We start from the raw sequence: 57437 nt of genomic DNA on the forward strand, positions 1-57437 counted from the left end.
GCATGCACCTTGATGAAAGCAATCACGGGTTACAACAAGGAAGACGCCGAATATTTAGAAAACGACCTGCTGTCAGATGGGTCAATCTCATTTGGCCGCTTCACAGGTCGTAAAAACTATCTCAGAACTCTATCTATTCTTAACGGGCCGGAGGTTTAAGGTATGTCAACAGGATCATCAGCAGGAACCTCAACAGAGACAGGCGATGTCAATGCCAAGACAGCCACTTGGCAATGGTGGACAGGCGAAACGGCACGGGCGGCAGAAGTGCAATATGTTGGTTCAGACAGTACGGCAAAAAATTATAACTTTGCTGTCGACGTGCTTTTCATGCAAGGCGACCCAGCACCAACCTCATTTAACATGGCTGGCCAGCGCTATTTCGTCAATACCGACAATGGGCTAATTCGCAATCCGTCCTATTCAACGGGAATTGGCACGAACGTGGGCGCGCTGGGGACAGTGGCCAACCAGTACGGCGTCATTCTTTCTACCTGGGACGCAGGGACAGCAAACAATCCATCCGGACTAACGGGTGTCGATGCCTTGGGTACATCATCACAAACTGACGCGGTGACATTCAGAACTGCTGTTTCACCACTGTTCAACGGCGGCTTCACTCTGAGCGGCACAACGCAGGACGATTCCACATTTAACGTCACACCCGATATTCACGGGGTAATCAATAACCCTTCTGCGGGTGTTTTTGGTGTCGTCGACTATAACAATGGCATCGCTAGCATCCGGTTTGGCAGGCCCGTTGACGACACACATGCATCTGATCCAGGGGTTGTTGACCTAACGTATATGGGCATCGCTGGCGTCAAGTACGTTAAAACCTTTTCGGCCAAGTCCGACACCTTGCGATATAGCGCTGTTGGTTACTCATACCTGCCGCTGGATCAAAACATTCTCGGTCTTGACCCAGTGCGTTTGCCTACGGATGGCAAGGTGCCGATTTTCAGAGTGGGCAGTTTTGTGGTGGTCGGGCATTCTGCAACAGTCGGCCCGGCAACGGTGACCAACGGCCAGACCATCAATTGCGCCCGCGTTCGTTTATCGCGTATCCGTATCCTGGATGCAGCCAACCAAGTCATCAACCTGGGCTACACCCAAGACCTGGAAGCCGGAACGGTCACTTTCACAGACGTGTCTGGCTACGCCCAACCGATCACTGTAGAGCATCGCATAGAAGACATGGCGCTTGTCATTGACGCCCAGATTAACGGCCAGTTGACTTTGTCAAGGGCGTTAACGCATGACTTTCCCATCGGCTCTTATGTGTCCAGCGCATTAATCATTGGCGATACTCATGCCCGTGTATCTACGCTTTTCGACCAGGCGACGTTTGATAACACCTGGCAGGACTCGGTCGTTGGCAATCCAGCGATCGGTACATTTAACGACACGCTCGCACCGATTGTCGTGACCAACAAAGGGGCATTGACAGAACGCTGGGCAATTCGATTTACGAATACGACAGCGTTTGACATCATCGGCGAGCACACTGGGGTGATCGGTACAGGCAGCACAGGCGTTGATGCCTCGCCCAACAATCCAGCTGCAGGTGCACCGTACTTTGTCATCCCGGCAGCTGGTTGGGGTGCTGGCTGGGCGGTAGGCAATGTGCTGCGTTTCAATACGGTAGGTGCAACCAATCCGATCTGGGTGGCCAGGACGATTTTGCAGGGGCCACCTACCACGGCTGATGACAAATTTACGCTGCTGGTACGTGGCGATATTGACCAACCCTAAGAGTAAAACCATGACTGATACAAGCGTTAAATATTTTCATTCCGAGATGCCAGGTGCGCCAGTCTTGAGCGGCACGGTGGGCAGCGCGATAGCCGTCCTGGATGCCTGCCTCGTCAATGGCTTCGGCATTGCCAGTGTCAGCGCCCTGGTTGTGGCGGACAACATAGCGACGATCACCATGCCCGCTGGCCACAGCTTTGTGCCAGGCGCAGTAGCATTGTTGAGCGGTGCGACACCATCGGAACTGAATGGCGAACACCGCATCGCCACTGTGGTTGGAAATTCCGCCACGTTCCCAACGACAGGTATTACCAACCAAACTGCGACAGGGACGATTTCTGCCAAAGTCACAGCGGCGGGCTGGGTCAAGGCTTTCAGCGGTTCAAACCTAGCTGCATATAAATCGACAGATATCCTCGGTACTGGGTGCTATTTGAGAGTGGACGATACTGACCCATACAACGCTCGCGTCATGGGCTATACAGCGATGTCTGCCATATCCACTGGTGACAATCCATTCCCAACATCGGCGCAACAGGCTGGCGGGCTGTTTTGGTCTAAAAGCGAAAGCGCCTCATCAGCGGCACGTAAGTGGGTTATTTTTACAGACGGTCGGACGCTGTACTTCAATCGCTTCAATTCGGCATCAAACGTCGGAGCCTGTGAAATGGCGATGTTCGGTGACTTGCTCTCTGTTAAACCGTCTGGCGATACCTTCGGCTGCATGATTACAGGATGCGCGTCTGACAAATCAAACGGCAGCGCGGCAACGATAGACCAGAATTTCTACTCGTCGGCCACGCCAGGAAGCGCTTACCTTGCTAAATCCTACTCTGGTCTGGGCGATGCTATCCAGGGGATAAGGACTTTCCCAACGGCACTCACAACGGCTACATCGTTCTATTCCGCGCAAGTGAGCAATGCAACACCTTACCCAAATCCGACCGATTACGGTCTTTACCTTGTTCCATTTAACATCAGCGAAGACAGTAAAGCATTCAGAGGAACGATGCCGGGTGTGTACGCCGTTCCTCAGAGTGTACCGACAAACACATTTGCGACCCATGACACCGTAAACGGGGTGGCGAATTTGCCTGGCCGTGTCATGAAAGCTGTTGTGAGCAAGAACCCTGGCAACAGTGTCTATGGGACGGTGTTCTACGATCTGACCGGGCCTTGGAGATAAAGATGGCAGATATCTACGAAAACAGCACCGTCCTGCGAGTACCATTTAACGATGCCGATGGCACGACTGTGCCTGCGGACACCAGTATTGCTAACATGGCCTTAGCCGCGAAAGGTAGCGCGGTGGTCAATACAGGCACAAGCGCTCATTATGTAACAGCAGGTAATTTGCCTAACGGTTCCTGGTTTGAAATTAGTGGTTTGGATACGTCTCGTTTTGCTGGCGACTTTACGATCGAGGCGTGGGTTTATCTCAATTCCTTGCCCGATTATCCAGTTATTTGGTCAAGGCAGGATGGCGTCGGATTTGCAGCCAATTTCGGTTTGAAGCCTACTGGCCCAGAGTTCTATTTTGTGACGACGACTGGTAGCAACGAGCACGTTGACTCAATTGCCTCAGGTATTACCTTCAATATCCAGCAATGGCATCATGTCGCGGTCTGTCGTGCCGGGTCTGTCCTCCGTGTGTTTACGGATGGTATAAAGACAGGTGAAAATACTTGTTCTACGCTACCAATTAAGAACATTTCGCAGCCGGATTACATTGGCCGCATCGGTGGTACATCGCTCTACTTTCTGGATGGCCGCTTGTCTGACTTGCGGATTACAAGCGCTGCCAGGTATATCGCAGACTTTGCACCACCCTTGCCGTTTGGGTTGCCTGGTGATTCGCTGTATGCGAATGTAAGCTTGCTCGTCAAGTTTGACGGCATTTCAGGCGGTACGACTGCTTTTGATCATAGTCCATTTAGCAGCGCAATTAGCCGAACAGGCGTACCTTTTTTAGACGCAGCAGTCAGAAAATTTGGTAGTACAAGCAGTAAATTTACTTCGTCGCCTGATTCCTGGCGGATTGCCCACGATGCTGTTTATAACCTGGATACCGATTTTACGATTGAGGCGTGGGTCTATCCAACCGGCTTTCCTTCGGGCGGTTCGGCGGCAGTGTTGACCAAGCGTGGATCGAGTCATAGCTTTTGGTTTGGACTGGACATGAATGGCGTTCATCTGACGCTTTGGGACACCACCGTAACACCAACATCGATTGCTGCCACGGCCAGCGCCATTCCATTGAATGCCTGGACGCATGTAGCGGCAACTAAATCAGGCTCAACGATCAGGCTATTCAGAAACGGAAGCCTGGAAACCACTGCGACATATTCGGCAGCAGTCAATCAAACAACCAATGAGTTGTCGATTGGTAGTGATCCCTCTGACGGGTCGTATCAGTTCCTTGGCAATATTGACGATGTACGAATTACGCGTGGCATTGCGAGGTATGTGACCAACTTTGTACCGCCGCAAAGCTTGGTGGGAACGTCCTTACTCATTTTGTCTTCAGTCGCACCTAAGTGGTTTGGTTTTAATAGCCGACTGCGGGCAATTGGTATTGATGGCGAAGGGAAGATCAGCGGCACAACCAAGCTGAAAGGAACGCCGGACACGCCTGTCAGTGAGCAAGTCCGTTTAATACGTGAGCCAGACGGTCTGCTTGTCCGGGAAACACGGAGCGACCCACTTACAGGGGGCTATGAGTTCCGTAACATCAACGCTACCTATAAATACACTGTTGTCAGCTATTTCACCGGGCGCGATAAACGAGCAGTGATCGCGGACAACTTAACGCCTGAAATTAACACATGACTCTGTACGTATCCCAGGCGCATATTAATGCCAGGCTTGCCGGGTCGCTGGCTCACTTGGACACAGGTTCAGCCCATGCGCGTATTCGCGTCTACGGTGGCACTCAGCCGCCTGCGGGTGGTGCAGCGTCTACCATGCTGGCCGAGATTGTTTTAAGCAAGCCAGCAGGTGTGATCGCTGGCAGCGTTCTGACTTTGACACAGGAGGAAGATACGCTGATAGCGAGAACGGGCATTGCCACGTGGGCGCGTGTTATCAACGGTAATGGTGATATCGCATTTGACTGCGACGTGTCGGACGCGGCTGGGGGTGGCGTGTTAAAACTGTCGACTACCCAGCTTTACGCTGGCGGTAAATTGCCATTGCAATCGGCTGTGATTGGCTAGCAATGACAAAGATCACTGATTTGCTGTTTGAGCAAGCACCAGCGTCCAACCCTGCAAGCCTGGTGTTTGGCGACACAGCGCCTGCTTATGTTCCGGTTGACCTGGTGTTTTCTCAATCGCCGATTGGTAACCCGGCGAATTTGGTTTTCGGAGGCGATGACGTTGTCATCATTGTTGACGATGTATTAGCCAAGCTTGCTTTAACGTTTCAAGCAATCACGTTTGGTGGTGCTGCAAGCTATTTCTCTGACACGTCGCGACCAGTCGTCGGTAAAGTAGAAACCCAATGGCAAAGAGCGGGGGCCAATGAGATTGGTGTGCAGGCATCTGTCCGCCATATGCAAAGTGATCGAGTGATCAATCAGAGTGACTGGCAGGCGGCAAAAGCGAATCCTGCGGGCGTCACGATGGCGCTAAAACACACGCTGAGATCGTCACGGCTCTCTGCTGGCCACAGATATCAAGATGGGCGGAAATTTACAACGGGTTACTTGAGTCAATATGCAGCAATGCGACCCATTGCCAGGGCAAGCAGCCAAACAGCTTGGCAAGACGCAGCGCCCGTTAAAACTGAGCGTGTAAGCAGCTACCAAGCTCTGCGACCAGTAGCGCGGCAGGTACGAGAGACAGGCTGGCAAGAAGCCATAGCAAAGCGCCGTGAAGTCCATAGTCCATATCAGCGCGGGAAGACGTCAATCATTCACGCTGGTAGCAGGATGCAAAAGGCACGCCGCCCACCGCCTGGCATATCCAGCTCAACTGTTCCGCCTGTAAAGAACCCTTGCTACATACCACCAATGGGTAATGCGGTTCAGATCTTGTTCACGGATGCAGCGGCGTTAAACGCAAGCCTGGTGTTTGTCTGTGATCACGGTATCACGCCGCCAAGCACCATTGTCATACCTTCAAAAAGGACATATATCGTGTTAAACAACGTGCAGTTGCGCCGGGTCGACGGCAATCATATTCTGCCCGCCACTACTCTAAGTATGCAGATCGATATGGATAGCTGGACGTGGGGGTTTTCAACATCGATGCCAGCTTCCGCGTTAAATCTGGTTGAGCCAGGCACGTCAGGCGATCTGGTCATACTTGAGGCATCAATAAACGGTGTACCGTATTTGCTCATTGCAGAAGATATCCAGATGGATTGGGCCTTTGGTAAGAAAACCGTCACGGTGAGTGGTCGTGGTATATCTGCCCAGCTTGCAGACCCATACAGCCCTATTGTGACGTTTAAGAATGATATTGCTAGGACAGCGCAGCAGTTGATGAATGACGCGCTTACTGTCAATGGCGTGTCCTTGGGCTGGTCGGTTGATTGGCGCATCGATGACTGGCTGGTGCCTGCTGGTGTATGGAGCCATCAAGGCAGCTATATGTCCGCCATCAATACCATTGCCCAGGCAGCAGGTGCATTTGTCCAACCCGATCCGGTCAATACCGTATTGCGGATCAGGCCACGTTACCCCGTTAAACCTTGGGAATGGGCATCAGCTACCGCAGACATAGAATTGCAAAGTATAGCTGTCGTTAAAGAGTCCATCTCCTGGGCAGACAAGCCGGACTACAACGCCGTATATGTGAGCGGAACCACTAGCGGCGGCGTGTTGGGGCTGGTAAGACGCAATGGGAGCGCAGCAGACAAGCTGGCTCCAATGATTACCGATGCTTTAACCACGGATGTCATCCCGGCCAGACAGCGAGGCATAGCCACTTTGGCAGAAACTGGGCGTATTGCAACCTACTCACTGAGCCTGCCAGTGATGGCGGAAACTGGAATTATTGAGCCTGGCACAATGCTCAAATATGTTGATTCAGCCGCTGCTTTAGGTGTGGTTAGGGGTGTATCAATAAGCACTGATCAGGCGAAACTACGTCAGACAATAGAGGTGCAGGCCCATGGCTAATATCTATAAGGTTTTCAAAGATCTGATACCAAATGCTCCGTTGTTAATCGGCAGAGTGATCGTCATCGAGGTCGGTCAGTGCGTGATTGCCCTGCCTGGTGGCGGGCAGATCACTGCAAGGGGGAATGGAATTGTCGGACAGAACGTCTTTGTCAAAGACAGTGTGATTCAAGGAGACGCGCCAAACTTGGCCGTTCAAGTAATAGACGTATAGAACAGAGCGACCCGGTCAGTGCGGTAACACTGGCCAGGCCATCTGAATGCAGCATGCACTGCGCTCAAACCAAGGCCCTGCCACCTGTACAGGTGGGCAGAAGTCTATCACGGAGCGTTAAATGCAGGAAATACGATGTGGAAAATGCAGTAAAAAATTAGGGGCAGGTGAATACACCAGGCTCAGTATTAAATGCCCGAGATGTAAAGCATTAAATGAATTGAGCGCCATGAGTGCCATACCTGAACGCCCAGGAGCGTCACCAGGAGCAGGTAATTATGACGAATCCAATAATCCCTTGGTTGGGTGGAAAACGTAGGCTAGCGGATAAATTGATCCCGCTGTTTCCAAGGCATGAGTGTTATGTGGAAGTGTTTTGCGGCGGCGCTGCCCTGTATTTTTTAAGACCAGTGCCAGCGCCTACAGAAGTAATCAACGATATTAACGGTGAACTCGTGAACCTATATCGTGTCGTTCAGCACCATATGGAAGAGTTTGTAAGGCAGTTCAAGTGGGCAATCAGCAGTAGACAGATTTTTAAGTGGCAGAAAGCCATCGTGCCGGAGACTTTAACGGATATTCAGCGGGCGGCACGGTTTTACTACCTTCAACAGCATGCATTCGGTGGCAAGGTCAGTGGCCAGAACTTTGGGACGGCAACCACAGGATCTCCAATTAATCTGTGTCGGATAGAGGAAAGCTTGAGTGCAGCCCATTTGCGCCTGGCTGGCACGTATGTAGAAAACTTGACCTGGCAGGACTGTATGAGGCGATACGACAGGGCGCATACATTCTTCTACTGTGACCCGCCATACTGGGAGACGGAGGGTTATGGTGTTGATTTTGGGTATGAGAACTATACCCAGATGGCCGAATTTATGAGGACATGCAAAGGTAAGGTGATGGTCAGCATCAATGATCATGCTGCAATCAGGGAGGCATTTAACGGCCTGCATATGATGAGTTTAGATATCAAATACAGTGTGTCCAATACGCACGGCCAGCCGGAAACAAGCAAAGAATTGGTGATTACGAACTGGGAGCCGGGGATTTTAGATAGTCTGTTTTAGAGAATCGAGGTATGAGCCAAGACTCTTTGCTCACTGAGTTTAGATAAACACGCTTGCAAAGTGTCTTCCCGTCTTCATTGCATTGCATAAAGTAGCGGAAGAACTGATACCGGAAAATTAAGAAGGGAATGTATAAAAAAACCAAGAAAAAAGGCGTACCTTGGATTTTTCCTGAAATGAGTTAAATAGACAGCTGCAATTATATAAAAAAGACCAAACGCAAAAAAAGATCTCATCGACGCATGTAGCGCAGCAGCAATTGCTGCACCAATGAAGGCCGTCATTTTAGGATTGCTTCTTGGGTATAATTTTAATGCAGAGGTAAAAAAGTAATTTTCAATGAAGGGGACTACAACAACTCCCAACCCTAACGACCCTAAAGCTCGCATGATAGTTGTCTTTTCATCTGCACCTGAGAATTGTTCAGAAGAGAAAATAGTCGCGACAGCAAAAAGAGTTATATACCAAAGTGCGGCGTAAAATGTTGCAATCGCAGCATAGTTCAACTTATTACTGGACTTATTAAAAAGAGATAGTTGCATAAACAATCAGAAATAGTGCGAGTAAATTCAGTATTAAATAAATATAACCCTCCACAATAGCGGGTAATTGACTATTTCACAAAATAGTCAATTACCCGCTTTTAAATTTGCAGCTTAGCCTAACTTACCCATCGTATCCATACGGCCGCCAATTCCGGCACCGGATTGAGCCCACTCTACTGCGCTTTCCACTACCGCATCTACCAATTTGCCCAGCAACCAATCTCTCCCGAAACCCGCACCAGAAACCTCTTCAACTTCAACCATATTTAATTCTTGCATAACAACTCCAATAAAATAAAACTTAACAATGCTGCAAGATTGCAGCGATCTGAAGTATTGCGAAATACACACGCTTATGTCAAGTTTTTTATTTTTAAAATAAAGATTGCAAGTATCAGATTACCCTTTAACGCCGGGCGCACCTCCATCAAACTAACCCGCACCTATTCCGCCAATAAGCCTGTGAATATAAACGCCAAATAATATGGCACATCTTGGTGAGCTTATAGACTTTTCAATATTGGATAAATTCAATCTTATCTGCAAAGTTGTGCAAAGTTTTGCGCGCCCTTACAGATTCGAACTCACGGCCCCCGACAGCAATGCTGCATATAGACAGGTGCATTTATCCACTCTGCCACGCTTTCAAATTCTGTTTCTAAATCCGGCTGGTACGCATGGAGGGATTCGAACCCTCACGCCTGACGGCCCTGGTGATTAAGACCAGTGTGTCTGCCTGTTCCACCACACGCGTAAAAAACCTGCAAAAAAATTGGCGGAAGCGGTGAGATTCGAACTCACGGAACCTGACGGCCCTACTGTTTTCAAGACAGCTGCAATCACCTCTCTGCCACGCTTCCTGTGTTGTGCTTCTTATGTTGTGCTTCCTATGCATTGCTTGCGATTTAACCGCTCCCTGCTGTTGCCGGGCTTTGCCATTTTTCAAATGCCAAATGGTTGAAACTGGAAGGGGATCAAGGACTCGAACCTTGGATATCCGGATCAAAACCGGGTGCCTTACCAACTTGGCTAATCCCCTATAAGACTTTTGTGCTTGCCGTTTGCAGCCAGCAAATATCGCTGTTGCAAAAACCAAAAAGCCCGGTGCTTTTCAGGCATCCGGGCTTTTCATTCCAGGTTGGCGAGGGGTTTAACCCGTGCCTGACTCCTGTAATGCGTTTACTCGAATGCGATATGGCGACCATGCGCCCTGAAGCGATAAGGCCTGTGCCGATATCGACAGCAGGTCGGTAAGTGTGGCGCTGGATGAGAGCAAAGACTGATAACAACTCACTTTGCCAGCCTGGACCAGCCCCTGCGCATTTTTGCGCAAGCTGGTTTGCAGCATAGGGAGCAAAGTTGTTTTCACTGTCATTCCTTCTTTGTTTGAATGGGTGTTACCGTTTTTGATGTAGCGATATTGCCATAGGTATTTGAATAAAACAAGCGTGGCATGAAGAATTTATTCTTTTTAAGAATTTTTTTGACGGAAAATTTATATTGCCTGTTTGAAATCTTATATCCGAATGCCCTACGATATTAGCAAGAAATTTGCAATGCTAATACGAAATCCATAAATGTATTCGATTGATTTACTATCAGTTTGATAAACGAATGTTGTAGAACCAAACGAAAAAACGCCTACCCCAAATGTTGGGCATTACTTTTTTATTTTTAATTGTTAGTAACCTAAGCATCTGTTTAGTAGATTCCACATCGTAGTGCTGCTTAATTTTTCGTCAGAATATCCAATTCTAAAGATACCTTCAATAGAGTCAGTATTTATTTCGTTTCGATTTGTGCCCCATATCGACTATTCATTTGCTCAACAAGACTGCAATTACCTGTTGAACTTCGACAACGCTGGCTGGGTATCTATTCCTCCAAGATTAATAGTCTTGTCTGACTAACGCGTCACCCTCAGTCTTCAAATTCAGCAATAACCGCGTGTAGATCGCTCTTCTTGCATCAGATCTGATGTGATTTGGCATTGCAGAATTTCTTATTCAAGAGTTGTTTGATGACTGTTGTGCGTCTGAGATTTAAGGTGGGCGAAGGGCAGTTTTCTTCAATACTCTGGCGAAGTACGCGGCTTACCATTTGGTTCTTTCCAATTTTCGACAGGATATGAGTATGAAGGAATCAAGTTTGCCAAAATTTCCAGTGGCATGGCAACCACTGGTTGCGCAGGCGGCGAATGGGCTTCGCCAATTGGCACTGGATGAAGAAGCCAAGGCACGGTTTTGTTACGATCCGGGCCTGCGCCCTTACATGCAACGCGTGGCCAAGCGCTATGTCGCCGGTGAGACAATCCCGGATTTGCTGCGACGCATAGAGCAAATCAACACAAGAGGTCATGCCGGATCGGCTGAGTATATGGGTGAGAGTTGCCGTGACGAAGGTAAGGCGCTATCTGAAACAACCATATTCCTTGAATTGATTGCGGCTATCGATAGACTGAACCTGCGTTGTTCGATTTCCCTTGACCTGTCGCACGTGGGATCAGTGATCGATGCGGAACTTGGTTTTCAAAATATGAAACGCATTGCCACAGCCGCAGCAGCGGTGGGACGTGAGGTCATGATTTCCATGGAGGGCTCGGATCGTGCTGATAATATCTATGCCACCTATGGTCGCTTGCATACGGAGGCGGGGCTGAGCAATGTTGGCATTACCGTGCCGGCCAAGTTGCATCGCACCGCGCAGGATCTTCCTGCGCTGATGGCCTATCCAGGGCGGATTCGCCTGGTCAAGGGCGCGTTTCTGGAGCCTGAAAATGTCGCTTACAGTCGCGACAGTTCTGAACTGGCGGCCAGTTATCGACGTTACGCAAGGTCATTGCTGGCGAGTGGACATCCATGTTCGATAGCGACCCATGATAGTCAAATTCAGGAGGAATTATCCGCTTTCATCTCAACCCACGATGTGCGTCGCGATAGCTATGAGTTTGAATCCTTGATCGGTCTTGGTACTGATTTGCTTGATACCCTTCAGCGGCGTGGCTTTGCGACACGGGAATACGCCGTGTTTGGCGAAGAATATTTTCTTTACGTGCTCAACCGCATCGCGGAAGAACCTGTACGGCTATACCAGGCAGTGATCGACGTCATGGCAGCATCAACATAAATTCGCATGAAAGAGAGAAGACCGGAATCGGAATAGCATTTGACGCAAGTTGATTTTTCCAAAAAACCAGGTCGTCTTTCGATGATTTACTGATGACGATGTGGCTCTATCCGCGACCCCGGTACTGACCGGGTGTGGCTGCCAGATGTTGTTTAAAGGCGCGCTGAAAATGCGCTTGATCCGAGAATCCAATGTCGATGGCAATGTCGGCGATGGCATGGCCGCGTCTGAGCTGGGCGCGGCCTTGTTGAATACGGTGATTGATCAGATAGGCGTGAGGCGTCATGCCGAATTGATGCTTGAATGCACGTATCAGATAGGCAGGCGACAAGCCGGCAGCGGCACAGATTTCTTCCAGCTTGAGGGGACGGTTGAAGTTTTCCTTGATGAATTCAGCCGCGCGCATGAGCTTGACGTTGGCATCCTTGTTGCTGGTGGATACAGGATCAAGCCGGTTTTGCAGCACCGAGAAAAAGTCGATGACAGCGCCATGCTTTTGTAATTGATCTGCATGTTCATCCGCTAATAGCGCGCATAGGGTCGTCAATTCCATAAACAGGGAATTGGTCGATATCGTTGAAAACGGCCTGAAGTCGGAATTGGCACTAAAGCCGAGTTCATGCTGAAGCGACGCCAGCCATGCATTATCAACATATAGCATGTGGTAAGACCAGGGCTCGTCAATGACGGGGTTGCAGGCGTGCATCTCTTCAGGATTGATAATGACGACTGTCCCCGCACCGACCTGCTCTTTCATTTTTCCGTTCAGATAGCTACTCTTTCCGCTGGTTATTGCACCGATGGAAAAGTTCTCATGCGAGTGCTTCGCATAACCTATGCTGCGCGCCCCCTTGATAGACCGCATCTCGACAAAAGGCAGCTTTTCGTCATGCCAGAAATGGGGTAAGGCGCTGCGACTTGAAGAAGAGGCCATGGTTCGCGGTGTATGGAAAGGCGGGTTTTCATTTTACCGCATCTGGCATTTCTCCGACGTCCAGGGGAGTCGATTGCAAATCAGCGGGATTTACCCGCCTCACCAGAGTTGACGGGAAACGCAAGCGTGTGAAATTAAGGTATCGGAAGATATCATTGTTGATAAAGTCATGTTGCCTGTATCAATGCAAAGAGGAGAAATCGTCGAAACGCAACAAGCAAACCAACATGCACGAAGATCTGAGAGAATTAAAGCAATGCGCATATTGAAGGGCGGGCGCAAGAGCTAAAACAGATGGATATTTGATCAAAAATGAGAGTGAAATGCATGTTTGAAGACTTAAGTTATCTTTGTCGTTTTTCAACGAGAGCAGCTATCAATGCGCTGGCAATACGCTTCAACTTACCCGAGACAAGAAATATGCAGGACTGGGAATATGAGGTTGCCGATGCTAACAGGATTGATGAATTTCTCGCGGTCTATGATAGTGGAGAACTAAGCGAAGATGAAAAATTCACACTCATGGCCATGCTCTTGCAGTCATTTTGTGACGTCATAAATGACGATGAAAGATTGCTGAGTAGTGAGAACTGGAAGCATTTCCTGAGCTTTCTTGAACAAGATATACAGATACACATCTATCTTGTTTGGTATTGGTCCAGTGTAGATAAGCCTGAAACTGATATTGAAAACCCTGATTATATGTTTTCGATTAGCCCGTTCATAAGACCAATTCTTTTGCGACACCAGGGTAAATTCGCCAAGCATTAGATTGCACAACTATCAAGGTTCCTGCCAAAAGCACGCTGGGATGACTTCAGAGGTGACGAAAGTTTTGCTTGCCTGCTGACTCTAGCAACACTCTAATTGCACCCCGAACTTCTTCAACAGTCGCTGGCTGGCCGTTATCCCCCAGATTAATAATCCTGTCTGACCAGTTACCCTCAGTCTTCCAGCGCGGTGAAGCGCAATAGATTTCTATGGTCGGTGTTTCGTAAGCTGCAGCGATATGCGTCAGACCGGTATCGACACCGATGGCAAGGCGTGCTTTTTGTGCCAGCAGAGTAGCAGCTTGCATGGGCAGTGCAGGCAAGACGGTGGCGTTTGGCATTACGGTGGCCATGGCTTCAGCCTCGGCTTTTTCTGCCGGGCTACCCCAGGGTAACAGGATGGGGAGCTGGTATTCAGTGAGTGTGCTGGCAATGGCTTGCCAATTTTCACGCGGCCATTTTTTTGCAGCACCAGCCGTGCCGTGAAAAAAAACAGCGTATGGCGTCGTGGGCAGCCATGTGCATTGTTCTGGGGGCAGGGATGGTGGCTGCAAGCCAAAACTGGCCGGTGTACTGACGGTATAGCCACCAGCGGCAGCAGCGACCAGGCGGCCGCGCAAGACGGCGTGGGTGCGCTTGTCTACCGGTACGCTGATGTCGTGAAAAATTCTGGAAATGCCTTCATAGCCCGAACCCTCAGTACCATTGGCGAGGCCGACTTTCTTGCCGCCTTTGACGGTTTTTGCCAGGCCCATGATGATGCCGGTCTTCAGCAAACCCTGGGTATCAAGTATCAGGTCATATTGCTCCTGTCTTAGCTGGCGAAAGAAATTCTTGATCTCCTGCCGTGTTGCAGCCTGCCCCAGGCTCTTGCGCCAGCGGCGCAGGGCGAAGGGGAAGACCTGGGCTACACCAGGATTGAGCCGCACCAGTTGCACGTAGGCTTCTTCTACCACCCAATCTATGCGCGCTTGCGGAAACTGACGGCGCAAGTCATCCACGATGGGCATATTATGCAAAACATCGCCCAGCGACGAGACACGAACAAGCAGGATTTTCACGATAGTAAATGCAGGTGAAGACCAAGATGCTCACTACGGAGACACCGAGGGGCACAGAGAAAAACTAAAAGCGTGAAGAATATTGCTAAGTACTCTCGCCTCAAAAGATTTTCTCTTGTTTTTCTCTGTGTCTCGGTGTCTCTGTGGTGATCTTTTCGGTCTTAAAAATTAGTACGGCAATGTCGCATCTGGCTTCACAGCCAGTACAGCTTGCTTCATCGCGCCCTGTATACGTGCCAGTGCTTCGGGGTTTTCGGCTTCGAAGCGCATGACGATGACGGGGGTGGTGTTGGATGAACGGGCCAGGCCGAAACCATCGGGATATTCCACACGCAGGCCATCAATGGTGATGATTTCATCTGAGCCAGGGAAGCTGGCATTGGCCTGCATGGCGGCGATGATCTTGAAATTTTCGCCTTCGGCCAGTTGCAATTGCAGTTCTGGTGTCGAGGTTGATTGTGGCAGGCCGTTCAGTGTGGCTGTCATATCGGCCATGCGGCTGACCAGTTCCAGCAAACGTGCACCAGCATACAGGCCATCGTCGAAACCATACCAGCGGTCTTTGAAGAACACGTGACCACTCATTTCGCCACCCAGCGGTGAGCCGGTCTCACGCAGCTTGGCCTTGACGAGGGAATGGCCGGTTTTCCACATCAGCGGTACACCGCCACGGGCTTTGACCCAGGGGGCGATATGGCGTGTGCATTTGACGTCATACAAAATCTGCGCACCCGGGTTGCGTGTCAATACATCTTCTGCAAACAGCATGAGCTGGCGGTCAGGGTAAATGATCTGGCCATCCTTGGTGACGACACCCAGGCGGTCTCCATCACCATCGAATGCGAGGCCGATCTCTGCGTCAGTGGTTTGCAGGCAGCGTATCAGGTCTTGCAGGTTTTCAGGGTGCGCCGGGTCAGGATGGTGATTGGGGAAGGTGCCATCAACTTCGCAAAACAGTTCGATGACTTCGCAACCCATGCCGCGATACAGTTCACCCGCATAGGCACCAGCCACGCCATTGCCGCAGTCAATCGCGATTTTTAGCGGGCGCGCAATTTTTACATCGCCGATGATGCGTTCAAGGTATGTGGCCTTGATGTCATGCGTGCGGTAGCTACCACTGCCCTGTTTGAAATCCTTGTTCAAGATGGCCTGGTACAGCGCCTGGATGGCATCGCCATAAATGGCCTCACCTGCCAATACCATTTTGAAGCCGTTATAGTCAGGCGGGTTATGGCTGCCAGTGACCATGATGCCCGATGGCGCACCCAGCACATTGGTGCCGAAATACACCATCGGTGTGACGACGATACCCAGGTCGATGACATCGACACCAGTCGCCTGCAGGCCCTTGGCCAGCGCAGTGATGAGGTCAGGGCCGGACAGGCGGCCATCGCGGCCAATGACAACGGTCTTTTCACCCTTGGCCAGGGCGGCACTGCCAAATGCCTGGCCGATCTGGTAGGCAACGTCGGCATCCAGGGTTTTGTCGATAATGCCGCGGATGTCGTAGGCTTTAAAAATACTGGGAGAGAGTAGGGACATGGTAGCTTTTCGAAATCAGTATAAGGTTTGGAATGTGGACTAATGGAGTACCGTCGTGCCAGCTGCAAGCGGTGTTTCTGTATCGGTATTGTTTGCCTGCCAGATTAAATCTTCAATGCCGCATTGTGGTTCATATTCTGCCACTATTTGCAGCAACAGGGCACGCATTTGCGCATAATCAAACGCGGTGCAGGCGGCGTTTAATTCTTGCAGAAACTGGTTCAGTTGTTCCCATGGCAATTCACTTTCCTGCGCACGCATGATCAGCGGGTGGGATGTACCTTCGACATTGTCACCGATCAGCAATTCTTCATACAGCTTTTCACCGGGGCGCAGGCCCACGTGCTGGATTTCTATGGTGCCGTCTGGCGTGCTTTCGCTTTTTACTTCGAGACCGCTCAGATGCACCATGCGCCGTGCCAGGTCGATGATGCGTACGGGTTCGCCCATATCCAGCACAAACACGTCACCACCTTCACCCATGGCGCCAGCCTGCAACACCAGTTGCGCAGCTTCAGGTATGGTCATGAAATAACGGGTGATCTCAGGATGGGTCAGGGTGATGGGGCCGCCGGCCATGATCTGTTTGCGGAACAGCGGTACGACTGAGCCGGATGAACCCAGCACGTTGCCAAAACGCACCATGCAAAAACGGGTGTGCTGCTGACGGCGCGCGCAGGCTTGCAGTATCAGTTCTGCCAGGCGTTTGGTCGCACCCATGACATTGGTCGGTCGCACGGCCTTGTCGGTGGAGATCAATACAAAATTCTTGACCTTTGCCGCCATCGCGGCTTGTGCCACTGACAGCGTGCCAAATACATTATTGCGTATGCCTTCTGCGGGATTGTGTTCGACCAGTGGCACATGCTTGTAGGCGGCGGCATGGTACAGGGTTTCTACTTCGCAAGTCGTGAAGATGCGGTCGAGCTTGGCGCTGTCGAGGATAGAGCCCAGGAAAGGCAAAATTTCCACATCCAGCTTCAATTGCTGGCGCAGGCCGCTCAGTTCCTGTTCTATGATGTAGAGCGCGTATTCCGACATTTCCAGCAAAACCAGTTTGGCGGGGCGCTGGCGCAAGATCTGCCGGCATAATTCAGAACCGATGGAACCTCCCGCGCCAGTCACCATGACACGCTTGCCAGTGATGCAGATGCTGAGCAGGCGGCTGTCAGGTTCAACCTGGTCACGGCCCAGCAAATCTTCAATTTCCACTTCACGTATATCCTGCACACGCAGTTCGCCATTGACCAGGCTTTGTATCGATGGCGTGACCTTGATTTTCAGTTTCAGTGGCTCCAGCTGGTCGAGTACCTGCTTCTGGCGCGTCTTGCTGATACTGGGCATGGCCAGCAAGATTTCGCGTATGTCGTGGCGCGCCGTCAGGTCTTTTAACTGTTCGGGCGCGAAGACTTTCACGCCGCCTATGGTGGAACCCTGCACGTGTTTGTTATCGTCTATAAATGCCACGCACACATATTCACCACCTGCGCGCAGGGCTGTTGCCAGTTGCGCACCTGCCTTGCCTGCGCCATAGATGGCAATGCGGGTGGCATTTTCTGTCATGTCGGCCTGTAATAACCAGGCCCTGGCCAGGAAGCGGCTGGCACCGACGTACAAAATGGAACCCGCCCAGAAAAAGCCAAACACGGCGCGCGACAAGGGCATGATATGCAACATGACACTGACAAAGGCCAGCACCAGCACCGAGAGACTCACACCAAACACCACCACGCTGATAATCTTCTGGTCTATGAAGCGGATGACGGCGCGATACAGGCCTATGCGTATGAATACCGGGATCGATATCAGCGGCACAGAAACGATGAGCCAGAAATAATGGTTGAACAAGCTCGCATTGAAGCCGTCATAGCGCAGCCAGACTGCCAGCACAAAGGTCAGTGGCAGGCACACCACGTCAGCCATGGCGGCCATCACCTGTTTGTGTATGCGCGGCAGATTAAGTAAAGACTGCATCATGATAAAAAATGTTGGTTAGTGAGTGATGCCGTCACGCCGCACCACCTTGTAAAAGGTCAGGAACAAAATACGGAGATCAAGCAAAAATGACTGGTGTTGCAGGTAGTATGCATCCAGATTGACTTTTACGGGTATGGGTAATTCATCCCGGCCATTGATCTGTGCCCAGCCCGTCAGTCCAGGAGGGATAGTATGCACCTGTTTTTCAGTACGCAGGGCAATCAGGTCATGCTGGTTAAACAGGGCAGGGCGCGGGCCGACAAAACTCATGTCGCCGCGCAATATACTCCACAGTTGTGGCAACTCGTCGAGGCTGGATTTTCGCAGGAAAGAACCGATGGGCGTCAGGTATTGATCCGGGTTGCCCAGTAAATGGGTGGCAACAGCAGGAGTATCAATCAACATGCTGCGAAACTTGGGCATCTTGAAGATCAGGTTATTGCGCCCGACCCGGTCTGACCAGTAAACGACAGGGCCGCGGGAAGTCAGCTTGACGCAAATGGCGACAGCAATCAGGGGCAGGATAAGAAACAGGCTGGCGATCAGTGCCAGGCTCAGGTCGAAAAGGCGTTTTAACATGGGCTCATATCAAGTTCAGGTCATCAGATCAGCGTGGCCGCAGTGGCCTGCAAACCTTGTTCTACAGTGAATGGCGGTGACCATTCGAGCATATCGCGGGTTTTTTGAATATCCACTTGCAGCGACTGGCACAGACGGTCAGCGACACTTTGCCTGCCTGCGATGCGGGCAGCCAGATTGAGCAGGCTGACAGGAAATGGCAGCAAGTGCGCCCTGACACCCAGTGCCGCGCCGCAAAGACGCAATAATTGCGGCGTAGACAAGTCCCTGCCATCAGAGGCCAGAAACACCTGTTGGTAAGCGGCCTGACGCAGGCGGCAGTGCAATACCAGGCTAACCAGGTTTTCCAGGTAGACAAAGCTGCGTTGATTGCGGATGCTGGCCAAGGGGAGGGGGAAGCCGCGCTTGACGCCGCGCATCATGCTCAAGAAATTTGCCTTGACGCCTGGCCCATACACCAGTGGCGGGCGAATGATGGTGATGGCCATGCCACTTTGCCTGCCAAAGGCGAGTAAAGCCTGTTCAGCTTCATGCTTGGAGACGCCATACGCATCTTGTGGTTTGGCTATATCTGCGGCAGTAAATGGATGGCCGGGTCCGGTTGCTTCGCCATTCACCTTGACTGAACTGATATAGATAAATTGCTTTATACCGGCAACAGCCGCCTGGCGCGCCAGGTTCAGGCTGGCTTCAACATTCACCTGGCGAAATTGCTGCAAAGGATCGCTGGCGGTTTCGTGCATGACATGCACGCGGGCTGCACAATGGATGACGATATCAGTGTTTTGCAAGCTGGCAGACCAGTCGGTATCTGGTGCCAGATCACCAACCAGGATATTTTGCATATTGTCAGCCTGCCAGTTCAATGGCTTGCGACTGGGGCAAATCAGGGAAACACCATCGGCCAGGCAGGCTCTTGCGATAGCCTGGCCAACAAAGCCGCTGGCGCCGGTCAACAAAATGGCTTGCTTCATACTGTTTATTTTGAGGCAGAAATATTTGCCCGCCTGTCGTAGACGAAATAGCGGCGCGACAAAAATTTCAGAAAACTGCGGAAAAACCAGCTCGCATGGCGTGACACCAGGTTGCGGTTCTTGTGCGCGGCAGTGTGGGTGGCATTGAGTTGCGGGTAAAAGAGTATGCCTTTGCCCAGCAATTGCTGGGAACGGTAACAGATATCCACATCTTCAAAATACATGAAATAACGGGTATCAAAACCTTGCAAGGCCTGATAGTGCAGTGCATCAAATGCCAGAAACGCACCGGAAGCCCAGTCCACATGACAGGTTTCAGACATGGTCTGCTTGTCATAAGGTTCGGAAAGTGAACGTACCGCGACCATGCGCAACAGCGAAATCACATTCGGAAAGCGGCGGATATTGGCGTCCACATACAGATGCTGCTCATCGCGGAAAAGATTGATGGTCGCCAGCGGGAAGGCATCGCGTTTCATGTTTTCCACCAGCGCTACGATGGTAGCAGGGCTGATGGTGATGTCAGGGTTCATGACGATGAAACTGTCAGTTGCAGTGAAGCCTACGCTGTTACTGATCAGATCAAACAGGAAATTATTGTTTTCACCAAATCCCAGGCCAGGTTGCTCATCGATGTAGGAAATACCATGTTGATGGCAATAGGCTTTTAAAGCGGCAGACGGCCGGTTGTCCTTGATCCAGACGTGCATGTCGGCACTGGCATCGCGCAAACCACCCATACCGCTTGCAATAAGCAGGTCTTCATGGCCGTGACTGACAATTGCGACGTGTATCATAAATTTTGTGCTTGATGGGATCAGGTGCTCAGTTTGCGGCTTTGTAACCAGTATCGTAAAAATAATACGCCCAGTTTCCAGTCTGGTGCGTTGTGTATGGGGGGCATAAACAATTTGCCTGTGGCCCAGATTTTCTCATAGAAATCACAATTTATAGGTGCCGGATTAGGCCATGGTACTTGTTTTTCTTGTTCATTCGCACTTTCAGCCCTGCTAATACGAATCGCTACGTTTTCAACGGCATGCACATCGCGGATTTGTTGCATGATCGCTGCATGATCAATGCCTGGACGTATCTGTTGCTGCAAATACGCCAGCAAATCAGCGAGCAGCGCGGTCTGGCTGTCTGATTTCAATTGATCCGCCGGTGAATAACCATGCGCACCCGATAATATCCCAAAACTTGGCAGGCCCTTGATTGCCATTTCGGGGAAGGCGGTGCCGCCGGTCAAAGGAAAGCTGTCAACATACACACTGGCCTGTTTCATGCAAGTCAGATAGTCCTGATATGCCATGCGTTTGTGGAATACAGCCCGCTTGCCCATTTTCAGTGCAGGTATCCACCACCACCAGTTGGTGAGCAGATGTGGCCCTATCAGCATCAGGCTGCGATCAGTTTTTGTCAGCAGGACCCTGGCAAAGTCAGGAAAAGAATAGCCACCACCCGGTTTATATTTATAGGCAGTACCAGCGCTGGCGATATGGCCGTTTGCATTGTCTGCCCTGGCAGCGATCGTTTCAGGCAACTTCAAGGGTATCCCGGCAAACACACATTTGTGGTGCGTACCCCGGATCTTGCTGAGTTCCCAGCCAAAATAGCTGAGTTCCAGCACAATGTCTGCCGTCCCATGGCCATAAGAGAACACATGGTCGGCATGATTGTACAAATGTATTCTGGTTCCGAAAAAATGCCTGGCTAAACCTGCGGCCAATACAGAGTCAATATCGTAAGGGTGGATATGCAATATCAGGGTCTGGTACTGGCAAAATTGTGTGAGCAGATGCTGGATTTTTTCCTGCCGGTCCCTGATTTTTGGAACGCAGATACATGCCTGGCTAGCAGTACTTAGCTTTGCCAGTGTGGCTGGGGGCGCTTTTTCGGTAACCAGTACGGCCGCATCTTGCAAGGACTGGCTTTCCAGCAAGTGTTCAACGACGCGGGTATGACCGCTGCTGGCATATGCCTGCGTCAACACATGCAGATATTTGCGTGTTTGTGCAGGCCTGGGTGGTGCGACAAAACTGGGTAGCCAGCGTGTCAGCAAGGCTTGCTCAAGGTCTGGCAGTGCGTAGTGGCCCAGGTTGTTCTTCCATAACAATTCACCCAGCGCACGGGCGCGCCGTATACTGGTATCCAGATCACTGGCAGCCAATACACGGGCGATACAATCGTCTATGAAAATTCGGGTATCAGCGGTTGGCATATTTTTTCAAGATCCAGGCAACGCAAGCCCAATACAGCACATAATTCATACAAAATGCCATGACCGCGCCTTTCAATCCAAACCACGGGGTCAGCAAATACGTCAAACCTACCAGTGATAAACTGAAAACGATCTCGGTAATGATATAGGGTTTGGTTAATGCACGCCCCAGCATGACAAATCCCAGCACCCAGCTGCCTATCTTGATGAAATCGCCTAATAATTGCCAGGCCAGCAGGTTCAGCATGGGTCTGAATTCTTCCGTGAAAACCAGCCATAACATCAGGTCACGCAGAAGATAAACCAAGGCTGCCCCCAGTGCTGTCAATGGCAGCACGAAGCGATAGACGCGGACTATCTCTTTTTTCAATTCGGCCATGACTTTTATTTCGGCCAGACGTGGCAGATAATACACGGTCAGCGTGGTCGTAATCAGCATCAGGTAGATATCGCTGATACGGGTGACTGCCTGCCAGTAACCGGCGTCTTGCCAGCCAAAATTCTGTACCAGATGGTTGCGTATGAGCACCTGGCTCAAAGGAACAACGATGGCCGTGACAATGGCCATCAGCGCATAAGCCCCCAGTTTGCGCATCATCTCAGGATCAGATTCACCAAACAGGGCACTGAATTTAAACCAGTTATTGCGCAGGCATAAGCCCAGCGTAATGAAGGCCACAAAGGACTGGTTAACGGCCAATGCCACCAGCGCACCATATAAACCCCAGAGGCTGGCCAGCCACCAGGTCGCCAGCAAGGTCACGATACTGGTCGCAATATTGGCCGTGACATAACTGGCAACGGCCTTCTTGCCATTCAGAATGGCGAGCAGCAGGGTATTGAGGACAAACAGCACCAGGCTGGCGGCCAGCCACAAAAAGATACTCGACAGCTTTTCATCTCTGAGTAGTATTGCTGCCAGTTGCTGATGACATGCCGCCAGCAATACTGAAACGATGACAGAAGTGATCAGAGAAATGCGCATGGCGCTACGCCAGACCTTTTGCTGCGCAATAGCGTCGTCAGCATGCTCTGCCGTGTACTTGGTGACGCCAGTTGAAATGGCACCACTGGCGAAAGACAGTATCATCGTCACAGCGTTTTGAAATTGCCCTATCACTGCATAACCGCTGGGGCCGACGTAGACTGCCAATAGCTTGTTCAGACCCAGCATGGTCAGCATCCTGACGGCAACCGCAATCGCATTGAGCAAGCTGGTGCGTACCAATGTCATTGTTTAAGTCTTGGTGCCAAGAGCAAAGTCACGAACAGCGGCAATCACCCGGGCGACATCATCGGGCGACAGATAAGGGTCCAGCGGCAGACTGAGGATTTCGGCATGTATCTGCTCAGACAAAGGGAAGCTGCCGGCGGGCAACTGCATTTCCTGATACGCAGCTTGCAGGTGAGGTGGAATCGGGTAATGCACCATGGTGCCTATGCCAGCATCATGCAGGTGCTTTTGCAATGCATCACGCTGCGCATGCCGCACAGGATAGACATGCCAGACCGGCTCAGACCACGAGGGTACAAACGGAATGACCAGGCCAGGTAAATCCTGCAAGCCTTCATTGTATTGCTGCGCCAGCGCACGGCGCTGCTGGTTCCAGCCATCCAGCCTTTTCAGTTTGACACGCAGCATGGCTGCCTGCAATTCATCAAGCCGTGAGTTGTAGCCCTTGACTTCATTATGGTATTTGACCTGCGAGCCATAATTGCGTAAGGCTTTGAGCTGGTGCGCCAGTTCTGCGTCATTGGTCGTAATGGCACCCGCATCACCCAGTGCGCCCAGGTTTTTGCCCGGATAAAAACTATGCGATGCCACATCGCCAAGATTGCCGGAGATAGCGCCCTTGTATTTCGCACCATGCGACTGTGCCGCGTCTTCGATGACTTTCAAACCATGCTGGCGGGCAATCGCAATGACCGGCCCCATGTCTGCCACCTGACCATACAGATGCACGACCATGATCGCCTTGGTTTTAGAGGTGATGGCAGCAGCAATTTTTTGCGGGTCGATGTTATAGGTTGCCAGATCAGGTTCAACCGGAACCGGTGTAGCACCTGCATAGGACACTGCCAGCCAGCTGGCGATATAGGTATTAGAAGGCACGATCACTTCATCACCGGCACCGATACCGTAGGCACGCAGGATCAGGTGCAAGGCATCAAGGCCATTGCCGACGCCGACACAATACTGACTGCCGCAGTAAGCTGCGTATTCTGTTTCAAAGTCTTCCAGTTGCTTGCCCTGAATAAACCAGCCACTGTCGAGGACTTCATTAAAGGCCTGGTTCAATTCAGCGCGCAAGTCCTGATGCTGGGGCTTGAGTTCAAGGTAGGGTAAAAATTTCATGTTATGCATTCGTTTAAAAGAATGTGGACATTACAGGCGTGGCGATAAGCTATTTTTCTTTTCGCTCTTTGCCTGTGCCAGGGGCTTCTTATTGTTTCGCAGTTTGCAAGAACGCCAGAAAATCTTCGTATTTACGCAAATAATCGGCTTCATCATAGTGCTGGTCGGCGAACACCAGCAACACGCAGTCTTCGGTGAAATCTTTCATCTCACGCCAGATACCCGGGCCTATATACATGCCTTTATCGGGGGCATCGAGTTTGATCTCAACTTTTTCCTTGCCATCATCAAGGAGCATCGTGCAGGAACCGCGCACCGCAACGGCAAGCTGCTGCAAGATTTTATGTGCATGAAAGCCCCGCTCCACGCCTTCCCTGGTGCCAAAAATATAGTAGACCCTTGCTATCGCAAAGGGAACATCCTTTTCTGCTTCTACAGCCACGAGGCTGCCGCGATCGTCACCCAGCACGCGCATGGGTATCATTTGAAAATTCAATTGGCTAGCTCTCAAAGTGAGGTAAGGGTTGCAGTTCCTGCATACACTGTTGCAGGCAGGTTTGCCAGTCAGGCATGTGCAACTGGAATTGCGTCTGTATTTTCTGTGTGTTCAGCATTGAATTTTTGGGTCTGCGTGCCGCAGTCGGGTATTCACTGCTGGCAATGCCTTGTAAGGCGGGGGCGGTTTTCCCCAGGCTGTTTTGCTGTCCGGCTATGGCAATGATGGCGGCGGCAAATTCACACCAGTTGGTTTTTCCACCGGCACTGAGGTGATACGTACCGGCATTGCTTTGCCACCAGTCAGTAGGGTCTTCGGTTTTGAACAGGCTGGCAAGGATATCGCCAGTGGCTTGAGCCAGCCAGGCCGCAGAATTGGGTACGCCCCATTGATCATTGACGACACGCAAGTGCTCGCGTTCCCTGGCCAGTTTCAACATGGTCAGCAGGAAATTTTTACCGTGCAGGGAATATACCCAGCTGGTACGCAATATCAGATGCCGGCAAGCTGTGGCTGCAATGGCGAGTTCGCCGGCGAGCTTGGTTTGGCCATACACATTTTGTGGATTGGTCGCATCGCTTTCCAGATAGGCTTGCCAGTCACCCTGCGCATCGCGTTTTTCACCGTCAAAGACATAGTCGGTGGAATAATGCACCAGGCCAGCACCGAGCTTGTGCGCTTCTTCTGCCATGCATGCTGGTGCGTCCACATTAATGGTATGAGCGAGTTCTTTTTCAGTTTCTGCCAGGTCGACAGCGGTATAGGCAGCGGGATTGATGATCAGGTCGGGTTTGAAATCCTGTATGCAGCGGCGTAGTTGTGCCGGGTTTGCCAGGTCCAGCTCCTGCCGCAAGGGCGCGTATACTGTTGCCAGCTTGCTTAATTGCGGCAGCAGTGCGTTTCCCAATTGACCGCTGCTGCCTGTCAGCAAAATCTTCATGCAAAGACCTCGGCTTCAGACAGCAATTTTCCTAGCTGGTCCTTGCCTGACAGTACAGGAACGTCGGCTTCTGTCAGTGGCCATTGTATGCCCAGGGCAGGGTCGTTCCACAGCAGGCAGCGCTCGTGTTCCGGCGCCCAGTAATCGGTCGTCTTGTATAAAAATTCTGCGCTTTCCGACATGACCAGAAAACCATGCGCAAAACCTTCAGGTATCCATAACTGACGCTGGTTTTCTGCCGACAGCACGACGCAGGCAGATTGTCCGAAGCTGCTGGAATTCTTGCGCAAATCAACTACCACGTCATACACTTCGCCAGCGGTGACACGCACCAGTTTGCCCTGGCTCTGGCGTATCTGATAATGCAGGCCGCGCAAGACATTTTTGGCTGATTTGGAATGGTTATCCTGCACGAAAACGGCGTTCACGCCAGTCAATTCGGCAAATTTTTTGGCATTGAAGCTTTCATAAAAGAAACCACGGTCATCACCAAATACACGCGGTTCCAAAATCAGCACATCAGCAAGTTCGGTTGCTAAAACGTTCATCGCTCAATAAGCCTTCTTGTTCAAAAGTTGTAGTAAGTATTGGCCATACTCATTTTTTTTCAGCGGCTGCGCCAGCTTTTCGAGATCAGCGTCGGTGATATAGCCACGGCGATAGGCGATTTCTTCAGGGCAGGCTACTTTCAAACCCTGGCGCTTTTCTATCGTCGCAATGAACTGGCCTGCCTCAAGCAAGGATTCATGGGTGCCGGTATCGAGCCAGGCCATGCCACGCCCCATCAGTTCGACATTGAGCTTGCCCTGTTTCAGGTATTCATTATTGACGTCGGTAATTTCCAGTTCACCACGCGCTGATGGCTTGATGCTGGCAGCAATGTCACAGACTTGCTGATCATAAAAATACAGACCGGTGACGGCATAATTGGATTTTGCCTGTTTGGGCTTTTCTTCTATGCTGATGGCCTGGCGCTTGTCATCAAATTCCACTACGCCATAGCGCTCGGGGTCATTGACATGATAGGCAAACACTGTGGCCCCCAGGGTTTGCTCATCAGCCTGGCGCAACTGTGATTCAAAGTCATTACCGTAATAAATATTGTCACCCAGGATCAGGGCAGACGTGGCATTGCCGACAAATGAGCGGCCTATCACAAAGGCCTGGGCCAGCCCATCTGGTGTCGGTTGCACGGCATAGCTGAGATTGATACCCCATTGCGCACCGTTACCCAGCAACTCAGTAAAGCGCGGCGTGTCCTGCGGTGTCGAAATGATGAGAATGTCGCGGATACCTGCCAGCATCAATGATGTCAGCGGATAGTAAATCATCGGCTTGTCATAGACCGGCAGCAATTGCTTGGAGATTGCCTGCGTCACCGGATACAGACGCGTGCCCGAGCCACCCGCCAGGATGATGCCTTTGCGTGTCGTGATGCGGCTCATGCCTGCTCCTCTTCATTGTATTGCAGTGCGACCCATTGCAGATATTCGCCTGACTGCACCTGTTTGGTCCAGCTGTCGTTGGCCAGATACCATGCGACGGTTTTTTTCAAGCCTGTTTCAAAAGTTTCCTGTGGTGTCCAGCCCAGCTCTTTTTCGATTTTTCTGGCGTCAATGGCATAACGGCGGTCATGCCCCGGGCGGTCGGTGATGTGCCTGATCTGGTCTTTATAGCTGCCTTCTGGTTTTGCCTGCAACTCATCCAGTAATTCACACAGGGTATGGACTACGCTCAGATTGGTTTGTTCATTCCAGCCGCCTATATTATAGGTTTCGCCCGGCTTGCCGCTTTCGAGTACACGTCGTATCGCTGAACAATGGTCTGTTACATACAGCCAGTCACGTACCTGCAAACCATCGCCATAGACGGGCAATTCCTTGCCTGCCCTTGCATTGGTGATCATCAGCGGTATCAGTTTTTCCGGAAAATGATAAGGGCCGTAGTTGTTCGAGCAATTCGTCGTCAACACAGGCATGCCATACGTATGATGGTAGGCGCGTACCAGATGGTCAGAGGCCGCCTTGGTGGCAGAATACGGGCTGTTTGGCGCATAGGCCTTGGTTTCACTGAAAGGCGCATCATCTGCACCTAATGTGCCATAGACTTCATCGGTGGAGACATGCAAAAAGCGAAAGGCTGATTTTTCATCGCCTTCGAGGCTCTGCCAATAAGTGCGGGCAGCTTCCAGCAGGGCGAATGTGCCATTGACATTGGTTGTTACAAAGGCAGCCGGGCCGAGGATGGAACGGTCTACATGGCTTTCAGCAGCAAAATGGACAATGGCGCGCGGTTGATATTCAAAAAACAGGGCGCATAACTGGGCATTGTCATTGATATCCCCCTGTACAAAGACATGGCGACTATCATTTTTCAGGCTTGCAAGATTGTTAAGATTGCCAGCATAAGTCAGCTTGTCGTAATTCAGGACAGGTTCATCCGATTGCGCGAGCCAATCCAGAACAAAATTGGCGCCTATGAAACCTGCGCCGCCTGTAACAAAAATCATGCCTTACTCCCGTTTAATCGCTGAAATGCTTGGAACAGGCGATTTTACTTGAGAAGAGCGGGATTTCGTTGCTAAAGATAAGGAATATCGGACGAATGTAAGTGCTTTGTATCTGCAGAAACAGACTATCCCGGTATTTGTAACCGGGATTGAGGTGCGGGTGGTGCTAAGGCGGGTGGTACTGAGGACTCTGCTCAGGTATTACTTTGAGACAGGCAAATCCAGGCAACCGTGGCGACGGTGTAGGTCAGCAGCAATAATGATATCAGTGAAAGTTTCATGGCTTTAACCTCGCTTTTGGGTAATTCCCTGATTTCCATCTTAGGCGTTTTGGTGGTCATTTCAGTAATGAATTGTTCTCTTTTTGTTACGAAATGTATTTATTGCACCTTATTGTGGCAGTGGACTGTGAAAAGCGAAAATAGTTCGTGATTAACCCTTGAAATGGTGTGTGTATATCCCCATTTCTGTAGGCAATGTACGTTTTTGATATGGAGAGTAAGTATGCAAGAGCAAGAAAGCCAGCAAACGGAGAAAGTTGAAGCAGCAGAAACATCCGCGCCGGAGCCGCTGCAAGAAAATGTTGCTCAGCCAGAAACTGATGCAAAAGAAGTCAATCAGGCAACGCCAGCATCCGCGCAGCCAGATGCCTCGCAAATTATTGCTCAACTGGAAGCGAAAGTGCAAGAATTGCAAGATTCTTTCATGCGTGCCAAGGCTGAAGGTGAAAATATTCGTCGCCGTGCGCAGGAAGATATTACAAAAGCACATAAATTTGCGATTGAGGGCTTTGCAGAAGCCATGGTACCCGTCAAGGATAGCCTGGAAATGGCACTTAAAATCGATACGCCTTCGATTGAAGCTTTAAAAGAAGGTGTCGAAATGACACTGAAGCAGTTAAGTGCCGCTTTCGACAAGAACCGTTTGACGGATATCAATCCGGCACCTGGCGAAAAGCTCGATCCTATGAAGCATCAGGCTATTTCCATGGTCCCTGCCGAACAGGATGCCAATACTGTCGTGACTGTATTACAAAAAGGCTATACCATTGCCGACCGCCTGTTACGTCCTGCTTTAGTGACTGTAGCGCAAGGAAAGTAAGAAAAACGTAAAAAAACACGTAAAAAACGCTTGAAAAGCGTGTTTTTTACCAAATATCCGAAACAGACGAGTTGGTTATAGCGAAAAACGCCAGCCAGCTCACCAACATTGACAAATAAAATCTACATTCTAAGGGAACTATCATGGGAAAAATGATTGGTATTGATTTGGGTACGACCAATTCTTGCGTCGCTATCATGGAAGGCGGCCAGCCAAAAGTCATCGAAAATGCAGAAGGCGCACGTACCACGCCATCTATCATCGCCTATCAGGAAGATGGCGAAATTCTGGTTGGTGCTTCGGCAAAACGCCAGGCTGTTACCAATCCAAAAAATACCCTGTTTGCTGTAAAACGCCTGATTGGCCGTAAGTTCGAAGAAAAAGAAGTACAAAAAGACATCGGCCTGATGCCTTACACTATTTCCAAAGCTGACAACGGCGATGCCTGGGTATCCGTACGCGACAAGCGCCTGGCCCCACCGCAGATTTCTGCCGAAGTTTTGCGCAAAATGAAAAAAACCGCTGAGGATTACCTCGGTGAAGAAGTGACAGAAGCAGTGATCACTGTTCCTGCTTACTTTAATGATGCACAACGTCAGGCAACCAAAGACGCTGGCCGTATCGCCGGTCTGGATGTCAAACGTATCATCAATGAGCCAACTGCTGCTGCGCTGGCCTTTGGTCTGGACAAAAAAGAAAAAGGCGATCGCAAGATTGCTGTGTATGACTTGGGTGGCGGTACTTTCGACGTCTCCATCATTGAAATCGCTGACGTAGATGGCGAAATGCAATTCGAAGTATTGTCCACGAACGGCGATACTTTCCTCGGTGGTGAAGATTTCGATCAACGCATCATTGATTACATCATTGACGAATTCAAAAAGATCAATGGTCTGGACTTGTCCAAAGACCCGATCGCCTTGCAGCGTATCAAGGCATCTGCCGAACGTGCAAAAATTGAATTGTCGAGCGCGCAACAGACTGAGATCAACGAGCCTTACATCGCCATGACGAATGGTGCACCTGTGCATTTGAATTTGAAAATCACACGTGCCAAGCTGGAAGCCCTGGTAGAAGAACTGATCCAGAAAACGATAGATCCTTGCCGCATGGCGATCAAGGATGCAGGCGTGAAAACGACCGACATCGATGACATCATCCTGGTCGGTGGTATGACACGTATGCCCAAGGTACAGGACATCGTTAAAGAATTCTTCGGCAAGGAACCACGTAAAGACGTGAACCCGGATGAAGCCGTTGCCGTTGGTGCAGCGATTCAAGGTTCCGTTTTGTCTGGTGACCGTAAAGATCTGTTGTTGCTGGACGTGACACCTTTGTCCCTGGGTATCGAAACCCTGGGCGGCGTCATGACCAAAATGATCCAGAAGAACACAACTATCCCGACCAAGTTCAGCCAGGTATTCTCGACTGCTGATGATAACCAGCCTGCCGTGACCATCAAGGTCTATCAGGGTGAACGCGAAATCGCTGCCGGCAATAAAGGCCTGGGTGAATTCAACCTCGAAGGTATTCCACCATCAGCCCGTGGCACGCCACAGATTGAAGTGACTTTTGATATCGACGCCAATGGTATTTTGCACGTAGGTGCAAAAGACAAAGCCACAGGCAAAGAAAACAAGATTACCATCAAGGCCAACTCTGGTTTGACCGAAGAAGAAATCCAGAAAATGGTGAAAGATGCTGAACTGAACGCGGAAGAAGACAAAAAGGTCAAGGAATTGGCTGAGTCCCGCAATCAGGGCGACGCTTTGGTGCACTCCACCAAAAAAGCCCTGGCTGAGCATGGCGACAAACTGGAAGCTGGCGAAAAAGAGAAAATCGAAGCTGCCATCAAGGATCTGGAAGATGTATTGAAATCCGGTGACAAGGCTGAGATTGATACCAAGCTGGGCGCATTATCTACTGCATCCCAAAAGCTGGGTGAAAAAGTGTATGCAGACATGCAGGCACAACAGGCTGCTGCTGGCGCTGCCGGCAACGCTGGTAGTGCTGGCGCGGCAGGTGCAGAAGGCAAACCACATGACGACGATGTCGTTGATGCGGACTTCAAAGAAGTCAAAGACAGTAAGTAATCCCTACTTTGACGGGCTCGCCCGTCATGACTCGCCGGGTGGCTCGCGCTTTGCGGTGCCTGCCCGGCGTTTGCGCTTAAGTTTGACGCTTGAGTTTGAGACAAATACAGAGGTTAACAAGAGATGGCGAAGCGTGATTTTTACGAAATTCTTGGAGTCGGTAAAAACGCCTCAGAAGAAGAAATCAAAAAGGCCTATCGCAAGCTCGCGATGAAACACCATCCGGACCGTAATCCGGATAACAAGGCTGCCGAAGAAAAATTCAAGGAAGCCAAAGAGGCTTACGAGATGCTGTCTGACAGCCAGAAGCGTGATGCCTATGACCGCTATGGTCATGCAGGCGTTGACCCTAATATGGGTGGCGGCGGAGGTGGTGGTGCCGGTGGTTTTGCTGATGCCTTTGGTGATATTTTTGGTGATATCTTTGGTGGTGGCCGCCGCAATGCCGGCCCGCAGGTATATCGTGGTGCCGATTTGCGCTATAACCTCGAAATCACGCTGGAACAGGCTGCCAATGGTTTTGATACCACCATCCGAGTACCAAGCTGGGATTCTTGCGATACCTGCCATGGCTCTGGTGCCAAGCCGGGTACTTCACCTGTCACCTGTACCACTTGCGGCGGGCATGGCCAGGTACGCATGCAGCAAGGCTTGTTCAGTATCCAGCAAAGTTGCCCCAAGTGTCATGGCACTGGCAAGATGATTCCTGACCCATGCCCGACTTGTTCTGGTGTGGGACGTATCAAACGCAATAAAACCCTGGAAGTGAAAATACCTGCTGGTATTGATGACGGCATGCGTATCCGCTCTTCCGGCAATGGTGAGCCTGGCATGAACGGTGGCCCACCGGGTGATTTGTATGTGGAAATCCACATCAAGCAACATCCGGTATTCCAGCGCGAAGGCGATGACCTGCATTGCGAAATCCCGATTTCCTTTGTCAAGGCAGCTTTGGGTGGCGATATTGAAGTGCCGACCTTGAGTGGCAAAGCCTCATTCACGGTGCCTGAAGGCACACAGTCTGGTAAAACTTTCCGCCTGCGCAGCAAGGGTGTAAAAGGTGTGCGTTCTGGTTATGCTGGCGACCTGTTCTGTCACGTCGTCATAGAAACACCTGTCAAACTGACGGAAAAGCAAAAAGACCTGCTGCGTGATTTTGAGAAACTGACTGTAGAAGGTGGCTCCAAACACAATCCGCAGAGCAAAACCTGGATGGACAAGGTGAAGAAGTTTTTTGAGTAAATAAGCGCAACGATCTTTGACCACTTCAGCTTGCTGACCGGTGGTAAAAAGTGATAAAGGCCTGCCTGAACTTGTTCCGGCAGGCCTTTTTATTGTTGCCAATTTTTCACTGTACCGCCAGAATGTCAAAGAAGGTAATTGTACGAACGTACAAGGTAGCCTTCTGCTACTATGAGAACACACCTGAAAAACATGCTTGAAGAAGTCGCCTGAAGAAGAACTTACCAGTCTGCTTGTTGCTCAATTCCCAGGGTTTTTGCTATATCAATGGACATATCTCACACTGAGTTGTCGCATAAATATCCCAAGTTGTACGCCTTGGGTGCGGCACTGATAGTATTTTTTGTCTTATGGGCCATTGATGGCAATGAGCGTGAACTTGCGATACAAAAGCAACGAGTCGATGTCGTAGAAAAACTGGCAGTGCTGCGCGCCAAACTGGGCACCGGCATGACTTCCAATATCTCCGCAGCCAGGGTGCTGGCGGTGACTTTCGCTACCAATCCTCAATTATCGGAACAGGAATTTAAAGTCCTGGCGGCAGAGGTGGCCAATGGCAACCCCAGCATACGCAACCTGGTGCTCGTCAAGGACACCATCGCATCTTATGTCTACCCGTATAAAGATAATGAAAAGGTAGTCGGCATGGACTACCGCAAGCTGCCGAAACAATGGCCGGTTTATCAGCGCATGATGGAAGAAAAGACCATACAGATTGCCGGCCCACTGAATCTGGTGCAGGGTGGCACCGGGCTGGTAGTTCGCATTCCGGTGTATCAGCATGAAGATCACGACTTGTTTTTAGGTTCAATCGCCATGGTGGTTAATTATGAACCCTTGCTTGAACAAGCGGGTGTCGCGCAGATGCAAAAACAGATCAACCTGGCCATACGCGGGCGTGACGCCAAGGGTAGCAAGGGGGAAGTGTTTCTAGGTGATGGCAGCTTATTTGCCGGTGATTCGATTATCCAGCCTATTCTGTTGCCCGGCGGCAGCTGGAAACTGGCAGCACAACCGATTGGTGGCTGGCAAGGCGCAACGCGCCTGTCACGCTTTATTGAGGTGTTCGGTGTGATTTTGTGCCTGATGGCCTGGCAAATCAGTTACCAGTCGATTCTGCGCAAGCGACAGCGCGAGATCAATGCCAGGGAGCTGAAAGAGAGCGAAGCCCTGCTGCGCTTGCGTAACGAAGCCTTGAGTGCCACTTCGCAGGGCGTCATGATTGCAAGCGCCGATGGCCAGATCAATTACGTCAATCAGGCGGCTTGCCATCTCAGCGGTTTCAATCAACAGTCCTTGTATGAAAAAAAACTGGGCGAATTATTTGCCGAGCCTGTAGCTGCCCTGTTCAAACAGAATAACCGCCGTCAATCACCATTACAGATGGAATACAGCAGGGCGGGTGACGCCGGCAAGTTGCTGTGGCTGGAATTATTGTTGACACCCGTACATGACCAGGATGGACAACTGCAACAATACGTCGCCTTATTGCGCGACATCACTGAAAAAAAACTTGCCGATAAAGAGCTGGAAATCGCCGCCATGGCGTTTGAAACGGAAGAAGGCATCATCATCACTGATGCCGACCTGATGATAGTGCGAGTGAATCGCGCGTTCACCCGTATTACCGGTTACGAAGCCAGCGAAGCAATAGGTTTATCTACCCGTTTGTTGCAGTCAGGTCGTCATGACGAGGGCTTTTACAAGCAGATGTGGGAAGATATTCTGAAATTTCATCATTGGCAGGGTGAGCTATGGAACCGCCGCAAGAATGGGGAAATTTATTCTGAACGTCTGGTGATTTCTGCTGTACTTGGCAAAGATGGCAGGGTTTCTAATTATGTCGGGTCATTCAACGATATTACCGAGCATAAGGCATCAGAAGAAAAAATACATCAGTTGGCCTTTTTTGACCCGCTGACCAGTTTGCCGAATCGTCGCCTGCTATTGGACAGGCTGGCACGGGCCTTATCGATGAGCCGCAGGCATCAGCGGCATGGTGCCATCCTGATGATAGACCTCGACAATTTCAAGACCCTCAATGACACCCAGGGCCACAATATGGGGGATATGCTGCTGACCCAGATAGGCAAGCTCATCCATGCCTGTGTGCGCGCCGATGATACTGTGTCCCGCACGGGTGGCGATGAGTTTGTGGTAGTACTTGAAGGTCTGCACAGCGACATCACGCATGCTGCCAGCCTGGCTGAAAGCATCGCAGAAAAAATCAGGCAGGCTCTTAATCAGACCATCCATCTCGGGCATCTTGAATACGACAGTTCTGGCAGCATAGGCATCACCATCTTTGGCATTGACAACATCGGTATTGATGAATTGCTGCGCCGCGCCGATATGGCTATGTACCAGGCCAAGGCGCTGGGCAAGAATAGCCTGCGCTTCTTTGATCCCAGCATGCAGGCAGCACTTGAATCCCGCACTGCCATAGAAACGGATTTGCGGCATGCCCTGAGCAACCAGCAACTGATTTTGCATTATCAATTGCAGGTCAGTGCACTGGGTGACCCCATCGGGGCTGAAGTTCTGTTGCGCTGGCAGCATCCTGTTCGCGGCCTCGTGTCGCCGCTGGATTTTATTCCGCTTGCCGAAGAAACCGGCCTGATTTTGCCTATAGGTTTATGGGTGCTGGAAACGGCCTGTCGGCAAATCGCCCAATGGGCAAGCGACAGTTCAAAATGTGCGATGCAACTGGCAGTCAACGTCAGCGCCAGGCAATTTCGTCATGCGGGTTTTGTCGATGACGTCAAGCGCATATTGCTTGAAACCGGGGTGAACCCGGTATTGCTGAAACTGGAATTGACAGAAAGCGTCGTCTTGGAAGATGTTGCTACGGTCATTGAAAAAATGCATGCCTTGAAAACCCTGGGTATAGGGTTTTCCATGGATGATTTTGGTACCGGTTATTCATCTCTTTCTTATCTGCAACGCCTGCCTTTGAATCAGTTGAAGATAGACCGGACTTTTGTACAAAATTTGCCTGATGACCTTAACAATGCCAACATCGTCCGCACCATCATCAGCCTGGGTGCCAGCCTGGATCTGAATGTAATTGCCGAAGGTGTTGAAACCGAACAGCAGCGTGAATTTTTACTGCAATCCGGATGCCAAGCCTTTCAGGGCTACCTGTTCTGCAAGCCTGTCTCCATAGCGCAATTTGAATTGCTGATTGCAGGTAAAAATGATCTTTCAAAAGCCGACAGCCTGAAATTGAAAACTCAGGTAAGCTAGTCAGGAGGCTGATGCAACCCAAAGCACAACCAGACATCTGAAGATTGAAAAAGTAAATAAAAAAGGGGAGACAAATGATATTGAATACAACGATAAAAAAATTGGCTACGCTGGTCCTGGCGATGGGGCTGTCAGGGGCAGCACTGGCCGTCGATGTTGCCGGCGTCAAGCTGGATGAAACCGTGCAGGTAGGTGGTACGGAATTAAAACTGAACGGTGCTGGCATACGCTACAAGGCCATTTTCAAGGTCTATGTAGCGGGTCTTTACCTGAAAGAAAAGAAGACGACGGTGCCAGATATTTTAAATGCAGCCGGGCCGCGTCGGGTAACGCTGGTGATGATGCGTGATCTGAGCAATGAAGAATTTGGTCGCGGCTTCATGTCCGGTATCCAGCAAAATACCGACAAGGCAGAAAAATCCAAGATGACTTCGCAATTCATCCGCTTTGGCGAATTGTTTGCCTCCGTGCCAGAACTCAAAAAGGGTGACGTCATGACCAATGACTGGATACCTGGTGTTGGTACCGTGGTATCGCTGAATGGCAAGAAAATGGGTGACCCTTACCCTGATTTGGCGTTTTACAATGCTTTGCTGCGCATCTGGCTGGGTGAATACCCGGTCGACAAGACCCTCAAAAAAGCCATGCTGGCAGAAGACCGCTAATCTTTCTTTTTGGCAATTGAAAAACGCAAGGACGGTAAATCCTTGCGTTTTTTTATGCGCTCAATCATTCCGCGCAATATCCATCCATCGCAATCCATCACAATACATATCAGCATATGGCAATACCCGGTGTCATTTGCCGCGTATCCAATAGCGCTATATATACGTGTATATTACGACTTTTGTTCATTTATTCGAGAGTTGCCCTATGCGCGTCAGAAATTTGCCTAAACTATTGATCATACTGAGCATGTTTGCGGGTGCAGGGCTGGCATCTGCCGCAGAAGTGACAGTCTCTGCCGCTTCCAGCCTGACCAATGCCTTCAAGGAAATCGCACAAAATTACCAGACACAATATCCGGACGCCAAGGTAGCACTGAATTTTGGCGCTTCCGGCGCCTTGTTGCAGCAGATTGCCAAAGGCGCACCGGTTGATGTATTCGCATCTGCCGACCAGGAAACCATGGATGCCGCAGAAAAACAGGGCCTGATACTGGCTGCCGACAGGCGTGATTTCGTCCGCAATTCCCTGGTGCTGATCGCTCCGCTGGACAGCAAGATCATCATCAAGGGCCTGAATGACCTGTCGCAAGTCAGCGTCAAACGGATTGCCATCGGCAACCCGGCCAGCGTACCAGTAGGCAGATATACCGTACACGCACTGGAAACAGCCAAGCTGTGGCCGGCGCTGGAAAGCAAGGCCATCAATACCCAGAACGTGCGTCAGTCGCTGGATTATGTCGCCCGTGGTGAAGTCGATGCCGGGTTTGTCTATGCCACGGATGCTGCCATCATGAAAGACAAGGTAAAAGTCATCATGGAAGTACCTTTGAGCCTGCCTGTCAGTTATCCGGTTGCCAAAATGAAAGACAGTGCCAACGCCGAAGAAGCGAAGCGCTTTATTGCCTGGCTTTTCTTGCCGCAAAGCCAGGCCATTCTGGGCAAATACGGCTTCCAGAAACCTTGATAGCGATGAAAAACAAGGCATATTGATGGATGCTGTCTGGAACGCGCTGCTGCTGTCGCTGAAAGTTGCCGGCTGGGCCACCGTGCTGAATCTGTTTTTTGGCATTGCGGTAGGCTACCTGCTGGCACGCACGCGCTTTCCTGGCCGCGACCTGCTTGATACCTTGCTGACCCTGCCCATGGTCATGCCGCCAACCGTACTTGGCTATTACCTGTTGGTCTTGATGGGGCGGCGCAGCTGGCTGGGGGCCTGGTTGCAAGACCATTTCGGGTTCAGCCTGATCTTCACCTGGCAAGGTGCGGTGATTGCGGCGGCCATCGTGGCTTTCCCTCTGGTTTTCAAACCGGCCCGTGCCGCTTTTGAATCGGTCGATGGGCAGCTGGAACAGGCCGCACGGGTATTGGGCATTTCTGAAATGGCGGTATTTTTTCGCGTCACCTTACCGCTGGCCTGGCGCGGTATTTTGGCGGGTTTGCTGTTGGCGTTTGCGCGTGCCCTGGGTGAGTTTGGTGCCACCCTGATGGTGGCTGGCAGCATCCCCGGCAAGACCCAGACCCTGTCGATTGCCGTCTATGAAGCCGTGCAGGCCGGGCAGGATGATGTGGCCAATATGCTGGTGCTGATCACCTCGGCAGTATGCATCGTTGCACTGCTGCTTGCCGGGCGCCTCGTGCCCGGGCGCTTCGGTAACCAGTAATTCACAAGGCCCGGGACAAATGCAATTCGACCTTCATATACAAAAGACCCTGCACTCAGCAAAGCGCCAGTTTGCACTGGATATACAATTCAATTCAGACAGCCAGCGCGTTGTCATATTAGGCGCATCCGGTGCGGGGAAAAGCCTGACCCTGAAAGCCATCGCCGGTCTGATCACGCCAGATAAAGGCCATATACGTGTAGCCGGCACCAGCCTGTTTGACAGCGGCAAGGCCATCAATCTGGCACCACAATTACGCCATGTCGCTTACCTGTTTCAAGACTATGCACTGTTCCCCCATTTGAATGTGCGCCAGAATATCGCTTTCGGCCTGGTGGGTGGCTGGCGAAATCCATCGCCACAGATGCACAGTGACAAGCTTGATTACTGGCTCAAGGCTTTTCATCTGCAAGAGCTGGCGCAGCAATTCCCGCATGAATTGTCAGGTGGGCAAAAGCAGCGCACCGCACTGGCCCGCGCCCTCGTCGCCGAGCCAAAAGTTTTGTTACTGGATGAGCCGTTTGCCGCACTGGACACCGCCTTGCGCGTGCGCATGCGCAAAGAGCTTGATGCCCTGCAACGGTCCTTGCAGATACCCATGATACTGATCACCCATGACGAAGAAGACGCGCAGGTATTTGGCGACCAGATCTTGTATCTGCGCGATGGCACGATACAGACCAGTCAAACTGAAATCGCCTGAACTTCCTTTCATAAAGAAAGCATAGTGAGCATGAAACTACAACAATTTTTCAAAACTGCTGCATGTGCTGCACTTGCTGCATTTGTTGCATGCCTCGGCCTGTCGCTGGCTTATCCATTATCAGCAAGCGCGCATGAAGACAAGGCGGATGCGAAAAAATACATGAGCCAGAACCTGACCGTATCAGGTGCGGTCGAAAACAGGCTGGTGCTGGAAGTCGATGATTTACGTCAATTCCCGGTGCAGCAGATAGAAGAACAGGCCATTACCAGGATGTCTGGTGCCAATGCTGGCAAGCTCGAAAAATTCAAAGGCGTGCGCTTGCGCGATATACTCGACAAGGCCGTGATCATCTCGCGTGATCATAATGACGTGAAGAAAATCGTCGTCATCGCAACCGCGACCGATGGTTACAAGGTGGTTTTCTCCTGGAGTGAGTTATTCAATTCACCGGTTGGCGAAGGTGTACTGGTCTTCTTTGAAAAAGATGGCAAGGTACTGGCCGATGATGAAGGCCGCATTGCCATGATTTCGGCAAAAGACCTGCGTACAGGCCCACGGCATGTAAAGTGGTTACAGGCTGTTGAAGTCAAAAAAATTGTAGACTGAAAACCAGGGATTGCCTACAGCATGGATGACAAAGACAACGCGATTGCACTGCAAGGCTCAGTCTGGATGACTGTCAATGGTGAAAACTTTGGCGGGCAGGGCCGCATTGCCCTGTTGGCACAAATTGCTGAATGTGGTTCTATCACGCAGGCTGCCAAATCCATAAAAATGAGTTATAAAGCTGCCTGGGACGCCATCGACAATATGAACAACCTTGCAGGCGAGCCTCTGGTGGAGCGCCTGGCAGGTGGCAAGGGCGGGGGCGGTACGCGCCTGACCAGTCGTGGCGAACAATTGGTGCGCAATTTCAAGATCATAGAAAAAGAACACCGTGATTTTATTGCCCACCTTGGACGGCAAGCAGAAAATATTGCCGATGACTTTTTATTGATAAAGAAAATGAATATGAAAACCAGTGCACGCAATCACTACATGGGCAAAGTAACGCAAGTCAAGCCAGGTGCAGTCAATGATGAAGTCGAACTGGAAATCGCAGGCGGACAAAAAATCGTTGCCATCGTCACGCATGAAAGCGCAGAAGAACTGGAACTGAAAACCGGTGCCCAGGCTTTTGCCCTCATTAAGGCATCCTCCATCATCGTCATGACTGACGACAGCGGTGTGAAGCTGTCAGCACGTAACCGCCTGACTGGCACAGTGTCACGTATCCAGCCCGGTGCGGTAAATACGGAAGTCGTCATTGAAATGGCCGGTGGTGCTTCACTGGCAGCCATCATCACGAATGAAAGCTGTGCATCACTCTCGCTTGCACCTGGTGTGCAAGCGACGGGCATTTTCAAGGCATCCAGCGTCATTCTTGGCGTGCCTGCATGACTGAGCGCTAGTTAAAATCAGTCGCAGCGATAAAGACAGCCAGTAATTGCTCCAGACCCAGCTGGTCTTCTTCACTGAAACGGTTGAGGCTGGGGCTGTCGATATCAAAGACACCAAATAACTGTGTGTCTTTGATGACCGGCATGACGATTTCAGAATTGGATGCCGAGTCACAGGCGATATGGCCGGGAAACGCATGCACATCCGGCACCAGCACCGTACGGCGTTCTGCCGCCGCTGTACCACAAACACCACGGCCAAATGCAATGCGGGCGCAAGCTACTTTGCCCTGGAAGGGACCAACCAGCAACTCTTGCGCAGCTTGATCAGCCTTTGGGTTTTTTGCCGGTTTGACGAGGTAAAACCCCGCCCAGTTCAGGTCAGCGACAGTTTCGTAAATAAAAGCAGAGAACTGTGCCGCATTGGCAGTCAGGTCGCGCTCACCTTCGAGTACGCTGGCAAGTTGATGGCCAAGGCTGGCATAGTCTGGTTTTAATTCGGCGGTGGGATTTGAAAACATGAAGTGACTCAGGTAAAAGATGAAAGATAGGGGATAGAAACTGTGCCTTGTTCAAATGATCTGATCAAGTACTAATTTTTTGCAAATACATGGTTCAGCCATTGCTCCCAGAAACGGCTTGCAGCCTCCTGCATGGCAGGGCAGAAACGCTGGCCTTCTGCCCGTAATTTCACGACATCAATACCAGCATGCGCCAATTCACTGGCGTTGCCCACATACCAGCATTCCAGACCCTGCGGTGTTACTTCAGGGTGGAACTGCAATGCCAGCGCATGGTTTTCCAGTGCAAAAGCCTGATGCGCATATTGCGGCGTTGCCGCCAGTTGGACCGCACCTGCGGGTAAATCAAAGGTATCGCCATGCCAGTGCAATACCGGTAAGCCATCCATCAATACACCAGAAAACCAGGGGTGGTCCTGATGATGTGCACCTGCCTGCAGGGCAGACCAGCCAAGCTCCTTGCCCTGTGTGCCCGGATACACCCTGGCGCCCAGCGCTGCGGCCATCAATTGCGCACCCAGGCATATGCCCAGCGTTGGCAATTTAGCTGCCAGCCGCGTGCGCAGTAATTCAATTTCTGCATCAATGAAAGGGTAGGCTTCGCGTTCATAGACACCGATGGGCCCACCCAGCATGACCAGCAAATCAGGTGCAAGCGCATCAACGGCGTGCAGATCACTCGTGCAGGCATCCATCAGCCTGATATCAAAGCCCGCTTTGGTCAGTGCCGGGGCTAATGAGCCCAGGTCTTCATAGGCAACGTGGGTAATGGCCAGTGCAGTTTTCATTCTTCGCTTCCTGTCACGGATAGTGCATATTCATTTTCAGGCTATTCTAACCTGAATGGCAAATCCCTATTTTGCATTGCTTCATTGCCGGAGAAATCCAGCGCATGAATGCGCAAAATATAATCACCTGCGGCAAGCTGGCTGAGATTCCAGACACCTTTCCTCGCATGCCCGTCACGCACGCTGTTGGTGGCAACATACAAAAACCGCGTCTTTTTGCTGCCATGTACGGTAATGCCGCTGTCTTCTGCATATGCCAGTTGCACTGATTCACGGTCGGGCGGCAAGGCATTGAATTCGATATTGAACCGGGGATTTTCATCCCCGGCGACGGGGCTGCCATCAGCATGCAATACCTGGTAGCCCAGTTTGTAAATACCCAGGCGTCGCCGTTTGGCATTGCCGTCCACCTGGTCATAGGCATCGACGACGATGGTGTAATCAGTTTGTCGCGACAACAGCAGGCGGGTATTTTTCTTTTGCTTCAGGCTTTGTCCGGTCTGGTCCAGTATCGATATTTCTTCAATTTTTGGCGCTACCGTGTCAATCAAACCTGGGAAAGACAAGGCCAGCGGGTTGGTCTTCAAACCAGCCTGACTATGTTCGAGGTGGACATGGAACATGCGATTGATGCTGCCCAGCGCTTCGCCCGTTGTAAAGCGTGTACCGCGCCTTACCCGCATGGCTGCGGGTTTGCCTTCCGCGTCGTTCAATACCTGAAATTTTGTGTCGTCCAGCAAGACATTTTTCATGCTGCGTCCCACCCGAATATGAATATAAGCCATGCTGTCGAGCTTGATGCCTTCGCTTAACCCTTCATAACTCCAGGTATTCAAAGGACTGCGCACTTTTTCATCGATGATGGCATACACCAGCGTGCCCATATTGGCCTGCACATCCAGGCCCGCATGAAAATGGTCGCGGCTTTCACCGTCATAATTGCCGCGCACTTCACCCATGGTGCCCACCACTTCATGAGCTGATTGCTGAGGTTTGACAGGCCAGGGCAGTTTTTTGATTGCCAGCGGGGTGATTGTTTGCGCAACGGTGGCAGCAGCAGGTGAGTTACTTTTACCAGCAATGGCAATGTGCGGGCTGATTTTGGCAATCAACTGCCTTGCGGAGTCGCTGACAAATACGGCACCCTTCGCGTCAAGCGCGATGCCTGTGGGCTGGGAAAAACGCAAGCTGCGTTCGTCGCCAACCTGGAAATCAATATCGATACCAGTCAGGCCACGCATTTTGCCTTCTGGTGAAATTTGTATGATACGGCCGTTGCCTGCTTCGCCTACATAGGCAAAATTATCAGGTGTGATGGCGACGCTGTAAGGGCGACGCATCAATGGCTTGTTTTCATCGGAGTCAGCACGCACGATGGTCGTCACCACACCTTCTTTTGACAAGCGCCGCAAGACATCGTTTTTGCTGTCAGCGATCAGCAAATCTCCCTTTGTATCGATGGCAATTCCAGTAGGTGTGTCAAACAGGGCTGACAGCGCTGCACCATCCTGGTAACCAGCCTGGGAGCCACCTGCGATCGTGGTGACCTGTCCATCCGGGCTGATCTTGCGTATGCTGTCATTGTAGGTGTCTGCCACAAACACATTGCCGGTTTTGTCGACAGCAATGCCGATGGGGCCGTTAAACTGGGCTTTTGCGGCGGCACCATCACGCGCACCGGGTTTGCCGTTGCCTGCCAGTGTGCTGACCAGGCCAGCGGGGCTGATTTTGCGTATGGCATGATTGCCGGTATCGGCCACCAGCAAATTGCCTGCACTGTCTATTGCCATGCCTGAAGGGCTGTTGAAGGCGGCCAGCGTACCTTGGCCATCGGCAAAGCCCTCGCTGGAGCCGGCCACAGTGCTGACCTGTCCGTCAACGCTGATTTTGCGTATCAGATTATTATCAGCCGCATCGCTCACATACAGATTGCCCTGTGCATCCACGGCAATACCATAAGGGTCAGTGAGTTTTACGTTGATGGAACTAGCTGCACCATCAATTCCACTATCACTTGCACCATCGCCTGCGTTATTACCCGCAAAAAGAGTGACTTCGGCCTTCCAGTCAAACGAAGTACCGCTGATTTTCTTTTTGACTATGCGCGCCAATAAATTCGATGGCTCTGTACCCGGCGGGGCTTTCATCAGGAAGTAGATCACGCCCATGCTCCCCATGCTCAATAGCAGAAGCAAGAGTAATAATTTCCAGCGACGGATAAAAAACCTGGGCATTTTTGCCTGAATACAAAAAATGATATCGAGCGCGAAGCTTAGCTGAAAATGGAAAATCTTGTAGCAAGAGAAATGACTATCCTGGCGTGCGAGACTTGCCAGCCGCGGTCTGCTCTTGAAATCCGTAAATCGATTAGCATCTTGCATTAGCAATACAGATTAGTGCCGGTGTTCTGGATGCCATCTTTGAGCAGCAGGGTGCTAGTCTCCTCCGAACCTTTTAAGGATAGCTATGTCCGACCTGTCGAATTTTCCCATCACCAAAAAATGGCCTGCCCAACACCCTGAACGCCTGCAACTGTATTCCCTGGCGACCCCGAATGGCGTCAAGGCATCCATCATGCTCGAAGAAATTGGCCTGCCTTATGAGCCGCACTTTGTCAGTTTTGAAACCAGCGACCAGACATCACCAGAATTTTTGTCGCTGAACCCGAACAATAAAATTCCTGCCATTCTTGATCCTGATGGCCCTGGCGGCAAGCCGCTGGCTTTGTTTGAATCTGGCGCCATCCTGCTGTACCTGGCTGACAAAACCGGCAAATGCATACCAGCGGATATAGCGGAGCGGTATGAAACCATACAGTGGCTGATGTTCCAGATGGGTGGCATAGGCCCGATGTTTGGCCAGCTGGGTTTCTTCCATAAATTTGCCGGCAAGGAATACGAAGACAAGCGTCCGCGTGACCGCTATGTGGCAGAATCAAAACGTCTGCTAGCCGTGCTCAATCAGCGCCTGGCAGACCGGCAATGGATCATGGGTGACACCTACACCATCGCCGATATTGCAACTTTCCCATGGGTACGCAACCTGATCGGCTTTTACGAAGCGGCTGATCTGGTGGGTATCAATGATTTCCCGCATGTGCAACGTGCGCTGGCGGCATTTGTGGCCCGTCCTGCGGTGATCAAAGGCCTGGCAATACCTGCGCGCTAGAAAGTATCTGAGTCAGCGCCTGCTGGCATCTGGCAGGGAAGTGACGGACTGTGCTTCCCTGTTCCCCTGTTTTCCTGTTCAGTGAGGCTTTCTTCTTTATGGATGAAAGTTTATCTCGCTATTCATTGCGTCTATAACCGATATATCAAAGCCGCCAAGGTGCAGTGTCCTGCATTGAGGTAGAATCTCGCCTGTCTAGAATAAAGGGCCAGAGAATGAACGAACAAAGCAATACAGGACTGACTCCGCAGCAATTATTTGAAAACAATCGCAATTGGGCAGCAGATATTTGCGCCAAAGATGCCAATTTCTTCAAGAAACTTGCCGCGCAGCAAAGCCCTGAATATTTATGGATAGGCTGCTCTGACAGCCGTGTACCAGCCAATGAACTGCTGGGCCTCTTGCCTGGTGAATTATTTGTCCACCGTAATATCGCCAATGTCGTCGTCCACAGTGATTTGAACTCATTGTCGGTATTGCAATTCGCCATTGATGTACTGGGCGTCAAGCATGTGATTATTTGTGGTCATTATGGTTGTTCAGGTGTCCATGCAGCAATGACCAAACGCCGTGTCGGGCTGGCAGATAACTGGCTGCGCCATGTACAGGATGTCCACCAGAAACATGAAAAATATCTCGGTGAAGCCTTGTCTGAAACACACCGCAGCGAACGCCTGTGTGAACTGAATGTCATCGAACAGGTCGTCAATGTATGTCGTACCACGATAGTGCAAGATGCATGGGAACGTGGTCAGTCTGTGACTGTGCATGGCTGGGTATATGGCCTGCGTGATGGTTTGCTGAGCGAACTTGGCATGACCGTCAATTCACCAGAAACCCTGGCGAGTCATCTCGAAACCAGCCTGGCGCGCTATGAGTGAATGATACCGGCGAGTTGCGTTTTTTTAGAAATGGCAACAACAATGAATTCTCTTCATCCCAAAAAACTTTTGTTATCAAAATGGACGGCCGTCGAAGTCGTCGCCCGGCAAAAACATTTCCTGGTGTCTGAAGTTATTCAGCCTGAAGACGCCAGTGAAACGGAAAAGAGCAAGGCAAATGTCGCTATAGAATTTGTCGAACTGGAAGCCGTTTATAGCAAGGAAAAGCGTCGTATCGCTTGGAAGGAATTGACTGACAGCAGCAAATGGCGTCAGGGCTGGGTATGAAGCTTGGCTCGTTTCCGCATGGATTTAAAGCCCTGGTCATTGGTGCTTCAGGTGGAATAGGTGCTGCGTTTGTCGACGCCTTGCAGGCGCAAGAAAACTGTGCCGTGGTGGACGGCTTGCACCGCAATTCTTCACCCAGCCTGGATTTAAGTGATGAGACCAGCATCGCCAATGCTGCGCAATGCATGGCATCACGCGGCCCATTTCATTTGATTATCAATGCAGCCGGCATTTTGCATACTGCCGACTTCATGCCTGAAAAAAAATTGGGTGATTTGTATTTTCCCCAGATGCAGGCAACGTTTCAGGCAAATACCTTTGGCCCAGCCATGCTGCTACGCTATTTCACGCCCCTGCTTGCAAAAGACCGGGCAGTCATGGCAATGCTGTCGGCCAAGGTTGGCAGCATAGAAGATAATCGACTTGGTGGCTGGTATAGCTATCGCGCGTCTAAAGCTGCCTTGAACATGCTGGTCAAAACTGCGGCGATAGAATTGAAACGCACCCAGGTAAATACTGTCTTGTTTGCCCTGCACCCTGGGACTGTCGATACCCGGTTGTCTGCCCCATTTCGTGGTGCCAGCATAGGTCGGCCACCAGCGTTGGCTGCAAGTGAAATGCTGGCAGTGATTGATAAGCTGCGCCCTGAACAGTCGGGTAATTTCTATACTTATGACGGCAAGCAATTACCCTGGTAAGGGTTCAGGTCACCAGCCGGTAGCCGACACCGGTTTCAGTTAAAAAATATTTGGGCTGGGCCGGTTCCTGTTCCAGTTTTTGCCGCAGATTCGCCATATAGATTCTGAGGTAGTGGCTGCTTTCAGAGTGATTCGGCCCCCACACTTCTTTCAGCAATTGCTGGTGCGTCATGACCTTGCCGGCATTGCGCGCCAGCACCGACAGCAGGCGGTATTCTATCGGGCTCAGGTGCACAGATTGCTCACCGCGGCTGACGGTGCGCAATGCGAAATTGACGCTGACATTTCCAAAAGTGAAGACGGCATCAGCCTGCACGGTATTTGGCTGGCGGCGGCGCAGGTGGGCGCGGATACGGGCGATCAGTTCGGCGGCACCAAAGGGTTTGCTCAGATAATCATCGGCACCGGCATCAAGCGCTGCCACTTTTTCATGCTCTTGCGTACGTGCAGATAAAACCAGGATGGGCACTTCGCTCCAGCTGCGTACTTCACGTATGATATCCAGGCCACTCATGTCAGGCAGACCGAGATCGACGATCAGCAGATCCGGCTTGCGGGTGGCGCAGGCAATCAGGCCTTGCTTGCCGGTTTCGGCTTCAAACACAGTCATATCTTCGGCTTCCAGTGCCGTATTCAAAAAGCGGCGGATCTGCTTTTCATCTTCGATCAGGACGATGTGAATTTTGGCGTCGCTCATTCCAGTTCGTTTTCTATCAGGGGTAAAACCGGGGCATCGCCTATCGCCAGTGAAAAGCTGAATTGCGCGCCACCTTCAGGACGGTTCTCTGCCCATATTTTACCGCCATGCGCGAGGATAATGCTTTCGCAGATGGCCAGGCCCAGACCAACGCCAGGGCTGGCTGCCTCGGTTTCACCACGGCTGAATTTTTCAAAAATATTGATCCCCGCTGGCAAGCCCGGGCCATCATCACTGACACTCAGGATGACTTCATCAACGGCCCTGGTCGCAGATACACAGATCTTGCCCTTGCCATATTTGGCCGCATTTTCAAACAGATTGCTTAATACCCTTTCCATCAACACGGCATCAAATGACAACAGTGGCAAATCATGCGGTATGCGGGTCTCCACCGCATGTCCCTGCAAGGCATGGCTGCTGGCACGCAGGGCGCTGCCGACCACTTCTTCCAGTGGTTGCCATTGCAGGTTCAAAATGACTTTGCCCGATTGCAGCCTGGCCATGTCCAGCAAATTAACGACCAGCCCGCTCATGCGCAAGGCTTCTTCATGGATGGCAGAACTGAGTTCGTGACGCTTGTCCGCTGCCAGGTCAGCCTGTTGATTGAGTGTACTGGCCAGGCCGACAATGGCCGTCAGCGGTGTACGCAGATCATGCGAGATGGCAGATAACAAAGAATTGCGCAAACGTTCAGCCTCTATATTGATCAGGGCATCCTGTGCCACATCGACATAATGTACCCGTTCCAGCGCCAGCGCAATCTGTGCGGCAAAGGTGTCCAGCAATTGCTGCTGCTCTGGCTGGAAGATCTGGCGCTTGTCATTTGGCGCTATCGCCAGAACGCCACGGGTACGCATGGGTGCTTTCAGCGGCAGGTACAGGATGGCGTTTGAAGGCAGGGTATTGGTTCCCAGGCCTGCAGGCTGGTGATGTTCATATACCCATTGCGCAACATCAGTGTCAAGTTCATGCAGCGTGGTCTGCTGGTTGACTTCGACCAGGGGCTGGCGTACTTTTTCATGGCTGTCAGGCAGCAGCAGCGCAATTTTTGACTGGAATACCGGCGCCAGGTGTTCGCTGCTGATTTCTATGATCTGTTCCACCATCAGCGCACCTGACAAGGCCTTGCTCATGTTGTACAGCGCATCGGCCCGGCGTTCGCGGTAACCAGCGATACGCGCCTGGAAGCGCAGGTTGGACATCAGGTTACTGATGATCAGCGATACTGCCAGCATGATCATGAAAGTGAACAGGTATTGACTGTCACTGACGCTGAAAGAAAAGCGCGGCGGCACAAAGAAGAAATCAAAACTGGCGACACTTAAAAACGAGGCGAGTACCGATGCACCACGGCCAAACCGTATGGCGATGAACACCACCGCCAGCAAATACAGCATGACGACATTGGCCAGGTCGAATACCTGGGTCAGGCCGGCGCTGAGCAAGGTCGTGGCCAGGCAGATAGCGGTCGTCCACAGGTAATCTCTGATGCCGGTCGCGTCTTTTTTATCGAGATCCAGGTGGTTGCTGTTGGGGGTGGCAGTGATTTGCCCGGTGGCTTTATCCAGGTCATGTCCTATCATGACCACGTCGATATCCGTGCTGCGATTGGCAAGTTCATCAGCCAGGCTATTGCGCAGCAGGCGCGACCAGATCGGCCGCAGCGATTTGCCTATCACCAGCTTGGACACATTGCGGCTGCGCGCATAGCTGAGCAACAGGGTCGCCAGGCTGTCGCCCGCCAGAGTCGAAGTTTCTGCCCCCAGTTCCTGCGCCAGCTTCAGGGTTTTCAATATGGCTTCGCGCCTGGCATTATTCAGGTTCTGTAATTTGGGTGTTTCCACATATACCGCTATCCAGTCGGCGCGCAGGCTGGCAGCCAGCCTGGCTGCACCGCGTACTAGTTTGCTGGCGCTGGCGTCTGGCCCTATGCAGACCAGTAGCCTTTCCTTGGCTTGCCAGACAGTGTTGATGGATTGATCCGCGCGGTAATCGCGCATCTGCACGTCGACCTGGTCGGCTGTGCGGCGCAAGGCCAGTTCACGCAGGGCGATCAGGTTACCTTTGCGAAAAAAATTCTTGGCCGCGCGCTGGGCCTGCTGTTCCAGATACACTTTGCCATCTTTCAGACGACGTAATAGCTCATCTGGCGGCAGGTCAACCAGGGTGATTTCATCTGCCATATCAAATACTTTGTCGGGCACGGTTTCCCACACGCGTATGCCGGTGATCTGGCCGACGACATCGTTCAGGCTTTCCAGATGCTGGACATTGAGCGTGGTGTAGACATCAATGCCGGCTGCCAATAATTCTTCCACGTCCTGCCAGCGTTTGGCATGACGCGAACCAGCCACATTGGAATGGGCAAGTTCATCGACCAGTATCAGTGCAGGTTGCCTTTGCAGCGCTGCATCCAGGTCAAATTCAGCCAGCATGCGGTCTTTGTAGCGAATTTGTTGTGCTGGCAGCACTTCGAGCTGCTGGCTCATTTGTATTGTGTCCTGGCGGCCATGCGTTTCGACGATACCCACCAGGACATCTACACCTTTTTGCCTTTGCACATGGGCGGCATTGAGCATGGCATAGGTTTTACCCACCCCGGCGCAGGCACCAAAGAACAGTTTCAGGTGACCACGCTGCTGCCTGGCATCGTCACGCTGAATTTTTTCCAATAAGGTATCTGGGTCGGGGCGGTTGATCGTCATGTCAGGTTTTCATTTTATCGAGGGCGAGATTTAATTCCAGCACATTGACACGCGCCTCGCCAAAAATACCAAATTGTGGCGCTTCTGTATATTGTGACAGCAATATCTGCACTTGTTCTGCTTTCAGACCGCGCAACTTGCTGACCCTTTGCAATTGGAACTGGGCCGCTGCCGGGCTGATATGCGGGTCCAGCCCACTACCCGAGGCGGTGACCAGGTCAACCGGCACCGCTTTGGTGTTGCCGGGGTCTGCTTCACGCAGGGCTTTGATCCTGTCTTCTATCGCAGTTTTCAGGGCAGGGTTGGTCGGCCCCTGGTTGGAGCCGCCTGACGCCATGCCATTGTAGGCAAACGTGCCGCTGGCCGATGGTCTGCCCCAGAAGTATTTGGGATCGCTGAAGTTTTGTCCTATCAGGCTGGAACCCAGCAACTTGCCATCTTTTTCTATCAGGCTGCCGTTGACCTTGTCGTTAAAAGCGAGCTTGCCTATGCCAGTGACGGCCAGCGGGTAGAGCACGCCGGTGATCGCACTCAATAGCACGAAGGAAGCAAGTAAGGGACGTATGACGTTCATGATGATTATTCCTCTCGTGTATGTTTAAACCAGACCAAGCAGGGTCAGGATGATGTCGATCAATTTGATGCCGATGAAAGGCACGATCAGACCGCCGAGGCCATAAATCAGCAGGTTGCGGCGTAATAGCACGGCAGCACCAAGGGCGCGGTATTTGACACCTTTCAATGCCAGCGGAATCAGGAAGACGATGATCAGCGCGTTGAAAATCACTGCCGACATGATCGCACTGGCCGGGCTGCTCAGGTGCATGAGGTTGAGCGCATTCAATTGCGGATAAGTGGTGGCAAATGCCGCCGGGATAATCGCAAAGTATTTCGCCACGTCATTGGCAATACTGAAAGTGGTCAACGAGCCGCGTGTCATCAACATCTGTTTGCCGATTTCAACGATCTCGATCAGCTTGGTGGGATTGGAATCCAGATCCACCATATTGCCAGCTTCTTTGGCAGCCTGCGTGCCACTGTTCATTGCTACTGCCACATCGGCCTGCGCCAGTGCGGGGGCATCATTGGTACCGTCACCGGTCATTGCCACCAGCTTGCCTTCAGCCTGGTGCGAACGTATAAGTTTCAGTTTTTCTTCCGGTGTTGCTTCAGCCAGGAAATCATCGACACCGGCTTCGGCGGCAATGGCCGCTGCCGTCAGGCGGTTGTCGCCCGTGATCATGATGGTTTTGATACCCATTTTGCGTAATTCTGCAAAACGTTCCTTGATGCCGCCCTTGACGATGTCTTTCAGTTCAATCACACCCAGTACACGCTGGTCATCAATCACCACCAGCGGTGTGCTGCCCTGACGGGCGACCTGGTCGACAATGTCAGTGACCGCCTGCGGGAAATTGCCACCAGTTTCATTCAGGTATTTACGAATCGCATCGACCGAACCCTTGCGGATTTTGCGGCTTGCCTGGCCAGCGCCCGCTTGTTGCAGATCAACGCCGCTCATGCGGGTCTGCGCTGTAAATGGTATGAAATGTGCACCCAATGCAGCGATATCACGCTCACGTAACTGGTATTTTTGTTTGGCCAGTACAACGATGCTGCGGCCTTCCGGTGTTTCATCTGCCAGTGACGACAATTGTGCCGCATCGGCCAGTTGCTCTGCCGTGATGCCTGGTGCAGGATAGAAAGACGATGCCTGACGGTTACCCAGGGTGATCGTGCCGGTTTTATCGAGTAACAGAACATCGACGTCACCGGCGGCTTCGACCGCGCGGCCAGATGTGGCAATCACATTTGCCTGCATCATGCGGCTCATGCCTGCCACACCAATCGCAGACAGCAAACCGCCTATGGTAGTGGGGATGAGGCACACCAGCAAGGCCACCAGCACGGTGATGCTGACGGCATGTCCACTACCCGAGGCTTCCACGCTGAATTGCGAGAACGGCAGCAGGGTGACGGTTGCCAGCAGGAAGATAATGGTCAGCGCCACCAACAGGATGGTCAGTGCGATTTCGTTCGGGGTTTTCTGACGCTTGGCGCCTTCCACCATGGCAATCATGCGATCCAGAAAGGCTTCACCGGGATTGACACTGACCCTGATGATGATCCAGTCAGACAAGACCCGTGTGCCGCCAGTGACGGCACTGAAATCGCCACCCGATTCGCGTATCACCGGTGCTGATTCGCCGGTAATGGCCGATTCATCCACCGAGGCAACGCCTTCAACCACCTCGCCATCAGCGGGGATGGTGTCATTGGCTTCGACCAGCACAAAGTCACCTTTGCGCAGTGATGATCCGTTGACCAGTATGCGGGTGGCCGCACGGCTGGCAGACTGCAATTTTTTTGCTTTCACGTCTTGCTTGGCGTTACGCAGCGATGCTGCCTGCGCTTTGCTGCGGCCTTCTGCCAACGCTTCGGCAAAGTTGGCGAACAAGACGGTAAACCATAGCCACAGGCTGACGGCAAGGATGAAACCGGCTGGTGCTTCACCCTGGCCGGTATAGGCCTGGATGGTCAGTGCCGACGTCAGGATACTGCCCACATAGACCACAAACATCACCGGATTCTTCATCTGGATTTGTGGTTGCAACTTGCGGAAAGCGTCGACGATGGCGGGTTTGAGTATGCTGGAATCCAGCAAGGACTGATCGATTTTGTGGCTCATTTTTTATTCCTGTGATGCGGCTTATCAATATGCAATTCGATGGTACGGGTTGGTGTGCCTGAAGTGTCTGAAGGTGTCTGAAGGTGTTTGACTGTGCAGGCACACGCCTTTAAATTCGATGGATTGGATAGATATCGCCTTCTTATTGAGCAATCATGAATAAGTGTTCGATGATAGGACCCAGTGCAAGTGCCGGTATATAAGTCAGTGCACCGACAATGACGACTGTACCCAGCAACAGGCTGACAAACAGCGGGCCATGGGTAGGCAATGAGCCTGACGTCGTCGCCAGACGTTTCTTGCGTGCCAGCGAACCAGCGATGGCAAGCACCGGGATAATGATCCAGAAGCGCCCGAACCACATTGCAATCGCTGTCAGGATGTTATAGAACGGGGTATTGGCAGACAGACCGGCAAAGGCACTGCCATTGTTATTGGCGGCGGATGTCAGCGCATACAGGATTTCAGAAAAACCGTGTGCGCCAGGGTTGGCAATACCTGCCTTGCCATCACCGCTCATCACTGCTACAGCTGTGCCTACCAGTACCAGTAAGGGCCCGATCAAAATGGCAATCGACACCATTTTCATTTCAAAGGCTTCGATTTTCTTACCCAGGTATTCCGGTGTGCGGCCTATCATCAAACCGGCGATGAATACCGCCAGTACTGCAAAAATCAGCATGCCATACAGGCCGGAGCCAACACCGCCAAACACCACTTCACCAAACTGCATGAGCACCAGCGGCACCAGGCCACCGAGCGCAGTAAATGAATCATGCATGGCGTTGACTGCACCACAAGATGCTGCCGTCGTGATGGTGGCAAACAGGCCAGATGCGGTAATGCCGAAACGGGTTTCCTTGCCTTCCATATTGCCGCCAGCCTGCGCCAGGTCAACACTGTTGTTCACCGCCTGATCTGCACCGAGAGTAGTCAGCAAAGGGTTACCTTGTTGTTCTGCGTAAATGGCAAACCCTGCAAAGGCGACAAACAGGATGCCCATTACTGCATACAGGGCCCAGCCCTGGCGATGGTCACTGACCATTTTGCCAAAGGTGATACACAAGGCTGCTGGTATCAAAAAGATTGCCAGCATTTGCAAAAAGTTGGCAAACGGTGTCGGGTTTTCATACGGATGAGCAGAATTTGCATTGAAGAAACCGCCACCATTGGTACCCACCATCTTGATGGCTTCCTGTGATGCAACCGGGCCCATGGGCAGGGTTTGTGTGGTCGTGCTTTGTGCTACTTCTGCGGGTTTGCCGTTGGCGTCCATTACTGGCGCGCCCGCAGCATCCAGTTTGGGTATGGTGTAATTCAGTTTTTCTACAGTCTGTGCGGTCTTGTATTCATCAAAATTCTGGATCACACCCTGGCTCATGAAGCCAATGGCGAAAATCACTGACAGCGGCAGCAGGATATACAAGGTGCTGCGCGTCAGGTCTACCCAGAAATTACCGATACTCTGCATGGTATGACGGGCAAAGCCACGTATCAGGGCGATAACCACAGCCAGACCGGTGGCGGCAGAAAAGAAGTTTTGTACGCTCAGGCCCAGCATCTGGGTCAGGTAAGACATGGTCGCTTCACCGGTATAACCCTGCCAGTTGGTATTACTGACAAAGCTGACTGCGGTATTGAACGACGAATCAATGCTGACAGCAGGCATTGCCTGTGGGTTCAGCGGCAAGCTCAATTGCAACCTTTGCAGCGCATACACAACCAATACGCCCAGCAGGTTGAATGCGATCAGTGTCACGGCATAGTGCTTCCATGGCATTTCTGTGCCGGCATCAATGCCAGCGATTTTATACAACAGTTTTTCTACCGGACGCAATAGCCAGGACAGGATATTCTTTTCCCCGTTCATGACCTTGCTGATATAACGACCCAGCGGCACGCTGGTCAGTAGCAACACGCCCATATACAGGGCGATCTGGAAAATGGCTGAATGATTCATCAGAATGCCTCCGGTTTCAATAAGGCATAGACCAGGTAAATCATGAGCAAGGCAGCCACCACGGCAGCGATGATCTGAAACAAACTCATAAGCCACCCCCAAGGTGGCCGCAACCTTGTATCAAGGCGAAGGTGCATGCTGCAAATAGCAGGATGCCACCGATGTATAGCAATTCCATGTGTTCTCCAAATGAGTGACAGTGCGCCTACGATAAGCAAAAGGCGGTAAAGATGTCGTATAGCTTTATCTGTGCGATATAAAAATTGTGTAAACGTGGCGTGTAGATTTGGCAATAAAAAAGGCTGCATTGCGTTTGCATGCAGCCAGATACGTCACAGTAGTACACAAATACCTGAGCGTCTAAGCACCAGGCAACCATGCATCAAGCGACGACGGTAAGAGTGGAAGAAAAGTGAAAGATCAGAACGTTTTGCTGACTGCCAGCACCAGGCTGTTCTTGCCCATGAATTTACCGTTCGCTGGCGATGCGTAGAAAGACTTGTCGGCATTTGTGCCTATTGCTGCCAGGCTGACAGTGGCGCCTGCAAGGTTTTTGAATTCTTTGCTGATACCGATTTTATAGTCGGCATAAGTCGCTGCGCTGGAATTGGCCCCTTTAACTTTTTGGTAACCGGCATGCAGGTTCAATATCAGACCCTCGGTCAGTTCTATATTTGCGCCGGCATCCAGATAGCCGCTGTTACTGCTGTCGACGATGCCAAACAAAGGTGTCAATGCGTGTGAATATTTGATATACGCCGGGCCGTAGCCGAGCTGGCCATAGATTTCCAGCGTATTGGCATCTTTCAGCCCGACTTTGACGAGGTCATTGTTGAGATACACATAGCCCAGCATGCCGACGTCATAGCTCACGTCTTTGCTGATTTCGCCTTTTTTACCAGCATAGATATCCCATTCCAGCGGCGTGCTGCCAGCACCCGGGGTGTCCTTGATCCAGCTGATCGTGGACAGCCAGGTGCCAACGTAGAGACCGGTAGGGTTATTGTTATAGTCAGCACCGCCTTGCAGCGCAGGGTTGAGGCGGGTTTGCGAAATGCCGCGATAGCGGTAGTCGCTGGTGAGGCTCAGATTAAAGCTGGTTTCGTTATCAGGTTTCACATCTTCTGCAAGGGCAGCGTGGGAAACAAATGTGGTCAAAAGACCTAATTGCAGACTCAGTAATACGATATTCTTCTTCATGGTTGCGCTTTCTGTTTGGTCTCACCAACATGGTGAAATCTACAGAAAGAAGCATAGCGATCACGCCGTAAAGAAGCTGTAAAGATGAAAGTGCAGACTATATAGATGCCGTAAAAATCGGCTGCTTGATAACAGGTAGGGAATGGTATTAAACAGTACGCAAAGCATGAAAATGTGGAAGCGTGAAAATGCTGATGCTAAATCAATGTATGAGTCAACGTATGAATTAATTTATGAATCAGCGCATGTTTCACACTTGGTAATACGCCAAAAACATTCCCGCTGTTAATTTGATTAATGCCTGCTGTTGCGTTGCTTCCAGCAAAACCTGCCCCATCGCCACTTGCGGCCAGAAAGCCAGGGACTTCAATTGTCCTTGCAGCATGTCGCCCATCAGATAGGGGTCACCATCTTTCAGTTTGCCATCTGCCTGCGCTGCTCTGATCCAGGCGACGATGCCTTCTTCGCGCTTGCTCATGCGTTCCACCATGTCGCGCGCCCGGTCAGGCGTGTGGATGGTGGCTGCAACAGCAACGCGCACGAGATCAATGAAATTTTCATCGCTCATCAGACGCATCTTGTTACCAAGGAAAGTTTCTAGCTGTTCTGATAAGTTTTTATCTGACTGATAGAGAAAATCATCTTGAGAAACAGCACTTTTCCAAAGTTTTAACAATATTGCGGCGAATAAATCGTCTTTACTAGGGAAGTGGTTATACACCGTGCGTTTTGACACGACCGCCGTAGCCGCAATTTTGTCCATGCTGGTCGCATCAAAGCCGTTCTGCCGGAATTCATGAATGGCGGCTTGCAGTATGGCTTCGCGTTTGCGGTCAGTCTGACGTACAGGAGTGGACATTGTGTATGTGGATTCATCAAAAACAGGCATAAAAGAATTTTACACTAAGTAGTTTACTTTTCTAAAATTAAAAACTACACTGTGTAGTGTAATAATTCGATAGCTTAATTGATTTCACTTAAGCGTCTCGAATTTGGCAACGGTATTTATTTTTCAGCTTCTTATCTGGTTTCTTCGTCAGTTTTTTTATTCAGTACCTATTTTGCACCTCATCGACAGGAGTGTTGAACATCATGGCCTATGTTTCCTATCCCTCTAATACTCAGGATTTGCCTGCCATCACGACCACGGTGCAAGGTGAGACTTTTATCAATCAGGCACCCCTGCGCGAGCCTGGTTTGTTGCAAAACCTGCGTATTGCGTGGAAATTCTTTTTTGATAAACCTAAAAATACCGTGCCCGGCGGCAGCATCCCGGTGTTTGAATTGACGACTGCGCAATTGCTGGCAGCACCTGACAACAGCCTGTACCGCCTCGGTCATTCGACGCTGTTGCTGAAGCTGCGTGGTGAATTCTGGCTGACTGACCCAGTGTTTTCTGAAAGGGCATCACCGTTTCAGTGGATGGGGCCCAAGCGCTTTCACCAACCGCCTATCAGCATCGCTGATTTGCCTCCCATCAAAGGCG

Annotated in this window: 57 protein-coding genes and 3 tRNA genes (2 of these 60 cut by a window edge); 26 read left to right on the forward strand and 34 right to left on the reverse strand. The window is 51.2% G+C overall.

The window, feature by feature from the left end:
• The 9 genes from ACO0LH_RS10550 to ACO0LH_RS10590 all read left to right on the forward strand — a co-directional run.
• A protein-coding gene (locus tag ACO0LH_RS10550; RefSeq protein WP_422941029.1) for a hypothetical protein crosses the window boundary here: on the forward strand, positions 1-159 show its 3' portion. It extends 1911 nt beyond the left edge of the window; only the last 159 of its 2070 coding nucleotides appear in the window; the start codon falls outside the window, past its left edge; its stop codon occupies positions 157-159.
• A 3-nt stretch (positions 160-162) separates the two neighbouring features.
• Positions 163-1755 (forward strand): hypothetical protein, encoded by a 1593-nt coding sequence (locus ACO0LH_RS10555; protein WP_422941030.1) that lies wholly within the window; start codon positions 163-165, stop codon positions 1753-1755.
• Between the two features lie 10 nt (positions 1756-1765).
• Positions 1766-2941, forward strand: coding sequence for a hypothetical protein (locus ACO0LH_RS10560; RefSeq protein WP_422941031.1), 1176 nt, complete (start codon positions 1766-1768; stop codon positions 2939-2941).
• A 2-nt stretch (positions 2942-2943) separates the two neighbouring features.
• Complete coding sequence (locus ACO0LH_RS10565; RefSeq protein WP_422941032.1) at positions 2944-4584, forward strand: LamG domain-containing protein; 1641 nt, start codon at positions 2944-2946, stop codon at positions 4582-4584.
• Positions 4581-4970: a hypothetical protein gene (locus ACO0LH_RS10570; RefSeq protein WP_422941033.1), complete on the forward strand. Its 390-nt coding sequence runs from the start codon at positions 4581-4583 to the stop codon at positions 4968-4970. The genes ACO0LH_RS10565 and ACO0LH_RS10570 overlap by 4 nt, the downstream gene beginning before the upstream one ends.
• Positions 4971-4972: 2 nt before the next feature.
• The gene (locus ACO0LH_RS10575; RefSeq protein WP_422941034.1) at positions 4973-6880 is read left to right on the forward strand and encodes a hypothetical protein; all 1908 of its coding nucleotides are present in this window, start codon (positions 4973-4975) and stop codon (positions 6878-6880) included.
• Positions 6873-7094 carry a hypothetical protein gene (locus ACO0LH_RS10580; protein ID WP_422941035.1) on the forward strand — a complete coding sequence of 74 codons (222 nt, stop codon included), beginning with the start codon at positions 6873-6875 and terminating at the stop codon, positions 7092-7094. Before ACO0LH_RS10575 ends, ACO0LH_RS10580 begins: the two co-directional genes overlap by 8 nt.
• A 121-nt stretch (positions 7095-7215) precedes the next feature.
• Positions 7216-7413 carry a Com family DNA-binding transcriptional regulator gene (locus ACO0LH_RS10585; protein WP_422941036.1) on the forward strand — a complete coding sequence of 66 codons (198 nt, stop codon included), beginning with the start codon at positions 7216-7218 and terminating at the stop codon, positions 7411-7413.
• On the forward strand, positions 7373-8164 hold the full coding sequence (locus ACO0LH_RS10590) for a DNA adenine methylase (RefSeq protein ID WP_422941037.1): 792 nt from the start codon (positions 7373-7375) through the stop codon (positions 8162-8164). Before ACO0LH_RS10585 ends, ACO0LH_RS10590 begins: the two co-directional genes overlap by 41 nt.
• A 74-nt stretch (positions 8165-8238) precedes the next feature.
• Here the strand turns inward: ACO0LH_RS10590 and ACO0LH_RS10595 are convergent, their stop codons facing one another.
• The 6 genes from ACO0LH_RS10595 to ACO0LH_RS10620 all read right to left on the reverse strand — a co-directional run bounded on the left by ACO0LH_RS10595 (position 8239) and on the right by ACO0LH_RS10620 (position 10078).
• Positions 8239-8706: a hypothetical protein gene (locus ACO0LH_RS10595; protein ID WP_422941038.1), complete on the reverse strand. Its 468-nt coding sequence runs from the start codon at positions 8704-8706 to the stop codon at positions 8239-8241.
• Positions 8707-8820: 114 nt separating this feature from the next.
• Complete coding sequence (locus ACO0LH_RS10600; protein ID WP_422941039.1) at positions 8821-8988, reverse strand: hypothetical protein; 168 nt, start codon at positions 8986-8988, stop codon at positions 8821-8823.
• 390 nt (positions 8989-9378) lie between these two features.
• Positions 9379-9463 (reverse strand) — tRNA-Leu (locus tag ACO0LH_RS10605).
• Between the two features lie 19 nt (positions 9464-9482).
• Positions 9483-9569, reverse strand: a tRNA-Ser gene (locus ACO0LH_RS10610).
• 104 nt (positions 9570-9673) lie between these two features.
• Positions 9674-9748: transfer RNA gene (locus ACO0LH_RS10615), tRNA-Gln, on the reverse strand.
• A gap of 111 nt (positions 9749-9859) precedes the next feature.
• Entirely contained in the window at positions 9860-10078 is a 219-nt protein-coding gene (locus ACO0LH_RS10620) for a hypothetical protein (RefSeq protein ID WP_422941040.1), read from the reverse strand.
• A 764-nt stretch (positions 10079-10842) separates the two neighbouring features.
• On the opposite strand from ACO0LH_RS10620, the gene ACO0LH_RS10625 reads away from it, so the two are divergent.
• Positions 10843-11835, forward strand: a complete 993-nt coding sequence (locus ACO0LH_RS10625) for a proline dehydrogenase family protein (RefSeq protein ID WP_422941041.1) — start codon at positions 10843-10845, stop codon at positions 11833-11835.
• Positions 11836-11941: 106 nt separating this feature from the next.
• Here ACO0LH_RS10625 and ACO0LH_RS10630 read toward each other — a convergent pair whose 3' ends face one another.
• Positions 11942-12769, reverse strand: coding sequence for a helix-turn-helix domain-containing protein (locus tag ACO0LH_RS10630; protein ID WP_422941042.1), 828 nt, complete (start codon positions 12767-12769; stop codon positions 11942-11944).
• A 327-nt stretch (positions 12770-13096) separates the two neighbouring features.
• Here ACO0LH_RS10630 and ACO0LH_RS10635 point away from each other — a divergent pair, with 327 nt between their 5' ends.
• The gene (locus tag ACO0LH_RS10635; protein ID WP_422941043.1) at positions 13097-13540 is read left to right on the forward strand and encodes a hypothetical protein; all 444 of its coding nucleotides are present in this window, start codon (positions 13097-13099) and stop codon (positions 13538-13540) included.
• A 46-nt stretch (positions 13541-13586) separates the two neighbouring features.
• Here the strand turns inward: ACO0LH_RS10635 and waaC are convergent, their stop codons facing one another.
• The 15 genes from waaC to ACO0LH_RS10710 form a co-directional block, all read right to left on the reverse strand.
• Complete coding sequence (gene waaC / locus ACO0LH_RS10640) at positions 13587-14600, reverse strand: lipopolysaccharide heptosyltransferase I (protein ID WP_422941044.1); 1014 nt, start codon at positions 14598-14600, stop codon at positions 13587-13589.
• 168 nt (positions 14601-14768) lie between these two features.
• Entirely contained in the window at positions 14769-16145 is a 1377-nt protein-coding gene (locus tag ACO0LH_RS10645) for a phosphomannomutase/phosphoglucomutase (protein ID WP_422941045.1), read from the reverse strand.
• 39 nt (positions 16146-16184) lie between these two features.
• Positions 16185-18119, reverse strand: coding sequence for a polysaccharide biosynthesis protein (locus ACO0LH_RS10650; RefSeq protein WP_422941046.1), 1935 nt, complete (start codon positions 18117-18119; stop codon positions 16185-16187).
• A gap of 18 nt (positions 18120-18137) precedes the next feature.
• Positions 18138-18701, reverse strand: a complete 564-nt coding sequence (locus tag ACO0LH_RS10655; protein ID WP_422941047.1) for a sugar transferase — start codon at positions 18699-18701, stop codon at positions 18138-18140.
• 23 nt (positions 18702-18724) lie between these two features.
• Complete coding sequence (locus ACO0LH_RS10660) at positions 18725-19675, reverse strand: UDP-glucose 4-epimerase family protein (protein ID WP_422941048.1); 951 nt, start codon at positions 19673-19675, stop codon at positions 18725-18727.
• 5 nt (positions 19676-19680) lie between these two features.
• The gene (locus ACO0LH_RS10665) at positions 19681-20472 is read right to left on the reverse strand and encodes a hypothetical protein (RefSeq protein ID WP_422941049.1); all 792 of its coding nucleotides are present in this window, start codon (positions 20470-20472) and stop codon (positions 19681-19683) included.
• Positions 20473-20492: 20 nt separating this feature from the next.
• Positions 20493-21896: a hypothetical protein gene (locus ACO0LH_RS10670; protein WP_422941050.1), complete on the reverse strand. Its 1404-nt coding sequence runs from the start codon at positions 21894-21896 to the stop codon at positions 20493-20495.
• The gene (locus ACO0LH_RS10675; RefSeq protein ID WP_422941051.1) at positions 21883-23130 is read right to left on the reverse strand and encodes an O-antigen translocase; all 1248 of its coding nucleotides are present in this window, start codon (positions 23128-23130) and stop codon (positions 21883-21885) included. The genes ACO0LH_RS10670 and ACO0LH_RS10675 overlap by 14 nt, the downstream gene beginning before the upstream one ends.
• Before the next feature lie 3 nt (positions 23131-23133).
• Positions 23134-24261: a DegT/DnrJ/EryC1/StrS family aminotransferase gene (locus ACO0LH_RS10680; protein ID WP_422941052.1), complete on the reverse strand. Its 1128-nt coding sequence runs from the start codon at positions 24259-24261 to the stop codon at positions 23134-23136.
• Positions 24262-24340: 79 nt separating this feature from the next.
• Entirely contained in the window at positions 24341-24748 is a 408-nt protein-coding gene (locus ACO0LH_RS10685) for a sugar 3,4-ketoisomerase (protein WP_422941053.1), read from the reverse strand.
• Between the two features lie 4 nt (positions 24749-24752).
• A complete protein-coding gene (gene rfbD, locus ACO0LH_RS10690) occupies positions 24753-25688 on the reverse strand; it encodes a dTDP-4-dehydrorhamnose reductase (protein WP_422941054.1) in 936 nt (311 codons plus the stop codon).
• Entirely contained in the window at positions 25685-26236 is a 552-nt protein-coding gene (gene rfbC / locus ACO0LH_RS10695) for a dTDP-4-dehydrorhamnose 3,5-epimerase (RefSeq protein WP_422941055.1), read from the reverse strand. The genes rfbD and rfbC overlap by 4 nt, the downstream gene beginning before the upstream one ends.
• Positions 26237-26239: 3 nt before the next feature.
• Positions 26240-27133, reverse strand: a complete 894-nt coding sequence (gene rfbA, locus ACO0LH_RS10700; RefSeq protein WP_422941056.1) for a glucose-1-phosphate thymidylyltransferase RfbA — start codon at positions 27131-27133, stop codon at positions 26240-26242.
• Complete coding sequence (rfbB, locus tag ACO0LH_RS10705; protein WP_422941057.1) at positions 27130-28197, reverse strand: dTDP-glucose 4,6-dehydratase; 1068 nt, start codon at positions 28195-28197, stop codon at positions 27130-27132. Before rfbB ends, rfbA begins: the two co-directional genes overlap by 4 nt.
• 194 nt (positions 28198-28391) lie before the next feature.
• Positions 28392-28538 carry a hypothetical protein gene (locus tag ACO0LH_RS10710; RefSeq protein WP_422941058.1) on the reverse strand — a complete coding sequence of 49 codons (147 nt, stop codon included), beginning with the start codon at positions 28536-28538 and terminating at the stop codon, positions 28392-28394.
• Between the two features lie 163 nt (positions 28539-28701).
• Between ACO0LH_RS10710 and grpE the strand changes: the two genes are divergently transcribed.
• The 10 genes from grpE (at position 28702) to ACO0LH_RS10760 (ending at position 40354) form a co-directional block, all read left to right on the forward strand.
• Positions 28702-29298: a nucleotide exchange factor GrpE gene (grpE, locus tag ACO0LH_RS10715; protein WP_422941059.1), complete on the forward strand. Its 597-nt coding sequence runs from the start codon at positions 28702-28704 to the stop codon at positions 29296-29298.
• A gap of 143 nt (positions 29299-29441) precedes the next feature.
• Positions 29442-31391 carry a molecular chaperone DnaK gene (gene dnaK / locus ACO0LH_RS10720; RefSeq protein ID WP_422941060.1) on the forward strand — a complete coding sequence of 650 codons (1950 nt, stop codon included), beginning with the start codon at positions 29442-29444 and terminating at the stop codon, positions 31389-31391.
• A 123-nt stretch (positions 31392-31514) separates the two neighbouring features.
• Positions 31515-32633, forward strand: coding sequence for a molecular chaperone DnaJ (gene dnaJ, locus ACO0LH_RS10725; protein WP_422941061.1), 1119 nt, complete (start codon positions 31515-31517; stop codon positions 32631-32633).
• A 267-nt stretch (positions 32634-32900) separates the two neighbouring features.
• On the forward strand, positions 32901-35879 hold the full coding sequence (locus tag ACO0LH_RS10730; RefSeq protein ID WP_422941062.1) for an EAL domain-containing protein: 2979 nt from the start codon (positions 32901-32903) through the stop codon (positions 35877-35879).
• Between the two features lie 74 nt (positions 35880-35953).
• On the forward strand, positions 35954-36544 hold the full coding sequence (locus ACO0LH_RS10735) for a chalcone isomerase family protein (RefSeq protein ID WP_422941063.1): 591 nt from the start codon (positions 35954-35956) through the stop codon (positions 36542-36544).
• 208 nt (positions 36545-36752) lie between these two features.
• Positions 36753-37511, forward strand: a complete 759-nt coding sequence (gene modA / locus ACO0LH_RS10740) for a molybdate ABC transporter substrate-binding protein (RefSeq protein WP_422941064.1) — start codon at positions 36753-36755, stop codon at positions 37509-37511.
• A 25-nt stretch (positions 37512-37536) separates the two neighbouring features.
• Positions 37537-38208, forward strand: coding sequence for a molybdate ABC transporter permease subunit (gene modB / locus ACO0LH_RS10745; RefSeq protein ID WP_422941065.1), 672 nt, complete (start codon positions 37537-37539; stop codon positions 38206-38208).
• Positions 38209-38227: 19 nt separating this feature from the next.
• Complete coding sequence (locus ACO0LH_RS10750; RefSeq protein WP_422941066.1) at positions 38228-38911, forward strand: ABC transporter ATP-binding protein; 684 nt, start codon at positions 38228-38230, stop codon at positions 38909-38911.
• A gap of 30 nt (positions 38912-38941) precedes the next feature.
• Entirely contained in the window at positions 38942-39520 is a 579-nt protein-coding gene (locus ACO0LH_RS10755; RefSeq protein WP_422941067.1) for a molybdopterin-dependent oxidoreductase, read from the forward strand.
• Positions 39521-39541: 21 nt separating this feature from the next.
• Complete coding sequence (locus tag ACO0LH_RS10760; RefSeq protein WP_422941068.1) at positions 39542-40354, forward strand: TOBE domain-containing protein; 813 nt, start codon at positions 39542-39544, stop codon at positions 40352-40354.
• A gap of 7 nt (positions 40355-40361) precedes the next feature.
• On the opposite strand, the gene ACO0LH_RS10765 is transcribed toward ACO0LH_RS10760, so the two are convergent.
• The 3 genes from ACO0LH_RS10765 to ACO0LH_RS10775 all read right to left on the reverse strand — a co-directional run bounded on the left by ACO0LH_RS10765 (position 40362) and on the right by ACO0LH_RS10775 (position 43896).
• On the reverse strand, positions 40362-40874 hold the full coding sequence (locus ACO0LH_RS10765) for a GAF domain-containing protein (protein ID WP_422941069.1): 513 nt from the start codon (positions 40872-40874) through the stop codon (positions 40362-40364).
• A gap of 71 nt (positions 40875-40945) precedes the next feature.
• Positions 40946-41662 carry a glutamine amidotransferase gene (locus tag ACO0LH_RS10770; protein ID WP_422941070.1) on the reverse strand — a complete coding sequence of 239 codons (717 nt, stop codon included), beginning with the start codon at positions 41660-41662 and terminating at the stop codon, positions 40946-40948.
• Positions 41663-41703: 41 nt separating this feature from the next.
• On the reverse strand, positions 41704-43896 hold the full coding sequence (locus tag ACO0LH_RS10775; protein ID WP_422941071.1) for an NHL repeat-containing protein: 2193 nt from the start codon (positions 43894-43896) through the stop codon (positions 41704-41706).
• Between the two features lie 232 nt (positions 43897-44128).
• On the opposite strand from ACO0LH_RS10775, the gene ACO0LH_RS10780 reads away from it, so the two are divergent.
• The 4 genes from ACO0LH_RS10780 (at position 44129) to ACO0LH_RS10795 (ending at position 46697) form a co-directional block, all read left to right on the forward strand.
• Entirely contained in the window at positions 44129-44830 is a 702-nt protein-coding gene (locus ACO0LH_RS10780; protein WP_422941072.1) for a glutathione S-transferase N-terminal domain-containing protein, read from the forward strand.
• A gap of 215 nt (positions 44831-45045) precedes the next feature.
• Entirely contained in the window at positions 45046-45711 is a 666-nt protein-coding gene (gene can, locus ACO0LH_RS10785; protein WP_422941073.1) for a carbonate dehydratase, read from the forward strand.
• A gap of 42 nt (positions 45712-45753) precedes the next feature.
• The gene (locus ACO0LH_RS10790) at positions 45754-45999 is read left to right on the forward strand and encodes a TIGR02450 family Trp-rich protein (protein ID WP_422941074.1); all 246 of its coding nucleotides are present in this window, start codon (positions 45754-45756) and stop codon (positions 45997-45999) included.
• Positions 45996-46697: an SDR family NAD(P)-dependent oxidoreductase gene (locus tag ACO0LH_RS10795; RefSeq protein ID WP_422941075.1), complete on the forward strand. Its 702-nt coding sequence runs from the start codon at positions 45996-45998 to the stop codon at positions 46695-46697. Before ACO0LH_RS10790 ends, ACO0LH_RS10795 begins: the two co-directional genes overlap by 4 nt.
• A gap of 4 nt (positions 46698-46701) precedes the next feature.
• On the opposite strand, the gene kdpE is transcribed toward ACO0LH_RS10795, so the two are convergent.
• The 9 genes from kdpE to ACO0LH_RS10840 all read right to left on the reverse strand — a co-directional run bounded on the left by kdpE (position 46702) and on the right by ACO0LH_RS10840 (position 56810).
• The gene (kdpE, locus tag ACO0LH_RS10800; protein ID WP_422941076.1) at positions 46702-47394 is read right to left on the reverse strand and encodes a two-component system response regulator KdpE; all 693 of its coding nucleotides are present in this window, start codon (positions 47392-47394) and stop codon (positions 46702-46704) included.
• Entirely contained in the window at positions 47391-50096 is a 2706-nt protein-coding gene (locus ACO0LH_RS10805) for a DUF4118 domain-containing protein (protein ID WP_422941174.1), read from the reverse strand. Before ACO0LH_RS10805 ends, kdpE begins: the two co-directional genes overlap by 4 nt.
• A gap of 7 nt (positions 50097-50103) precedes the next feature.
• The gene (kdpC, locus tag ACO0LH_RS10810) at positions 50104-50676 is read right to left on the reverse strand and encodes a potassium-transporting ATPase subunit KdpC (RefSeq protein WP_422941077.1); all 573 of its coding nucleotides are present in this window, start codon (positions 50674-50676) and stop codon (positions 50104-50106) included.
• Between the two features lie 24 nt (positions 50677-50700).
• Positions 50701-52791, reverse strand: a complete 2091-nt coding sequence (gene kdpB, locus ACO0LH_RS10815) for a potassium-transporting ATPase subunit KdpB (protein WP_422941078.1) — start codon at positions 52789-52791, stop codon at positions 50701-50703.
• 142 nt (positions 52792-52933) lie between these two features.
• Positions 52934-54751, reverse strand: a complete 1818-nt coding sequence (kdpA, locus tag ACO0LH_RS10820; protein ID WP_422941079.1) for a potassium-transporting ATPase subunit KdpA — start codon at positions 54749-54751, stop codon at positions 52934-52936.
• Positions 54751-54840 carry a K(+)-transporting ATPase subunit F gene (gene kdpF, locus ACO0LH_RS10825; protein ID WP_422941080.1) on the reverse strand — a complete coding sequence of 30 codons (90 nt, stop codon included), beginning with the start codon at positions 54838-54840 and terminating at the stop codon, positions 54751-54753. The genes kdpA and kdpF overlap by 1 nt, the downstream gene beginning before the upstream one ends.
• Positions 54837-54929 carry a potassium ABC transporter ATPase gene (locus ACO0LH_RS10830; RefSeq protein WP_422941081.1) on the reverse strand — a complete coding sequence of 31 codons (93 nt, stop codon included), beginning with the start codon at positions 54927-54929 and terminating at the stop codon, positions 54837-54839. Before ACO0LH_RS10830 ends, kdpF begins: the two co-directional genes overlap by 4 nt.
• A 242-nt stretch (positions 54930-55171) precedes the next feature.
• Positions 55172-55951, reverse strand: coding sequence for a TorF family putative porin (locus ACO0LH_RS10835; RefSeq protein ID WP_422941082.1), 780 nt, complete (start codon positions 55949-55951; stop codon positions 55172-55174).
• Between the two features lie 250 nt (positions 55952-56201).
• Positions 56202-56810, reverse strand: coding sequence for a TetR/AcrR family transcriptional regulator (locus ACO0LH_RS10840; RefSeq protein WP_422941083.1), 609 nt, complete (start codon positions 56808-56810; stop codon positions 56202-56204).
• 233 nt (positions 56811-57043) lie between these two features.
• Here ACO0LH_RS10840 and ACO0LH_RS10845 point away from each other — a divergent pair, with 233 nt between their 5' ends.
• Positions 57044-57437: the 5' portion of an MBL fold metallo-hydrolase gene (locus ACO0LH_RS10845; protein ID WP_422941084.1), read on the forward strand. The gene runs 680 nt beyond the window's last position; only the first 394 of its 1074 coding nucleotides appear in the window; the start codon lies at positions 57044-57046; the stop codon falls past the right edge of the window.

Origin of the sequence: Undibacterium sp. TJN19 (assembly GCF_049339485.1) — a bacterium.
GTDB lineage: Bacteria > Pseudomonadota > Gammaproteobacteria > Burkholderiales > Burkholderiaceae_D > Undibacterium.

Coding starts and splice junctions, on each gene's coding strand:
- ACO0LH_RS10840 (WP_422941083.1), bottom strand. CDS start 56,810: ATGTCCACTCCTGTACGTCAGACTGACCGCAAACGCGAAGCCATACTG.
- ACO0LH_RS10655 (WP_422941047.1), bottom strand. CDS start 18,701: ATGTTAAAACGCCTTTTCGACCTGAGCCTGGCACTGATCGCCAGCCTG.
- rfbA (WP_422941056.1), bottom strand. CDS start 27,133: ATGAGCCGCATCACGACACGCAAAGGCATCATCCTGGCGGGTGGCTCG.
- rfbD (WP_422941054.1), bottom strand. CDS start 25,688: ATGAAGATTTTGCTGACAGGCAGCAGCGGTCAATTGGGAAACGCACTG.
- kdpA (WP_422941079.1), bottom strand. CDS start 54,751: ATGAATCATTCAGCCATTTTCCAGATCGCCCTGTATATGGGCGTGTTG.
- ACO0LH_RS10645 (WP_422941045.1), bottom strand. CDS start 16,145: ATGTCCCTACTCTCTCCCAGTATTTTTAAAGCCTACGACATCCGCGGC.
- ACO0LH_RS10775 (WP_422941071.1), bottom strand. CDS start 43,896: ATGCCCAGGTTTTTTATCCGTCGCTGGAAATTATTACTCTTGCTTCTG.
- kdpF (WP_422941080.1), bottom strand. CDS start 54,840: ATGAGTTTGTTTCAGATCATCGCTGCCGTGGTGGCTGCCTTGCTCATG.
- ACO0LH_RS10765 (WP_422941069.1), bottom strand. CDS start 40,874: ATGTTTTCAAATCCCACCGCCGAATTAAAACCAGACTATGCCAGCCTT.
- ACO0LH_RS10570 (WP_422941033.1), top strand. CDS start 4,581: ATGACTCTGTACGTATCCCAGGCGCATATTAATGCCAGGCTTGCCGGG.
- can (WP_422941073.1), top strand. CDS start 45,046: ATGAACGAACAAAGCAATACAGGACTGACTCCGCAGCAATTATTTGAA.
- modB (WP_422941065.1), top strand. CDS start 37,537: ATGGATGCTGTCTGGAACGCGCTGCTGCTGTCGCTGAAAGTTGCCGGC.
- ACO0LH_RS10630 (WP_422941042.1), bottom strand. CDS start 12,769: ATGGCCTCTTCTTCAAGTCGCAGCGCCTTACCCCATTTCTGGCATGAC.
- ACO0LH_RS10665 (WP_422941049.1), bottom strand. CDS start 20,472: ATGATACACGTCGCAATTGTCAGTCACGGCCATGAAGACCTGCTTATT.
- rfbC (WP_422941055.1), bottom strand. CDS start 26,236: ATGAACGTTTTAGCAACCGAACTTGCTGATGTGCTGATTTTGGAACCG.
- ACO0LH_RS10580 (WP_422941035.1), top strand. CDS start 6,873: ATGGCTAATATCTATAAGGTTTTCAAAGATCTGATACCAAATGCTCCG.
- ACO0LH_RS10575 (WP_422941034.1), top strand. CDS start 4,973: ATGACAAAGATCACTGATTTGCTGTTTGAGCAAGCACCAGCGTCCAAC.
- ACO0LH_RS10595 (WP_422941038.1), bottom strand. CDS start 8,706: ATGCAACTATCTCTTTTTAATAAGTCCAGTAATAAGTTGAACTATGCT.
- ACO0LH_RS10585 (WP_422941036.1), top strand. CDS start 7,216: ATGCAGGAAATACGATGTGGAAAATGCAGTAAAAAATTAGGGGCAGGT.
- ACO0LH_RS10600 (WP_422941039.1), bottom strand. CDS start 8,988: ATGCAAGAATTAAATATGGTTGAAGTTGAAGAGGTTTCTGGTGCGGGT.
- ACO0LH_RS10650 (WP_422941046.1), bottom strand. CDS start 18,119: ATGCAGTCTTTACTTAATCTGCCGCGCATACACAAACAGGTGATGGCC.
- ACO0LH_RS10635 (WP_422941043.1), top strand. CDS start 13,097: ATGTTTGAAGACTTAAGTTATCTTTGTCGTTTTTCAACGAGAGCAGCT.
- ACO0LH_RS10625 (WP_422941041.1), top strand. CDS start 10,843: ATGAAGGAATCAAGTTTGCCAAAATTTCCAGTGGCATGGCAACCACTG.
- ACO0LH_RS10560 (WP_422941031.1), top strand. CDS start 1,766: ATGACTGATACAAGCGTTAAATATTTTCATTCCGAGATGCCAGGTGCG.
- dnaJ (WP_422941061.1), top strand. CDS start 31,515: ATGGCGAAGCGTGATTTTTACGAAATTCTTGGAGTCGGTAAAAACGCC.
- ACO0LH_RS10590 (WP_422941037.1), top strand. CDS start 7,373: ATGACGAATCCAATAATCCCTTGGTTGGGTGGAAAACGTAGGCTAGCG.
- dnaK (WP_422941060.1), top strand. CDS start 29,442: ATGGGAAAAATGATTGGTATTGATTTGGGTACGACCAATTCTTGCGTC.
- ACO0LH_RS10660 (WP_422941048.1), bottom strand. CDS start 19,675: ATGAAGCAAGCCATTTTGTTGACCGGCGCCAGCGGCTTTGTTGGCCAG.
- ACO0LH_RS10565 (WP_422941032.1), top strand. CDS start 2,944: ATGGCAGATATCTACGAAAACAGCACCGTCCTGCGAGTACCATTTAAC.
- ACO0LH_RS10555 (WP_422941030.1), top strand. CDS start 163: ATGTCAACAGGATCATCAGCAGGAACCTCAACAGAGACAGGCGATGTC.
- kdpC (WP_422941077.1), bottom strand. CDS start 50,676: ATGAACGTCATACGTCCCTTACTTGCTTCCTTCGTGCTATTGAGTGCG.
- grpE (WP_422941059.1), top strand. CDS start 28,702: ATGCAAGAGCAAGAAAGCCAGCAAACGGAGAAAGTTGAAGCAGCAGAA.
- modA (WP_422941064.1), top strand. CDS start 36,753: ATGCGCGTCAGAAATTTGCCTAAACTATTGATCATACTGAGCATGTTT.
- ACO0LH_RS10770 (WP_422941070.1), bottom strand. CDS start 41,662: ATGAAAACTGCACTGGCCATTACCCACGTTGCCTATGAAGACCTGGGC.
- ACO0LH_RS10670 (WP_422941050.1), bottom strand. CDS start 21,896: ATGCCAACCGCTGATACCCGAATTTTCATAGACGATTGTATCGCCCGT.
- ACO0LH_RS10750 (WP_422941066.1), top strand. CDS start 38,228: ATGCAATTCGACCTTCATATACAAAAGACCCTGCACTCAGCAAAGCGC.
- ACO0LH_RS10675 (WP_422941051.1), bottom strand. CDS start 23,130: ATGACATTGGTACGCACCAGCTTGCTCAATGCGATTGCGGTTGCCGTC.
- ACO0LH_RS10760 (WP_422941068.1), top strand. CDS start 39,542: ATGGATGACAAAGACAACGCGATTGCACTGCAAGGCTCAGTCTGGATG.
- ACO0LH_RS10755 (WP_422941067.1), top strand. CDS start 38,942: ATGAAACTACAACAATTTTTCAAAACTGCTGCATGTGCTGCACTTGCT.
- kdpB (WP_422941078.1), bottom strand. CDS start 52,791: ATGAGCCACAAAATCGATCAGTCCTTGCTGGATTCCAGCATACTCAAA.
- kdpE (WP_422941076.1), bottom strand. CDS start 47,394: ATGAGCGACGCCAAAATTCACATCGTCCTGATCGAAGATGAAAAGCAG.
- ACO0LH_RS10795 (WP_422941075.1), top strand. CDS start 45,996: ATGAAGCTTGGCTCGTTTCCGCATGGATTTAAAGCCCTGGTCATTGGT.
- ACO0LH_RS10680 (WP_422941052.1), bottom strand. CDS start 24,261: ATGCATAACATGAAATTTTTACCCTACCTTGAACTCAAGCCCCAGCAT.
- ACO0LH_RS10790 (WP_422941074.1), top strand. CDS start 45,754: ATGAATTCTCTTCATCCCAAAAAACTTTTGTTATCAAAATGGACGGCC.
- ACO0LH_RS10780 (WP_422941072.1), top strand. CDS start 44,129: ATGTCCGACCTGTCGAATTTTCCCATCACCAAAAAATGGCCTGCCCAA.
- ACO0LH_RS10735 (WP_422941063.1), top strand. CDS start 35,954: ATGATATTGAATACAACGATAAAAAAATTGGCTACGCTGGTCCTGGCG.
- ACO0LH_RS10835 (WP_422941082.1), bottom strand. CDS start 55,951: ATGAAGAAGAATATCGTATTACTGAGTCTGCAATTAGGTCTTTTGACC.
- ACO0LH_RS10830 (WP_422941081.1), bottom strand. CDS start 54,929: ATGGAATTGCTATACATCGGTGGCATCCTGCTATTTGCAGCATGCACC.
- ACO0LH_RS10710 (WP_422941058.1), bottom strand. CDS start 28,538: ATGACCACCAAAACGCCTAAGATGGAAATCAGGGAATTACCCAAAAGC.
- ACO0LH_RS10730 (WP_422941062.1), top strand. CDS start 32,901: ATGGACATATCTCACACTGAGTTGTCGCATAAATATCCCAAGTTGTAC.
- rfbB (WP_422941057.1), bottom strand. CDS start 28,197: ATGATTTTTGTTACAGGCGGCGCAGGTTTCATAGGCGCCAATTTTGTT.